37 protein-coding genes (1 of these 37 running past the window's edge) are annotated in these 57,671 nt (G+C 69.0%); 12 read left to right on the top strand and 25 right to left on the bottom strand.

All coding sequences use genetic code 11. The annotated features are described in order from the left end of the window. The 4 genes in view from ABD951_RS12540 to ABD951_RS12525 are tightly spaced (each overlapping or abutting the next) and all read left to right on the top strand, a layout consistent with a single transcriptional unit that may run on beyond the window. A protein-coding gene (locus ABD951_RS12540; protein WP_345345213.1) for a DEAD/DEAH box helicase crosses the window boundary here: on the top strand, positions 1-1,246 show its 3' portion. The gene continues 467 nt to the left of window position 1, outside the view; 1,246 of the gene's 1,713 nt are visible here — the last part of the coding sequence; the start codon falls outside the window, past its left edge; it ends in the stop codon at positions 1,244-1,246. Continuing rightward, entirely contained in the window at positions 1,243-2,091 is an 849-nt protein-coding gene (locus ABD951_RS12535) for a ParA family protein (protein ID WP_345345211.1), read from the top strand. Before ABD951_RS12540 ends, ABD951_RS12535 begins: the two co-directional genes overlap by 4 nt. Continuing rightward, positions 2,082-2,582 carry a hypothetical protein gene (locus ABD951_RS12530; RefSeq protein ID WP_345345209.1) on the top strand — a complete coding sequence of 167 codons (501 nt, stop codon included), beginning with the start codon at positions 2,082-2,084 and terminating at the stop codon, positions 2,580-2,582. The genes ABD951_RS12535 and ABD951_RS12530 overlap by 10 nt, the downstream gene beginning before the upstream one ends. After that, the gene (locus ABD951_RS12525; protein WP_345345207.1) at positions 2,582-3,979 is read left to right on the top strand and encodes a sigma-70 family RNA polymerase sigma factor; all 1,398 of its coding nucleotides are present in this window, start codon (positions 2,582-2,584) and stop codon (positions 3,977-3,979) included. Before ABD951_RS12530 ends, ABD951_RS12525 begins: the two co-directional genes overlap by 1 nt. 269 nt (positions 3,980-4,248) lie before the next feature. Here the strand turns inward: ABD951_RS12525 and ABD951_RS12520 are convergent, their stop codons facing one another. Genes ABD951_RS12520 through ABD951_RS12505 form a run of 4 tightly spaced genes read right to left on the bottom strand, consistent with a single transcriptional unit; the run spans position 4,249 to position 14,219 of the window. Further along, positions 4,249-6,354, bottom strand: coding sequence for a DEAD/DEAH box helicase (locus tag ABD951_RS12520; RefSeq protein WP_345345205.1), 2,106 nt, complete (start codon positions 6,352-6,354; stop codon positions 4,249-4,251). Positions 6,355-6,370: 16 nt separating this feature from the next. After that, positions 6,371-7,663, bottom strand: coding sequence for a BREX system ATP-binding protein BrxD (brxD, locus tag ABD951_RS12515; protein ID WP_345345203.1), 1,293 nt, complete (start codon positions 7,661-7,663; stop codon positions 6,371-6,373). After that, positions 7,663-10,452, bottom strand: a complete 2,790-nt coding sequence (gene pglZ, locus ABD951_RS12510; RefSeq protein WP_345345201.1) for a BREX-2 system phosphatase PglZ — start codon at positions 10,450-10,452, stop codon at positions 7,663-7,665. The genes brxD and pglZ overlap by 1 nt, the downstream gene beginning before the upstream one ends. Further along, entirely contained in the window at positions 10,449-14,219 is a 3,771-nt protein-coding gene (locus ABD951_RS12505; RefSeq protein ID WP_345345199.1) for a DUF6079 family protein, read from the bottom strand. Before ABD951_RS12505 ends, pglZ begins: the two co-directional genes overlap by 4 nt. Positions 14,220-14,465: 246 nt before the next feature. Between ABD951_RS12505 and ABD951_RS12500 the strand changes: the two genes are divergently transcribed. Together ABD951_RS12500 and ABD951_RS12495 are read left to right on the top strand one after the other, a co-directional pair. Further along, on the top strand, positions 14,466-15,677 hold the full coding sequence (locus ABD951_RS12500) for a GmrSD restriction endonuclease domain-containing protein (RefSeq protein ID WP_345345197.1): 1,212 nt from the start codon (positions 14,466-14,468) through the stop codon (positions 15,675-15,677). After that, on the top strand, positions 15,670-16,467 hold the full coding sequence (locus tag ABD951_RS12495) for a HEPN domain-containing protein (RefSeq protein ID WP_345345195.1): 798 nt from the start codon (positions 15,670-15,672) through the stop codon (positions 16,465-16,467). Before ABD951_RS12500 ends, ABD951_RS12495 begins: the two co-directional genes overlap by 8 nt. Positions 16,468-16,651: 184 nt before the next feature. On the opposite strand, the gene ABD951_RS12490 is transcribed toward ABD951_RS12495, so the two are convergent. The 13 genes from ABD951_RS12490 to ABD951_RS12430 all read right to left on the bottom strand — a co-directional run bounded on the left by ABD951_RS12490 (position 16,652) and on the right by ABD951_RS12430 (position 39,896). Beyond that, positions 16,652-18,676, bottom strand: a complete 2,025-nt coding sequence (locus tag ABD951_RS12490) for an ATP-binding protein (RefSeq protein WP_345345192.1) — start codon at positions 18,674-18,676, stop codon at positions 16,652-16,654. Between the two features lie 176 nt (positions 18,677-18,852). Further along, the gene (gene pglX, locus ABD951_RS12485; protein ID WP_345345190.1) at positions 18,853-22,449 is read right to left on the bottom strand and encodes a BREX-2 system adenine-specific DNA-methyltransferase PglX; all 3,597 of its coding nucleotides are present in this window, start codon (positions 22,447-22,449) and stop codon (positions 18,853-18,855) included. Then, positions 22,449-26,522, bottom strand: a complete 4,074-nt coding sequence (locus ABD951_RS12480; RefSeq protein ID WP_345345188.1) for a protein kinase domain-containing protein — start codon at positions 26,520-26,522, stop codon at positions 22,449-22,451. The genes pglX and ABD951_RS12480 overlap by 1 nt, the downstream gene beginning before the upstream one ends. A gap of 63 nt (positions 26,523-26,585) precedes the next feature. Beyond that, positions 26,586-27,656 carry a 5'-nucleotidase gene (locus ABD951_RS12475; RefSeq protein ID WP_345345186.1) on the bottom strand — a complete coding sequence of 357 codons (1,071 nt, stop codon included), beginning with the start codon at positions 27,654-27,656 and terminating at the stop codon, positions 26,586-26,588. Between the two features lie 7 nt (positions 27,657-27,663). Further along, positions 27,664-30,840, bottom strand: a complete 3,177-nt coding sequence (locus tag ABD951_RS12470; protein WP_345345184.1) for a DEAD/DEAH box helicase — start codon at positions 30,838-30,840, stop codon at positions 27,664-27,666. Then, positions 30,837-32,645, bottom strand: a complete 1,809-nt coding sequence (locus tag ABD951_RS12465; RefSeq protein ID WP_345345182.1) for a phospholipase D family protein — start codon at positions 32,643-32,645, stop codon at positions 30,837-30,839. The genes ABD951_RS12470 and ABD951_RS12465 overlap by 4 nt, the downstream gene beginning before the upstream one ends. Next, positions 32,645-33,829 (bottom strand): DUF6361 family protein, encoded by a 1,185-nt coding sequence (locus ABD951_RS12460; RefSeq protein ID WP_345345180.1) that lies wholly within the window; start codon positions 33,827-33,829, stop codon positions 32,645-32,647. The genes ABD951_RS12465 and ABD951_RS12460 overlap by 1 nt, the downstream gene beginning before the upstream one ends. Before the next feature lie 324 nt (positions 33,830-34,153). Beyond that, positions 34,154-34,690, bottom strand: coding sequence for an RNA polymerase sigma factor (locus ABD951_RS12455; protein ID WP_345345178.1), 537 nt, complete (start codon positions 34,688-34,690; stop codon positions 34,154-34,156). 106 nt (positions 34,691-34,796) lie between these two features. After that, positions 34,797-35,213, bottom strand: coding sequence for a hypothetical protein (locus tag ABD951_RS12450; RefSeq protein ID WP_345345176.1), 417 nt, complete (start codon positions 35,211-35,213; stop codon positions 34,797-34,799). Between the two features lie 93 nt (positions 35,214-35,306). Continuing rightward, positions 35,307-36,110 carry a C39 family peptidase gene (locus ABD951_RS12445; protein ID WP_345345174.1) on the bottom strand — a complete coding sequence of 268 codons (804 nt, stop codon included), beginning with the start codon at positions 36,108-36,110 and terminating at the stop codon, positions 35,307-35,309. Between the two features lie 27 nt (positions 36,111-36,137). Continuing rightward, positions 36,138-37,310 (bottom strand): hypothetical protein, encoded by a 1,173-nt coding sequence (locus ABD951_RS12440; protein WP_345345172.1) that lies wholly within the window; start codon positions 37,308-37,310, stop codon positions 36,138-36,140. Between the two features lie 164 nt (positions 37,311-37,474). Then, on the bottom strand, positions 37,475-39,427 hold the full coding sequence (locus tag ABD951_RS12435; protein ID WP_345345170.1) for an Hsp70 family protein: 1,953 nt from the start codon (positions 39,425-39,427) through the stop codon (positions 37,475-37,477). A 130-nt stretch (positions 39,428-39,557) separates the two neighbouring features. Next, positions 39,558-39,896, bottom strand: coding sequence for a hypothetical protein (locus tag ABD951_RS12430; RefSeq protein WP_345345168.1), 339 nt, complete (start codon positions 39,894-39,896; stop codon positions 39,558-39,560). A 242-nt stretch (positions 39,897-40,138) separates the two neighbouring features. Here ABD951_RS12430 and ABD951_RS12425 point away from each other — a divergent pair, with 242 nt between their 5' ends. The 3 genes from ABD951_RS12425 (at position 40,139) to ABD951_RS12415 (ending at position 44,789) form a co-directional block, all read left to right on the top strand. After that, positions 40,139-41,989: a dynamin family protein gene (locus ABD951_RS12425; RefSeq protein ID WP_345345166.1), complete on the top strand. Its 1,851-nt coding sequence runs from the start codon at positions 40,139-40,141 to the stop codon at positions 41,987-41,989. Beyond that, complete coding sequence (locus ABD951_RS12420) at positions 41,986-43,404, top strand: GTPase (protein ID WP_345345164.1); 1,419 nt, start codon at positions 41,986-41,988, stop codon at positions 43,402-43,404. The genes ABD951_RS12425 and ABD951_RS12420 overlap by 4 nt, the downstream gene beginning before the upstream one ends. A 113-nt stretch (positions 43,405-43,517) precedes the next feature. Further along, on the top strand, positions 43,518-44,789 hold the full coding sequence (locus tag ABD951_RS12415; protein WP_345345162.1) for a DUF7373 family lipoprotein: 1,272 nt from the start codon (positions 43,518-43,520) through the stop codon (positions 44,787-44,789). Positions 44,790-44,793: 4 nt separating this feature from the next. Here ABD951_RS12415 and ABD951_RS12410 read toward each other — a convergent pair whose 3' ends face one another. The 7 genes from ABD951_RS12410 to ABD951_RS12380 all read right to left on the bottom strand — a co-directional run bounded on the left by ABD951_RS12410 (position 44,794) and on the right by ABD951_RS12380 (position 52,796). Further along, a complete protein-coding gene (locus ABD951_RS12410; protein WP_345345276.1) occupies positions 44,794-45,564 on the bottom strand; it encodes an 8-oxoguanine DNA glycosylase OGG fold protein in 771 nt (256 codons plus the stop codon). Between the two features lie 58 nt (positions 45,565-45,622). Beyond that, positions 45,623-46,312 carry an SIMPL domain-containing protein gene (locus ABD951_RS12405; protein ID WP_345345160.1) on the bottom strand — a complete coding sequence of 230 codons (690 nt, stop codon included), beginning with the start codon at positions 46,310-46,312 and terminating at the stop codon, positions 45,623-45,625. 89 nt (positions 46,313-46,401) lie between these two features. Further along, positions 46,402-46,971, bottom strand: a complete 570-nt coding sequence (locus tag ABD951_RS12400) for a DUF4334 domain-containing protein (protein ID WP_345345158.1) — start codon at positions 46,969-46,971, stop codon at positions 46,402-46,404. A 78-nt stretch (positions 46,972-47,049) separates the two neighbouring features. Continuing rightward, positions 47,050-47,328: a GNAT family N-acetyltransferase gene (locus ABD951_RS12395; protein WP_345345156.1), complete on the bottom strand. Its 279-nt coding sequence runs from the start codon at positions 47,326-47,328 to the stop codon at positions 47,050-47,052. Positions 47,329-47,479: 151 nt separating this feature from the next. Beyond that, a complete protein-coding gene (locus tag ABD951_RS12390) occupies positions 47,480-50,710 on the bottom strand; it encodes a DEAD/DEAH box helicase (RefSeq protein WP_345345154.1) in 3,231 nt (1,076 codons plus the stop codon). 49 nt (positions 50,711-50,759) lie between these two features. Next, on the bottom strand, positions 50,760-51,701 hold the full coding sequence (locus tag ABD951_RS12385; RefSeq protein WP_345345152.1) for a GTP pyrophosphokinase: 942 nt from the start codon (positions 51,699-51,701) through the stop codon (positions 50,760-50,762). 33 nt (positions 51,702-51,734) lie between these two features. Then, on the bottom strand, positions 51,735-52,796 hold the full coding sequence (locus ABD951_RS12380) for a TY-Chap domain-containing protein (protein ID WP_345345150.1): 1,062 nt from the start codon (positions 52,794-52,796) through the stop codon (positions 51,735-51,737). Between the two features lie 166 nt (positions 52,797-52,962). Between ABD951_RS12380 and ABD951_RS12375 the strand changes: the two genes are divergently transcribed. The 3 genes from ABD951_RS12375 (at position 52,963) to ABD951_RS12365 (ending at position 55,461) form a co-directional block, all read left to right on the top strand. Then, entirely contained in the window at positions 52,963-53,493 is a 531-nt protein-coding gene (locus ABD951_RS12375; RefSeq protein WP_345345148.1) for a DUF3558 domain-containing protein, read from the top strand. A 161-nt stretch (positions 53,494-53,654) separates the two neighbouring features. Continuing rightward, positions 53,655-53,888, top strand: coding sequence for a hypothetical protein (locus ABD951_RS12370; protein WP_345345146.1), 234 nt, complete (start codon positions 53,655-53,657; stop codon positions 53,886-53,888). 28 nt (positions 53,889-53,916) lie between these two features. Continuing rightward, a complete protein-coding gene (locus ABD951_RS12365) occupies positions 53,917-55,461 on the top strand; it encodes a hypothetical protein (protein ID WP_345345144.1) in 1,545 nt (514 codons plus the stop codon). A gap of 280 nt (positions 55,462-55,741) precedes the next feature. Here ABD951_RS12365 and ABD951_RS12360 read toward each other — a convergent pair whose 3' ends face one another. Next, on the bottom strand, positions 55,742-57,118 hold the full coding sequence (locus ABD951_RS12360) for an FAD-binding oxidoreductase (RefSeq protein ID WP_345345142.1): 1,377 nt from the start codon (positions 57,116-57,118) through the stop codon (positions 55,742-55,744). Positions 57,119-57,671 lie beyond the last annotated feature (553 nt).

Genomic DNA, 57,671 nt, shown 5'->3' with positions numbered 1-57,671 from the left:
CGACAACGGGGTGCACGAGCACCTGCTGCCGTACTTCGAGACGCTCATTCCCGGCTGCGACTACCCGCGCGGGCACGCGGACGGGATCCTCGCGCCGGTGCGGGTGATGCTGGTGTCGGTGCCGTTCACCCCGGAGGAGCAGGCCGAGTACAACGACCTGGACGAGACCGTAACCAAGGAACGACTCGCACTGACCCGCAAGCACGGGTGCCGCGAGGAGCCGTTCGGCGAATTCATGCGTGACGTGATGATGCTCAGTGAGGGCGGCGGCGACCGAGCCACGTGGTCGGCGCGCCGCTATCTGAAGGCGTTCTCGCGGCGTCGCGCGGTCCTCGCCGAGAGCCAAGGCAAGCTCGACACACTCCGGAAGATTGGCGGCGTCCTCGCCACCGGCGGCCGCAGCATCGTGTTCTCCGAGACCAAGGAGTCGGCCAGGATGGCGGCCGAGGCGCTGCTCGAGCAGGGGGTCATCGCGGCTCCCTACACGAGCGACCTGTCCACCGGCGACCGCGCTCAACTCCTGGACCTGTTCAAGCAGGGCACCATGACCACGCTCGCGGCACCGCGGGTACTGGACGAGGGTGTCGACGTTCCCGAGGCCGACGTGGGAATCATCCTGGCCAGCAGTCGGACCCGCAGGCAGATGATTCAGCGGATGGGCCGGATCATTCGTCCCAAGGGGGACGGGCGGCACGGGTCGTTCCTGGTGCTCTACATCGGCGACAGCAGCGAGGACCCGGACCGCGGCGCGCACGGCACGTTCCTCGAGCAGCTCACCGAGATCGCGTCGGACCTCGTCACCGTCGACGCCGACGAGGCACCAGGCCTGCTCGCAGACTGGCTTTCGCGGGCATCACGGGCCGACGAGCGGGCGCCGGTGCTCGAACCCCCGGCTCCGATTGTCGAGAGGGCGGCTCCGCGTACCGGGAGTACTACTCGCGCACTGTTGACCGTGGCCGCGGCCCATGACGACATCGCGGTCACCGACCTGCTGCTGTCGTGCCTGGCGGTGCTCGACCCGGACGAGGTTCGGGTCGTGCTCCATCTCTTCGGGATCGGAGGCGGCAGCCCCGTTTCGATCCCGCGGACGGCCGAGATGCTGCGCGTCAGCGAAGCGGAGGTCCGGGCGCGCGAAGCGACCGCGCTGGCACGCCTCGAATCCGCTGACGTTGCGGCGGTCCTGTCGGACTTGTCTGCCATTGTGATGCCCGCAGTCGAAAGCGAAAGAACAGGGGGATTTGCGTGACCCACGTCGTGGCGACCATCAACCTCAAGGGTGGGGTGGGGAAGACAACGACCACCGCGGCGCTCGCCGAGACGCTGTCGGGGGAGTTCGGGCAGCGTGTGCTGCTCATCGACCTGGACCCGCAGACGAACCTGACGATCATGATGATCGGCGAGCAGCGGTGGGGTGAGCTCGACGCGGCCGGCCGGACACTCGCGGCGCTGTTCGAGGATGCGCTGGGCGACCGTCCCGGGCCAGTGGACGTGTCGACGCTGATCCAGCGGCAGGTGTCGCCGCTGTCGTCCGTCACATCGGTGGATCTGCTGCCGTCTTCCCTGCGGTTGATCGCGCTGCAGGACCGGGTCACCGACATCACGCACGGCCACACCGAGGTGCTGACGAGGGCGTTGAAACCGGTGCTCGCCGACTACGACTACGTCCTCATCGACTGCCCACCGAACCTGGGCGCGATGACGCTCAACGGGCTGCGGCTCGCGGATGCGTACATCATCCCGACGATCCCGGACGTGATGTCCACGTACGGGATCGGCCCCGTGCAGGAGAGGATCCGGCAGTTCGCCGAGGAGTGGGGAACCAGCATCGTCGAGCTGGGGGTGGTGGTGACCAAGTATCGCAAGGCGTCCGCGGTGCACCGCACCACCGTCGACGACCTGAACCGGAACAAGCAGATCTCGATGGTGTTCCCGTCGCTGATCCCGGAGGCGAACCAGATCGCCGCGGCCGCCGAATTCGCGGACTTCGGCACGCTGCGGAAGAAGTACGGCAACGACGGCCAGTTCACCGCGCTGCGTGATCTGGCACAGGATTTCATCGCGACGACGAAGGTGCGGTTGGCATGGGTGTGAACGGGCAGGGCGGCGGGCTGAACGCGGAGACGCTGCGCCGGCGGCGGGCGGTAACCGAGGCCGAGACGTCGCTGGTCGCACTGGTCACCGCGAATCCGGCTGCGGGAGAGGCGCTGTCGCGGCTCGTGCACGCGATCGCGGCGGAGGCGGCACGGACGCCGCGGTTCGCGAAGGCGCTTGCCGACGCGCTGGGCTCGGGTCCGTCGACGGCTTCGGCCCCCGCGGCCGTTCGGGCGGCTCCGAAGCCGGCGTCGCGGTCCAAGCGGTCGAAGGGGCTCCTGGATCCGTTCGCGGTGTTCGAGGTGTCGGGGGAGGCCGGCCTGCGGGCGCGGTTGGGCACCCTCACCGTCGACCAGCTCAAGGACATCGTCGCCGAGCAGGGCATGAACCACGACGGCGCCGCGATGCGGTGGAAGACGGCGTCGCGGCTCGTGGATCGGATCGTCGAGCGGGTGCTGGCGCGGTCGTCCAAGGGCGACGTACTCCGATAGTGGCGATCGTGTTCCACCGGTACGAGGGCACTGACGGCCAGCTGATCGTGCACGACGGTCACGTGTGGGTGACGCGTGAGAACCTCCCTCCTCAAACAGTTTTCAAGTACAGCAGAGATCCACGCCGGGCGCCGCTGCAGTCAATCGATCTGCTCTGGGTGTTTCGCGGGTCGACGGCACGGCCGGGGTGCGTCCACGTGCTCGCCCGCGGCGACAGTGAACGACTCGACTGTGAGACCGGTCGGTGCGATGGCCCGGGTGGCGTTCGGTTCCCGATGGGTGCGCATGCTGTCGATGGGCTGATCGAGTCGTTCGCTAATCTCGGGATCGCTGTCCGTGATGTTCGTGCGCGCACGTCGAGGCCGCCCCGCGCCGGGATCACGGTTCAGTCCAAGGACAGTCAACGCAGCAGCGGGGGTATTGGTAGCGGGCAGGACGGTATCGGGTGGTACCTGGAACGCGCCGGACGGGTCGATCTGCTGACGGCGGAGCAGGAAGTGGATCTGGCGCAGCGCATCGAGGTGGGCCTGTACGCGAGCGAACTTCTGAGGGCAGCCGAGGACCGGGTTGCAGTGATTCCCAAACGTGAGGCCGGCGATCTGCGGTGGCTGGCTCGTGACGGCGCCCGCGCCCGAAACCACATGATCGAGGCGAATCTTCGGCTTGTCGTGCACACGGCCCGCGCGTACGAGCATCGCGGGTTGGATCTATTGGAACTGATTCAGGAGGGCAATCTCGGGCTGATCCGTGCGGTGGAGAAATTCGACTACATGCAGGGCACGAAGTTCTCGACGTACGCGACGTGGTGGATCAGGCAGTCGATCACGCGGAGCATCGCAGACCTCGCGCGGAGTGTGCGGTTGCCGGTCCACGTCGTGGAGGACGTCGACAAGCTGTGGAGGCTTCGTCGCGAGTGGTTTCTCAGGGAGGGGCGGGAGGCGCCCGACGCGGAGATGGCTGCGGCGATGGATGTCGGGGTAGACAAGATCCGGATGCTGGACGTGTCGTCGCAGCCGGTTGTCAGCCTCGACCGCATCACTGCGCTCGAATCGGACGACATGCTGGCGGCCGATGCGGTCGAGATCGTCGACCCATTCGAAGCGGCGTACCGCGGTCAACTTCGCACGCACATTGAGGAGGCCTTCGACACCCTCTCCGACAGGGAGGCGGCCGTGCTGGCGCTTCGGCACGGGTACGTCGGTGATAGTGAGGGGTCGTGGCGTGGACTGCCTGCCGGGACAATGACCGGCGAGTCGGCGACGTTGGACGAGATCGGTCGCATCTTCGGGGTCACCCGGGAGCGGATCCGGCAGATCGAGTCGAAGACGATGAAGTGGCTCCGCGAGGAAGAAGGTGCGGCCGGTGTGCTGTGGGCGCACCTTGATTTCCTCGACTGAGTGGATCGTGGCTGTCGACGAGGGTGACGGGGAGCCGCGCCGACATCGCCAAGCACTAACGGTGTGTCCGTCGCGATCTGTTCGCCATCACCACCGAGAGCGCAATTCTCGTGTGGGAGCTGCCCCCGATAGCATCCGGGTCGTTCATGCCGTTCCTCCATCGGTGACAGCGACCTGGTCTGCCTGGTCGGCGACGAGCACCGTGTACTGGATGGATAGTCCCCCACGACGATGCCGGAGTTTCAGCGCTCGCAATCAGGCGCGACGCACTACTCGTTGTGACCGGAGATTCGGGCCTTCTCGCGAAGGACGGCCGCGGCGGCCCGGACATCGACAGTTCGTGCGGCTAGCGTACGGCGGGCCAGCGACTCCGGGAGTGCCGCGGCGAACTTCAGTCCCTTGAGGGCGTTCCTGTCGACGAGGGGGTGCGGCTGGTCGCCGGTGTGTGTTCGCAGCGCCGCCAAGCCATGTCGAATTTCCTCGACCGACAGATCGCTGTGCAGACGAAGTGATTCCGCACCAACGCGCTGACGCGCCGGAACGAGATCCGACGCCCATGCGGCGAGGGTTCGGTTGGCTTTCGCTCCTGCCCACGTCCACCAGCGCCAGTCATCCCGCCCGTCGCGGGAGATGACGAAAGCGCCCTCGGTGACATGATCGGCGCGCTGCAGTCGCACGTCGTCGAGTGTCGCGACGGCCCGGCGGGTGAGGGTCACGCCTGCGGGCTGGGCTCCGAGCAGAACCTCACGCACGCCGCGGGTGATCTCGAACGACGCGCCGTCGGGAAGCGACATCCACTTCGCGCGGCCCTGCAGGTCGGTGTTCTCGACGAACACCTGACGACGCTTCCAGTCGATGTGGGTGACCTTCCAGGAGCGGCCGCCGAGTAGCAGGACCCGCGGCCCTTCGATGTCGTCGGTGAGCACGCTCGTCTCGACAGAACCGATCTCCTGTCGCCCGGCGAACACCCTGAACTCCGGGGCCGCGGTGAACACGGCGAGCAGATCCATGAAGTGGCGGCGCCCGAAGTGCTTCTCCGACTCGGGTCCGATGAACGCGGACCCCGAATCGTGTTCGAGGAAACCCTCTTCCAGGAGGTAGTCGAAGATCTCCTGACTATCCGGTCCGAAGAGCGGCAGCGGACCCCACGTCTCCTGCCAGCCGGTGAGTGGCACCCGGCGAGTCTGCAGCGCCGAAGCGAGGATCTGCTGCGCGGCGATGTGCCGCGGCTCGGGCGTCGCGACGACCGGCTCAACCCAGCCGGTGGACCAGCACTGCAGCATCCCGAGGGTGCTGAGTACCGCGTCGTCGGTGATGCCGAGGAACAGGCAGTTTCGGGTGGTCCCGGGACGCCGGCCGGTGCGGCCGAGGCGCTGCAGGAACGACGACACCGTGCGCGGCGCGTTGATCTGGATGACGCGGTCGAGGTCACCGACGTCGATGCCGAGTTCGAGGGTGGAGGTGGCGACGATGACGCAGTCGCGGGCTTCGGCGAACGCCTGCTCCGATTCGCGCCGTTCGGCCGCGGACAGCGACGAGTGCGACACGAACGTGGTGATGCCGCGACCGCGGAGCAGGGTGCCGAGTTCCTCGGCGAGACGGCGGGAGTCGACGAACACGAGCCGCTTCTCGCCGGCGTGCAGCGCGGCGATGACCTTGGTGGCGTTCTCGACGCTGCCCACAGAGTCGACGGTGATCTCCGGAACCACCGCGCTTCCGGGGACAGCGGGGGCGATGACCCGACCGGCGGCGGGTTGCCCACCCTGCAGCCAGCCGAGCAGTTCGTCCGGGTTGCCGACGGTGGCGGACATCCCGATCCGCTGCAGCCGGCGACCAAGTAGTGATTCGAGCCGGGCGAGGACGGCGAGCAGGTGCCAGCCGCGGTCGTCGCCGGCGAACGCGTGCACCTCGTCGACGACGACGGCCTGCACACCACCGAGCACGGTGGCGGCGTCGACACTCTCGGACACCAGCATCGACTCGAGCGATTCGGGTGTTGTGAGCAGGACGTCGGGGCGGTCCCGCTTGATGCGGTCGCGGACGGACTGACTGACGTCGCCGTGCCACGTCATGGCGCCGCGGCCCATCCACGCGGCGTACTCGTCGATCCGCGGTTGCAGGTTGTTCAGCAGTGCTTTCAGCGGGCACAGGTACAGCACGGAGATGCCGTGCCACCGTTCGCGTTGCATGCGGGTGAGGATCGGGAACATCGCGGCCTCGGTCTTGCCGCCGGCGGTGGGTGCCAGCAGGATCGCGTCCGACCCGGCCGTGATGGGTGCGATGGACTCGTCCTGCAGCGGCCGCAGTCCGGGCCAGCCGAGGGAGTTGACGATGTGGTGCTGCAGCACCGGGTCGAGCAGGTCGAAGCCCGCCATCAGTTCGACGACCCCGTCACAATTCCACCTCGTCGGCGGTGGCGGCCCGCGTGATCTCCGCCTTCTCCGTGTCCGCGATCGTCAGCGAATAGTGCTGGCGCGGATCGAAATCCGGGAACTGGTCGACGCGGTCGAGGACGTCCGCGACGAGCTTCTTGAGGAAGATGCGCGGCGAGACACCGACCTTGCCGCCCAGCGCACCGGCCACCGCGGACGCGAGGTCGCGGAGGTAGGCGTCGTCGACCATCAACCGCACCCGGTCCGGCGCGGAGGAGCCGTCGGCGTAGATGTCACGCACCCGGACACCGACCTCGACGAGCCGGTCCAGGTCGAATCCGGTGAGCCGGATCTGCGGGGCGCGGGGGTTGTCGAAGCGGGCGTCGGTGCCGAAGTCGGTGTGCAGCCGCTGCGCGAGTGGCGGCAGGGACTGCACCCCGAGGCGGCCGTCGAAGAATGCCGGGGTGCCGGTGATCAGCAGGTACAGGCCGGGGTAGCGGCCGGAGTCCAGCTCGTCGATCCACTGCCGCAACGCGTTCAGGGCCTTGGCGCGGCTGTCGCTGCGCATCCGCTGCAGCGTCTCCACCTCGTCGATGACGAGGACGAGACCGGGGTGCCGGGAACCCTTGAGGACGGCGAGCAGCCCCTGTAGGAACCCCATCGCGGCGAAGTGGTCGACGTCCTGCCTCACCCCGGCAGCGCGCTTCGCGGCGGCGCCGACATGCGGTTGGCCGCCCAGCCAGGCGATAAGCGCGTCGGCGGTGGCGGCGTCCTCTCTTTCCAGCGCCGAGCGGTAGGCGCGCAGCACCATCGGGTACGTCGGTGCCGCGGTGGCGACCGACTTGAGTCGCTGCTCGAGCAGCTCCAGCACCTGCTCGGAGGTGGCTTCGTCGACGCCCGCGGCGGTGGCGGCGTCCTCCTCGATGCCGTACAGCCACGCGTCGATCACCGGGCGGAACGCGCTCTTCGCGAACGCGGACGTGCGCAGCTCCTCGATGGTGCGGCGATACACGGTTTCAAGCTTGTGCAGCGGGGTTTCGAGCTCACTGATCTGCACCTCGGCGACGGCGAGGCCGCGGCGCATCGCCCGCTGCTCGACCCATCGGGAGAAGAACGTCTTACCGGATCCGTACTCGCCGCGAACGGCCTTGAAGGCGCGCCCACCGGCGGCCACGGCGTCGAGGTCGGCGTCGACAGTCGCCGCGAAGCGGTCGATGCCGACGGCGAGGGCGTCGAGGTTGCCGTCGGGGACGGTGCCCTGCCGCAACGACTGCAACAGCTCGCGGCGGCGGACGGGCGACAGCGTGCTCATCAGGCGACTCCGAACTGTTCGAACAGTGCGGCGGATTCGAGCTCGAGGTCGCTGCCGGCCACAGAGAGGACGACGACGCCGTCGATGCCGAGCACCTGGGCGAGCACCTGAACGGCCGGGCCCGCGCGGAACGTCTTGACGTCCAGGATCTGCGCGGCCCGGGCGAGCGGCAGCACGCCACCACCGTCGACGGTTTCGCGGAGCAGGGCGGCGATGGCGTCGCGGCTCATCTTGCGGCCGTACGTCTTGTACTGCTGTGCGAACAGGTCGGTGGCCAGGAGCTCCGCGACCCGGTCGCGGCCGCCCACCGGCGTGGTCGTCGTCGACGGTGTCGTGGAGGTGCCGCCGAAGTCGAACAGCGACTCCTCCTGAGAGGGAGTCTTGGTCGTCGGCTTCCGCGGGGGCTTCGTCGGTGTCGTGACGACCGTGGGTGTGGGTGTGGTGGTGCGGGTCGGGTCCCACCACACCGGTTGCGGTGCGGGAGCCTCGATCAGCCCGAGGTGGGACGGGGCCGCGCCATTGACGAGGATCGTCACTGGGATCGCGACCTCGGCGAGCGCGCCGCCGCCGTGGTAGCCGGCCTTGAGGCCCGTGTAGCGCAGCTGTTCGTCGACGGCGAGGACGGCACGATGGTCGTCGGTGAGGACACGCGGCCCTTCGACGAACACCTCGTCGGCCGGCAGCGTCGCCGGGTCGACACCGGCGGCAAGGCGATAGCGGGCCGAAACCTGTTCACCGCGCTGCACACTGGGCTGCTCGCGGCGTTCGACGACGTGCCCGTGATCGGAGACCAGGACGACGGTCCTGCCCACCGCCGCGGCCGCGGACATCAGCGCGTCGAGCCGTTTGAAGCGGTCGATGGTCCACACGGTTCCGATCGGGTCGGACCGGTCGAGGGCGTCGTCGATGTCGTTGAGGACGCACGCGACGACGGGACGGTGATCGGTGTCGTCGATGGCGGCGCGGACGTCCACGGCGAGTGCGCTGCCGCGGGACACCGTTTCGAGGTCGGCCTTGTGAAACAGTACCGGCCCCTGCCCACGCATGCCCTGACCGGCGAGCCACGCCGAGAATCCGTCCCGCTCCTGCGCCTGCCCGCCGCGATCGAGGACACCGGACAGCAGCGAGCAGCGGGAGAACTCGGTGAGGGTGGGCAGTGCCGCCATGACGACGGTGACCGGCTCGGTGTCGCGGGGGATGTACGCCTGCCACTGCGGCCGGTTGCGGCGCACCGCGTCCGCGACCACCTCGTTGGCCGCGGAACCGCTCATGCCATCGGCGACGATGAGCAGCACCGGCGACGGGCGGGCGTCCTGCATGGAACCCTGCGACCGGACGGTGAGCGGCTTGACCACGCGGTCAAGGAGGTCCTCGACGTAGGTGGGGGCGTCCGCTCCCATCGTGCGGTAGGTGCCGGAGGTGGCGAGCAACGCCGCGAACGCACGATCGTGTGCCGAGCGGCGGCCGCGGACGGCGGTGACGATGCGGTGGGCCGTGCTCGCGAGGACCGCGTTGTCGGCACCGATGAATGCCTCGTCGACGGCGCCGTCCACCCACGACAGGTCCGCGCGGTAGGAGCTGAGCCACCCCGCGAGCGTGGTGGGTGCGGTGTCGGTGCGGCGCGTCCACCGCAACAGGCGAAGTGCGGCGGCTGCGACGCGGACGTCGCGTGAGGCGTCGGCACCGTCGACGCGTGCCAGGCGGTGCGCGGTGACGTCGGCCCACGCGTTCTCGACGGCGGTGATCGCGGTGTCGTCCGGGGTGCGGTCGGCCGCGTCCAGCGCGGCGGCGAACCGTGCGATGCGGGGTGCGAGGGCGGACGGCAGCACGTCCGATCGGCCGACGAGCGCGGTGGCCTGCAGCTTGGTGACGAGGTCTTCGGCACGGCGGAGCGTGGCGTCGGGGACGTCGCTGCCGGCGACGGCGAGGGTGGCGGTGTTGCCCCACACCTTGATCTCGGCTTCGGTGACGGTGTGCCGTCCGAGTTCGACCTCGAGGAGGGTGCTCACCTTGCCGGTGACATTGGAGGCGGCGGGGACGATCGCAGCGGAGGAGGCCGAGTCGTCGATCAACGCCGCGACGAGGCCGAGCGGCACCAGCTGTTCGGGTCCGCTGGACCGAAGGACCAGCGCGGTGGTCCGGCCGAGCGGACCGAGTTTGCGTTCGAGCCAGGTGTAGAACTGTTCGACGAGGGACGCGTCGGTGCGGGACTGCCACGCGGTGAACTGGGTGGTGCGCTCGGTGTCCGTGGACCACAGCGCGACCTGGTGCGGGGTGAACTTGTCCGGGGTCAGACCGAAGTTGCGGCCGGCCAGCGCACCGAACAGGTGGTCGGAGGTGAGGACGCCGCCGGGCGCGGGCGGCACGGTGTCGTCGAGGGATCGCAGCGCGGAGCGTGCCGCGTTGTTCTCCAGCGACAGCAGGTTGAACTCCTGCCGGTTCGCCTTGAACAGGTCACGCAGCGCCGGCCACGGGTCGAGGTTCGACAGCCGCCCGACGGTCAGGTGCTCGAGGACCCCGACGGGCAGCTCGCTCGCATCACGGTCGGTGAGCACGACCACCCAGTCGAAGTTCGACCGTTCGGTGAGGGCATCGCGGATCGCAAGCACGCTGGACGCGGTACGGATCCGGACGGTCGAGCCGTCGAGGTCGAACGAGTCGGGCCCGGACCATGTCGGCACCGCGGCGACCGCGAGGACGCCGTGTCGGTGGCCCTTGACCCGGAGTTGCCCGATGAGGGTTCGGATTCCGGGGAGGTCGGCCTCGGGAAGGCTGGTCGCTGTGGTCACGACTGCTTCCGGGTGATCGTGACGGTGAACTCGTCGTCTGGGTAGGTGGCGATGAGCTCCTGCAACTGCTGCTCGACGACCGACCGTGCATTGGCACCGCGCACGGTGAAGGTCTGCGGCGTGGTCGGCGCGGGCGGCGGCAGCACCACCACGTCGGGATCCGGCTTCGGCGGCAGCGGCGGGGTGACGACCGGTGGCTTGATTTCGACCAGCGCTTCGAGCCATGCGTCCCGGGCGCGGTCCGCGGTGGCGAAGGCACTCTCGAGCGACTGGGTGAGTTCCTGCGCCAGCACCGCCCTCTGGAGATCTGTGAGGATCGCCTTCGCCTGCGCCGCGCGATCGTCACCGGCCGCAGCGCCGTTCTTGAGTACATCCCACCGCGTCGGCGGGTAGCGGAGGAGAACCCGCTCCACCTGATCTGCGGACGAGAGCGACTTGCTTGCTTCGGTATCGGTGCCCCGCAGGGTGGCTCCCGCGACGGCGGCCACCAGCTCGAGATTCGTTGCGCGGGCGAGCCTCGTCTCGAACAGATCCAGCAGGTCCGTGGCGAGCGCGTAGCGGCCCTGGTCGGCATCGAGCCCGAAGTAGCTGTACGCCTGACCGAGGGCGTTCACGAACTGACCGCGACCGGTGAAGGTGGAGCGGGCGTACTCGCGCACCTGCTCGGCGAAGGTCGCGAGGTTGGCGGCGGTGAGGTAGTCGTTGACGTTCTGCCCGGTCCAAGACTGCCAGCGTCGGACGGCGTCCGACCACGTCTGACGGTCGGGCAGCTCCTCGAGGCGCAGGGTGGTTCCACGCCGGATGTCGCCGATCATCGCCTCGGGGGTGGGCGAGGAGTGCAGGAACCAGGACCGCTTCGTCTGCGCTGCCCAGGCGGCGGCAATGAGGTCGACGATGTCGGGGGTGAGTCCGCGCTTGGGGCCGCTGGCGTTGATGGCGGTGCGGAGCACGTCGATGTCGACGTCGCCTTGCTCGTCGATCGCGAGGCGAGCGAGTTCCTGCGTGATGCGGGTCTGCCAGGCCGTGAACTGTTCGGGCCCGAAGATCAGGTGGGTCTCGTTGACTTTCGCCAGGCCGAGCGGTTCGACGACGCGGCGCGCGGTGTCACGGTCACCGCGGGTGCCGCCGTCGAGCGCGATTCGTCCGTCGGACTGCGACTGCGCTTCGCGCAGCCGGGTGAGGACGGTGTTGAGGTCGCGCCGGGTGATGAGCTTGTCGGCGGGGGTGAAGTCGGGGTGGTCGGGGTACAGCGCGTCGAAGGCGTCGCGGATGAGGCGGTCGACGGCTTCGCCGAGGGTGTTGCCGATGGGCGGCTGTGCGACGAAGCCGGCGTGCAGGGACCGTAGCGGCGGCTGGCTCTCGGCGAACTTGGCGCCGCTGGCGGTGCCGTACGCGACCTGGATGGCGTTGCCGAGTTGGCCGCGGACCTGTGACTGCTGCTGTTCGAGGATGGTGCGGGCGGCGATGCGGTCGCCTTCGGAGAGTTCGTTGGCGTAGGTGGCCCAGCGGTCGCCGGTGAGTACGTAGTTCAGCACGACGAGGCGGCCGAGCTGGCGGACGACTTTGTCGGGGAAGAAGTTCGGAAGCCACGCGATGGTGAACCGGTCCTGCCCGGTGCGGAGCAGCTCTTCGATGCGGTCGTGGTCTTCGGCGATGGTGTGGCCGGGGTCGTCGAAGGGCAGGTCGACGATGAGCCGCAGCGCACCCTGGGTGGCGGGTCGGAAGCGGTCGTCGGAGAGGTAGCCGCGGTCGCGGACGTTGCCGAACACCACCTCGATGGGGCGTTCGGTGCCGCGCCAGATGACGGTGCGCAGCATGGCGTCGTCGAGGGTGCGTTCGGCGCCGACGACGTTGAAGTGCTCACCGAGCAGGGTCCGCATGAGTTCGCGGCGGCGTCCGTCGGTGTCTTCGCCCTGGGCGCGGGTGATGATCCGTTCGTAGTCGACGGATTCGAGGGTGACGGAGATGATCGGGTTCGCGTCGGAGGTGACGGAGACCTCCGGGATTTCCGCGGCCCACTGCTTGACCTTGTTGGTGATCTGCCCGACCTGGTCTCCGGGGATGAGGGAGACGACGCTGCCGTGGTTGAGGGAGGCGAGCCGGCTGGCGTCGATCTGCTTGAGCGCGGGCACGTTCGGCGCGACCGCGGACATCAGCAGGGTCTTGGCGATGCGGATGTCGGCGCGCAGGCCGGGCGGTACGTCGGCGTCGGGGGTGGCCTCGTCGACACCGGCGTTGCGGAAAAGGAACGGGCGCAGCTTCTCGGTCCACAGGGTGCGGGCGGTCTTGAAGGTTTGGGCGGCGGCGTCGTTGATGGGGGTGGAGTTGGCGCTGTCGATGATGTAGTCGAACGCTTCGCCGACGGGGATGACGTGGTCGATGGTGAGGCGATCGGCGCTGTCCTGCAGCATCTGCTGCATCACCTTGAGCGCGGTGCGTTCGCGCTGCATCTGCCCGGACAGGGCCCGCAAAGTCGCGATCAAGGCGGGGGAGAACGGGTAGGTGAGTTTGAAGGCATCGGCGTCGGAGCCGCGGTGCTGGTCGTCGGTGTTGACGCCGTCGAGGAGGACGTCCCACACGCCGGGGTTGCGGTCGAGGCGGGCGAAGGCGGCGTCGAGCGCAGCCTGCGCTTCGTCGTCGACGGGCTCCAGCAGCCGCTTCTTCGCGATGAACGGCAGATTTTCGTCGCCGAGTTTGACGTCGCCGAACCGGCCGGCCTGGTGCGCGAACGCCTGCTCGACGGCCTGCTGGGTGGCGCCGGATTCGGCGCCGCCGGCAACCCAGCGGGAGAGGTCGTGCTGGCGGGCGATGAACGAGGTGATGGGGACGGCGAGGCGGCCGCGGCTCGTCTCGACGAGTTTGGTGATCTTCTGGACTTCGGCGTTGAACTTGTCGCGTTCGGTGATGAGGAACGTCAGCCACAGCACGAGCTCATCGAGCATGAGGACGACGCCCTGGTAGCCGAGGGATATGGCGTGGTCGGCGATGACGGCGAGCCCGTCTTCGAGGGACAGCCAGTCGGTGTTGCGGGAGTAGCTGGTGAAGTAGGACGCCATCAGCGCCTGCTGCAGCCGGGACCGCTCGGCAGGGTCGGCGTCGGGGGCGGCAGCCGCAGCGTAGGTGTCGGCGGTCCAGGTTCCGGCGGATGAGCCGAGGGCCGCCCAGTTGACGGTGCCGGTGGATGCTGCGGACCCGCCGGTGGAGTTGAGGGTGGTGAAGAACTTGTCGTCGCCGACTTCGGCTCGCCGGTTGTCGGCGTCGGTGAATAGGCCACCCGCGGAGTGAAGCACGGGGGGCAGGGTGTCGGGGTGCAGGGTGTCGATCTGGCGGAGGTACTGCTCGAACAGTGCAGATTCGATGCTGGCGGAGTCGAGGAAGTGGAAGGCGAGCCGCAGGAGCTTCGCGTCGGCGATCTTGGGGTGCTTCGCGACGATCGGCTGCAGCTCGGGAACGGAGAGTGCCTTGGGGGAGTGCCCGAGGATGCCGTGCAGCACGGCCATGAAGTGCGACTTACCGGAACCGAACGAGCCGTTGAGGTAGGCGGCCTTGTTCTCGCCGGTGCGCAGCGACTCCTCGACCACTGACAGGGCCTGGTCGAAGGCTTCAGCGATGGCGGGTGTGACGACATAGGAGTCGACGGTCGCGGCCAGCTGATCCTCTGCGACCGAGTCCGACAGGCGCAGCACGTAGTCGTTGGTGCCGTGTGAGACCGGGATGTCGAAGGTCTGCCGCAGCGTGCGAGCGTTGGACGTGGCGCCGGGGAACATCGGGTGCTGTACTCCGTTCGAACAGGGCTTCGGGGTCGGCTCGATCGCACAGTTCGGTGCGCTTCGCGTCTCCTGCATCCTGCCACGCGTGCCCGTCGGAACTGCGACCCTGACGACTGCGAGCGATTGCCTACAACGTCCAGATTTAGTGTGTAACCGTCGTTGATGCCGGCGTGCGCAATCGAATGCGTCCCCTGGGGCCGAGCAAGACAAACCCCGTGCACAGCGAGCCCTTATACTGCCCACGTGACAGACAGCGCCGATCGTGTCAGCGAAGACGAAGTTGAACGTTGGTTCGAAGAAGACTCACCCTCCAGTGGGGGAGTCGAACAGGATGCAGACAAAGACGACCCCGCCGAAAAATATGCGCGGAGCCAGCTTCGGGTTGTCCGGGAGACCAAAGACTATCAACTCGACTATTTGCGACACGCGCTTGAGCCGGGTAGGGAATCTATCGATATATCGCCTGCTTACCAGCGGCGGTTACGCTGGCCAAACAAGAAGAAGTCGCTTCTAATCGAGTCGTTTCTGTTGAATATTCCTGTGCCGCCGATCTACCTTTACGAGCGTGACTACAACTCATATGAGGTTATCGATGGCCGGCAGAGACTAGACGCAATCAGTTCGTTTATGGCAAATGATTTCGCGCTCAGTGGTCTTGAGTACTGGCCTGAGCTCAATCGTAAGAGATTTCGAGATCTTCCCACCGTTTTGAAGAATGGCCTGCTTCGCAGAAGCCTTCCCGCGGTTGTACTACTCGCTGAGACGCAACGGTCCGATGAGGACGGCCTAGACGTCAGGCGTGTATTGTTCGACCGGTTGAATACTGGCGGTATTAAGCTGAATCCTCAGGAATTGCGTAATGCCCTGTATCCAGGATCTCTAAACGACTTGTTGATTCGGCTGTCGCGATCGGATGCATTCAGTGCGACATGGGGGATTCCATCCAGGACCCCTAACGAGGATCGCGAACCGCCACAGGAGTTGCTGGATAACCCCCTGTATGCCAGTCTGGCCGATGCGGAGCTTGTGCTGCGCGTGTTCGCACTGAGAGATGCGATCGCCACCGGAAAGCGGGGATCCCTTCGACGAATACTTGACAGCTACATGAGTGCAAATTCAGATGTATCTGAGGAGCGCGCGGGAGATTACGAACGCTCGTTCCTCGACTGTCTAGGTCGGCTCATAGTTGTGTTCGGAGACGATACCTTCAGACTTCCAACGACCAGCCGGTTGAGCCGACCGCTATATGACGCATTGATGATTGCCTTGATGTTAGATGAAATGGAGGATATAGAATACCGGGCCGCGAGCATTCGGGAGGCGTTGGCCCTGGCATTTGCCGAACCGGATGAATATGAGATTCTGGTTGGTAGGGGGAACACCATCGATGCGATCAAAGATCGCGTCGAGCTCGCGTCTCATATCCTGAACTCGGGTCGTAAGCTTGATGACTAGCCAACTGGATGTTCCCCTCGATGATTTCCTTAACGATCTCGGACGCGCTGAGCGACTTCTGCGCTTGATCTCGGAGTTCCGCACATTCGGCGCCTCCGCCGCCAGTCACGTGGGTGAGGGTAATCAATCTGACCCTCATTGGGATGAAGCAAAGAAACTTGGCGAGACCGCCCAGGTCGTCCGACAGGATTTACCCGTGCTCGCCGGGGCTCTTCATCTGTATATCTGCGGCCGTTTCGAGTATTTTGTCCGCGAATTGGTTGTTTCGGTGTCGGATCTTCTAAGCGGTACTGCTGAAAGGTACATGGATCTCCCGAAGAAGTTGCGAGATGAGCTGTTCGCGCTCACGCTTACAGTTGCGCAAAACCCGTCCAGATATGGATACAGGCCAGAAGAGACCGAGAGCTTTCTCATTGCACTCGCAGCAGGATTATCTGACGGCCAGGGTTCAGTAGAAATTAAGTCGGAGGTATTGGCAATAACCGAGGCGAATATGAACCCTCGGGTGCTTGCCGATGTTCTTAAACGCGTTGGTATCAATTCAATTTGGTCGGATCTGGGCAAGCAAGCAAGGTTTAAAACTCACTTAGGGGTTCGCTCTGATGGGGACTGCACCAAGGAGGCGGAGGGGCGACTTGCCAAAATAATGAGAGATCGAAATTCATTCGCTCACCCAACATCGTCGACGGAATTCCCGGACGTTGATCAAGTGCTCGATAGTTGCAGTTTCTTCCGCGTTCTGAGTGAAGTCATAGTTGACATCGCTAAACTTCCACCAGGGAAAGATTGACCCTGTTCGAGTCTTGTCGATGCTTGGATACTATTCCTGAATCAGATCTGATCTGAGCTAGACCTCGGATTACGACTGCGACGCAGTTTAGGGAGCTGGCATTCGTAGTAGGTAATTGTAATGTGCCTAGATGCATCAGTACGCTTGAGTGTCGATCGGACCGCTTTCGACGCTCATGGTTCTATCAATTCTCTTCCACTGCATCTTCGGAACTTAGCTCATTCTCCTGCTTTGGTAGATATGTTGCATATGTATTTCGAAGTGACTGCATTCCGTCCAAGTGTGACGACTGGTAGTTGAGTGAGTCTTGTACAAATCGCATCCTGTGGTTTGCGTCTGCAATCAGCTCCGACCAGCGCCGCACCTCGATTCGGTACGGGCTCAACTGGATTACGCCAAATGGAAACATTGGCTGCTGTCTGGCATGATCTACTGTTCGCTTCATGTCGTTTCCTACAAGGACAAATGTCCATTCGACACCTGGCGTGTTAAGCCGTTCATCATTTGTGATTGCATCCGCATATGACCGAATTTGGGCAACGTCAGCGTCGGTCAAGTCGTGGTTGGGCCTCTTTAGCTCGACTACCAAGAACTTGAACTCATTCTCGCTGATCTGCATTTTTCGTCCGAGAACTAGGTCGGGGATTGCTATTCGCCCATCCTCCCTGAGCGGCTCGGAACTGCCGGCCTTCCGCTCGTCGGCGATCTCGACCGGAGGCTCGTTATCATCTTGAATGAACTTCTTGAACTTCTCCAAAACCTTGCTGAGTCGCTCGTCGTCGCCCGTGGTTGCCCATTCTTCGCCGAAGACCCATGTCTCGTTTGCAAGTAGGCGGTGCAGCTGAGTTCGCTCACGCATTCTCGAGCGTGTCGAACGCTCGTGCAATATCTCGTCAAGGCCGTTCAAAAAGTCGATTCGAGACCCGACCCTATGTCCGGTTTGGATTAGGCTACTGAGGGAAGATCGGTCTAGAATGGCCTGCAGTTCGTCGATGCGCGAGGCTGGCAGGTTGGTAACTTCGCGGAGTAGCGGAAATAGCCGCTCGGGATCTGACTCGAACGTCTCTTTGAGTAACGCAAGTGCTAGCTTCTTGGTTGTTCTAGACTTCGCTTCGTCGACGGATCGAGAGGCCGCCAGTGCCACGTACTCAAAGGCTTCTCTGGTCGCAGTGGCGACTCCGGTGGTGTTGGCCTCATCTGTATCCGCGTAGGGGTATATTCCTTCGGCCTTCCATTTTTCGACAGTTGCGATTTCTCTGCGGCGGTTCAAAAATGCAATGTGTTCGCGTAGTTTCGCGCGACCCGCGTTTACGACCCTATCTACGTCGGGTGCATCGTCATCATCATGTGCCTCCTCGGACTCCAGAATCAACGCGTTCTCAAGGAACCCGTCCCACATGAGGTATGCGGACAGTTGAATTCCTGGTGCTTGAAGGCGCATATATGTCTCATTTAGAACTGTTCCAGCAGCGTCGCATAGGTAGAGTCGGCGTTCGACGTTAGTCAGTTTCCATTCGATAACAGTCAGCTTCGCTGACCCTTGTATTCCAGTGGGTAGGTCGACGTCTAGGACTTCCCTCGACTCGATAACACTGGCCGCGTCAATGCTGGTGCCAAGGAATACGATCTCGAAGTCATCGAATCTTTCCAGATGGAGTGCGAACTCCGTTGTTAGCCGATTCTTGATCGCTTGAGGGGAGTCAAAAGCCTTCTGAGCAGCCTCCGTGATGCGGGTGATCGCCACACGCGTACCGGAACGCTCGTACAGTGGAGTCGGTGTGGCTTCGACGTCGAAACACTGCAAGTCATCCCCATTGCCGTGTACACAGACTGACTCGAACTTTGTGCCAGCAGCTACGGTGCTTTCCCACGTCACCGAATGGCCAATTGAGAATGCGGAATAGCGGCCCCGACCAAGGCGGCCATGCACCGGTCTTCCGCCGTTGCTCTTCGACCCGTGGATGGTCGCCTTGGAACTGTCACCAACTTTAGCGAACTCGCGAGTGACAGTCATGACATCCATGCCGGTTCCGTCATCTTCGACGACGACTTGGTCGAGGCTACCCATCTCGTTGTCCTCGATTGAGATGGTGACACGTTTCGCATCCTCGTCAAACGCGTTCCATGTCAGCTCACACAAACCGACCTGCGGGGTGCGGAGGTACCCTTTCAGTAGACTTTCGCCCGCCCCCACATTTATGCGTTTCATCAGGGCATCCTCCCACATGATTTGGCTGAAAGTCCTGAGATGAGTAGCCAGATTTCGAGCCGGGTGGACATACTATCCGCGTTGGCTGACATTGATTCGACCCGTATGAACATCGGTTCGGGGTGTCCGGCTCCAAACTGAACGTCGCCTGGGTGGATACACAGCAGTAGAGGCGGTTAACCTGTGGCTTTTCGGCCGCGGGTGGCCTTGGGTGGTCGCCAGTGTGGTACGTCAGCGGCCGGGATGCCTACTGCTGCGGACTTTTCGCTGAGTTGGCCTTGCAGGTAGTCGGCCAGGTCGATGCCGAAGGTGGGGTCGACGCCGCTGTGCCACTGCCTGACCCAAGGAAGGACCTCGGCGATGCCGGCGACCACTGGGACCAGTTCGGTGAGCGGCATGCCTTCGGACTCGCGGTAAGCGTAGATCGTTGCCAGTGCGAGGCCCTGCTGGGCGTGGTTCCAGCCAGCCCAACCCAACAGCGGTGTCGGGTCGGTGGCGCGGCCGGCGCCGGGGTACGAGATGAAGCGTTCCTTCGGCACATCCAACTTGCCGCGGTGCGACCAGAATGACGACTTCGCGAAGTCTGCGCTCGTGTACTTCGGCGGAACCGGGATGTCCGTCGCCTTGATCAGGCCGGCGTCCTCGTCGCGCTGCAGATCCCAGACCCGTTCCCATTCGGCGCGCTTCCGGAGCCCGGATTCCTTGTAGCGCATCGCGGCCAAGTACGGGACTGCCTCATCGGCAAGGAGTTTCACGAGGGTGTCGGTGACCGGGGTGTCCTTCTTCCCGGCCCACAGGTCGAGGGCGGTGATGAACTCAGAGTCCTTCTCGACGTGTCCCGCCAGTTCAGCCACGGACAGCATCTGCGGCGTGCCCTGCGCGGTGAACCACAGTGACTTGTCTTCGAGTCGGTCGAGAAGCAAGTCCTTCAGCGCACGCTGGAGTTTCACATCCCAAGAGTCACCGGCCCATCGGCGCTTGTACTCGGGACGCTCCAACAGCCGAATGAACGGATTGGCCTCGATGACAGCCAGCCGCTTCTCCACCAACTCCCGGTACGCCGCCGGCCAGTGCGCGGGCACCTCGGTGATCGGGGTGGACCCGTGTCGGGCGAACCACGACGTCTCCGCCTCGCCAGCCGCCATCTTCCGGGCCAGCGCGATCTCGAAAGCGCGCTCACCCAACGCAATCCCCGGAGCCTGCTCAGCCGGCAGGAACAACTCCTCGTCAACGAGCCCGTAGTTCCGGTACACCTCCCAGTCCAACTCGTCCTGCTCCGCGACCATCAGCGCCCGAATTCGCGCGTGCTCGCCGCGAGCAGAGGCGATGACGGCGGCGGTGGCGCCGCCTGACTCGACAGCAGCAGTAGGCTCCACCGCCGACAGTTGCTGCGCCAGACCGTCGAGGTGGCGTGCTCGCGCGAGCACATCGGTCTCTGGCATCGGGAGGTCTTCGAGAGTGGTCCCGTTGAACTGGAAGAATCGATCCCATTGTTCGGACACCACACGTGCACCATTTGTGCCGACCGAATCTCCGCTGTTGGCGTAGCTGTTCTGCCTGAGCCAGAAGCAGGCGGTGGAGCTGTTGAGGGTGCCCAGCAGCCGTAGGTAGTCGTCCTCCCCAGCCCCCTCCGGCAACTTGATCACCAGAGCAGACTGCTTGAACACCTTTCCGCCGCGGTCGAGCACGAAATGGTTATGCGTCGCCACGAAGGCGAAGGTGATGGAGCGGGGGGTGGTGTAGCGGTCGCGGACCCACCGGTACCAGGTCCACCATTTGCCGCCGCCGTCGGCCTGGGTTTCGCCGTTGAATCCGGTGACTCCGCCGAGGAATCGGCGAAGTGGCCACTGTCGGACGTACCACTGTGCATCGGTGTCGAGTTCGATCTCTTCGAAATCGCTGGTGTATGGGGCAAACGACGACTCGACTTGCTGGACGTCCCAGTCTCGGACCGCCTCACCGAGAACCACAGTTTTGACGAGCTTGTCTGGAATGCCTGAGCGTCGGAGTGAATGCGCGGGCCCGAAGAATGCATCATCCGCGCCGGGAAAGCTGGCGAATCCGATCTTGCCTGCAATGGGGATCTCGAGCGTGGTTGTCGAGTTCGCCTCGATTGCCGACTGGAGTTCGACGGCACCGCCGCCGGAGAGGCTCCAGGGGTGCTTGCGCAGATTGTCGCGAGGGAGTTCGACAACCGAAATCCACTGGTCCTCGTAGCCAGGAAGATCGACGTGCTCCACGATGGAGGTCCAGACCTTGCCTTTGGTCGGGTCGTCCGGCGCTCCCGGTTCTCCCTGGATGCCGAGGACCGCACGCACGGTGTCGAGAACTCGTGCGTGTTTCCGCCCGACGAGAATGACGGTAGGCGTCCCGTGGCCGGGGATGTACGCACCTGACGTGTCGGCGACCAGGCGAAGATCCATTCGAGCGAGGTATTCCTCGACAAGTGGGACGCCGAACTCCCGCTTCATGAACGAGTTGGAGGTGATCTGACCGACCCACCCGGCACGGCTTCCAGCCTTGGCGAGTCCGAAGAACTTCTCCATGAACGGGGAAGTCAACGCGTACTTGCCCTTGCAGTAGTGGTAGATCTCCCGATACCGCGTGTTCAAAGCCTTGTCGCGCACGACAATGTACGGCGGATTACCCACCACCACGTCGTACTGCCCCGGCACGAGAATCCGCCTCAGCATCGCCACGTCTTCGGTCGAGTATGCGAACCCGGACACCACGGCGTCCTTGTCGAAGGACAGGTCGCCGAAGTCGAGGGCCGTCGCACCGCCCCGCTCGGCTCCGTGCAGGAGCGAGTCGCCGCTGGCGAGGTTCAGCGTGAACTTGGGTGCGTTCACCAGAGTCGTTTCCCGGCATGCCTTCAGCGCGGCGACGATCAGTCGGAACTTCGCGATGGCGACGGCGAAAGGGTTGAGGTCGACGCCATAGACGGACGACAGCGCGTTGTCGACCCGTGTCCGCAGTTCCAGTCCGGGTGCTTCGCGGTTCCATCGATCCACGAGCCGCGCGAAGGCTCCCAGCAGGAAGTGCCCCGATCCGCAGGTTGGGTCGATGACCTTGAATCCTTCGAGCGGCCGGTCCTTCAGCGCCGGTTCGAGGGTTTGGTCGAGGATGAACTCCTCCACGAACTCCGGGGTCTGGAGGAGTGCGTACTTCTTCTTCGCGAAGTCGGAGAGGTCCTGGTACAGGTCGCCGAGGAAGCGGGTGGTGAGCTCGGGGTCGCGGAAAGTCCAGACGAGGGAACCGGAGTCGTCGACCTGCCGCCAGAACGACAGCACCTGGTGCACGGCATCGGAGCTGGGGGCGATGATGTTCAGCGCTGCATGCTCGTCCACCAGCGACTGCGTGGCGGGGTACTTGCGGAGTGCGTCGAAGGACTGTTCCAGCCATTCGCGGTACGAGTTGTTGGTGTCGGCGCGGTAGAACGCCTGCTCGGCGTCGACGGCACGCTGCCTCAGCATCGGGTCGGGGTGGGTGATCCAGACCGCCGTGTCGCCGAGGAGCAGGTTGTCCTCGCAGAACCGCACGAAGACAGAAGTCAACAGCCAGCCGACGGCGGCCTGCGTGAGCTGGTCCTCGGACCAGTCCGTCCACGACACCGCCGTCCGCTGCTCGGCGACGGCTTCGCGGTGCGTGGCTCGCCAGCTCGCCAACTCGTCCGCATCCGAGGTGAGCTTGGAGCGCATGTCGTCGACCAACAGCGTCAGCTGCGGCTTCAATGCGTCCTTGAGCGCGGCTCCGGAAATCGTGGCCAACGCCATCAGACATGCTCCTTCATCGATCGATCATCAGTGGAAACGAGTGCACGCAAACCGAACCGGTCCACCTGCATGAACTGCTCCGGGGTGGTGCGCGGCAACGCCGTCCCGTCGACGCGGGCGCCGGGCCGACCGCCCGACTCCTCCGGCTGCGGGATCAACGCCCAGACCGCGTGCGGCGGCGGGTTCGTCACATCCACCCACGCCTGCAACGCACCCAACTGGCCGTACGCCGCCAGCGTCGACAGGTCCGTCAACACCACCGGACCACCCGCCGCATTCACGGCGTCCACGACGGCCGGGATGGACTGGGCGACAAACCCCTTCAGCCCCTCGCGGTCGGCGGCGGCACCGGAATCGGCGGCGAGGATCGCATCCCACGGGATGCCGGCCTGCGTAGCCTTCGCCCGCAACTCTCCCAGCAGCACATCCGTGACGTCGACGCGCACCGCGCCGAACCGCTCTACGAGCGCGTCCGCCACCTGGTCGGACGCGCCCATCGGCACCCCCAATGCGCGGAACGTGCGTTCCCGCACGCTCGCGTGCAGCAGCAACTCCACGTCGCTGCCCTTCTGGCCCGCGACGGCTGGGGAGCCGCCGAGGGTGTGCCGCGTCGGAACGTGCGACAGTCGCTGCGGCGCGTCCTCGAACTCGTAGCGGTTCCGCGCGTCGCTCCACATCATCCCCGGCGCCACCGCCGCGACCAGTGCATCGAGGTCGGGGCGGCGGGGCAGCGACTTCGCCAGCGCTGGGAACCGTGCCGCGACACGCGATTCCAGCTCCGCGCGGCCGAACGCATCCGACGTCGACAGGCCCTGCAGTAGCAGCGCCAACACGTCCCGGATCGGGAGGCTGATCGGATGCAGCTCGTCCCGCGCCGACAATGCCACCTGCACCGACGACCCGGCGGCGATCCGCAGCAGCACGTACCCGGGGATCTCCACCTCCGCCGGTGCCACATCCAACACGGCGGCCGCGGCCGCACGCAGCGGCTGCTCGGCGTGCTCCGCCGTCACCAGCGCCAACCCCTGCCCGGCCGCGGCGGCGACGAGGTTGTCGACCTCACGTGCCAGCACGGCCGGCAACCGGCGGGACACCGCATTGGTGGCGATCATCGCGACCGAGCCGGTGGACTGACGGCGCGTCAGCAGCGGCCGCGGGTCGTCGTCCTCGCTGCCCGGCTCCGGCTCTGCCGCCGACGCCAACACCAGCCGCAGCACACCAAGCGCGGTGCGCTGCGGGTCGGACACGCCGTCGATGTCCAGCGACGCCGCCAGCTCGCGGGCCAGCACCTCGGGAGTGCTTGCGCCACCTGTCGATTCGAGCAGCGTAATGCCGCGTTGGAACATCAGGTCCACCGTCGCCGCCAACTGTGGGTTCTTCGACCACAGCTCGCGCAACTCCCCGAAGATCTGCGCGACGCGGCCCGGCGTCACCCCAGCCAGCGGTGCCAGCACCTGATAGGTGACGAACGGGTCGGCAGGGGAGTCGGGGTGGCTGCCGAGCAGCAGCTCCACCACCTGCCGGCGGATAGCCGACGGCTTCGTCGCCGCCGCCCGTGCGAACTCCGCCGACAGCACCCGCAGCGACCGGTAGGTGGCGGGCTCGGCCACGACGACCGGCGGGGGTGTCGGCTCGATGGGGGTGAGCGCCGGTGGCTGCACGACGGGTTCCGGCTCGGTGGCCTTCGCCGCGAACACCGCCGCCCACGCCGCACGCATCGCGGTGGCCGTGTCGAAGCGGTCCTTCACGTTGCGGGCCAGCGCCGACCGGAAGAACGCGGTAAGGGCCTCCGCGCGGGTGCGGGAGTGCCCGCCGAAATCCTTCGCCGACACCGACACGTCGTCCGCGAGCACCCGCGGATCGCTCACCCCGTCGCCGTAGAGGGGGGTGCTGGCCGTCGCCATCTCGTACAGCACCACCGCCGCCGAATAGCGTTCCGCCGCAGAGTCGTAGGCGGTGCGGATGCCGGTGCCGAGGAACGGATCCCGATACGGGGGAGTGCCGGCGTCGATCTGCTCGACGGCCGCGCGGGACAGGGAGAAGTCGAACAGGGCCAGCTTCGGCTTCTCGTTCCGTTTGCCCGTCGGCCGGGACAGACCCAGGTTCGACGGCTTGATGTCGCGGTGCGTGATACCGGCCGCGTCCAACGCGACCACGGCGTCCAGCAGGCCCAGGCCCCACGTCTTGAGCTGCGCCTCCCCGAGCGGGGTGTAGCGGACCACGTCGGCGAGGGTCTGCTCGCCGCAGTTGCTGAGCAGCAGCGCCGTCCGCTGCGCCAACTGCAACGGACCCTCGATCAGCTCCACCACACCGGGCACCGGCGGCTGCTGTTGCGCCAGCGTCGTCAGGACCTCCGCCTCGTCCTGCAGGCGGTGCGTGGCCGTGTTGTCGAGGCCGACCTTGAGGACTCGCTGCCGGCCGTCGGCGTCGTGGTCGGCGACGAGGATGCCGCGGGCCGTCGACCCCGACCCGAGCACCTGCAGGACCTCGAACCGGTCGTCGAGGAGGGCGCCGGTCGGCGGGTTCAGCGGATCGATCTCCGGCGCCGCCGCGGCCGGTTCCTGCGCGCGGCGGTAGTCGTCGAGCGCCGCGGCGAACTGCTGCGCACCGAACGTCGGTCGACCCGACTTCGCGTCGACCGCCACCCTCTTCGACACCGACGGGCTCGTGGTCCGCAGCACCAGCTCACGCAGCTGCTCGTCGACGAACCGGCCCGTCGACGCCGCCAGATCCAGGCCCTGCTCCAGCCGCAGCCGCTCCAGCAGCGCCGCCCGGTCCCGGGCCGGGTTCTGCCCGCCCGACAGCAGGAAGTACGCCAACGCACCCAGGGAGAACACGTCCAGCGCGATACGGTCCGAATCGGGAGCCCACCGGTCCTCCGGCGCCTGATACACCTCGTCCGCGGCCGCGCCGCCCGTCGCCGTCAGCGCGGTGCCGAGCATCGTCGCGGACTTGGTGCCGCCGTCGTGGATGCGTCCTGCCCACGACCAGTCCACCAACCGCACATCCACCCGGCCCGCATCCAGGCGTTCGGTGTGGATCAGGACCGTCGACGGACCCAACCCGCGGTGCGCGACGTGGTTGCGGTGCGCGTACGCCAATGCCTCCGCGATCGACGTCAACACCGTCAGCTGCTGCTCCGCGGTGAGGGTGCGCGTCGCCAACGCCAGATCGAGGGGCTCGTAGCCGGGTGTTTCCGGGTAAACGAGGACGGTGTTGCCATCGTCGTCCTGCACCAGATCGCGGGGGGCGACGATCGCCTCGTGCCGCAGCGACGACAGCAGCGTGTACTCGCGGCCCATCTTCCGGTGCGTCGCCGCCCGCGCATGCACCGGCGTGCCAGGGCGGAACGACACGATGCGGGCACGAGCCTGCTCGTCCGTGCCCTTGTGCTTCGCCGGCCACTCCTGCCAGTCGTCGCCCGACGCCAGCGGGGCACCCGAGATGGTCCACGAGCCCGCGTCGCGTTCGGTGCGCCGCGACACCCCGAGGTTCTTCAACGCCAGCGCGACGATGACACTGATGTCCTCGTCGACCCTGCGACCATCCGTCGGAGACTCCAGGATGCGCGTGGAAATGCCCGGCAGATTCGAGCGATGCTCCTCGCCGTCCAGGCCGAACAGGCCCGACTTCGCGACGTCCGACATCTCCACCGAGAAGCCCTCGGCGTGCAGGAAGACTGACTCCTGCACGAACGGCAACGCCCGGCGCACCTTCTCCGGGTTCAGGCCGTGCTCGACGGCGACCTTCCGCGCCTCCTCCTCGATGCGCGTCGCCAGGCGCTGCGCCTTACGGCGAGTCAGCAGGAGAGGCGAGCGCTGTGTGCGGACCTTGCCGCTCGGCAGATGTCGCACCCAGTTCGTCTCGGTTCCGCCCAGGAGGCCCACGAAGTGCTTCAGCTCGATCAGATGCAGTCGGCGCCGCCCCAGAACCAGGGCATCGATCTCGTGCCACATGCCGTGGTTGTCCATGAACTCGAAGTTCGTCCACGCACGGTACGGGGACGCATTCGGCACGATCTCCCGGAGGAAGTTCAACCCCTCCGTCTCGTGGGCGAAAGCCGACTTCGACACCTCGACCCACCGGTCGTCCTGCCGATTCGAGCCACTGCCTTGCGCCACGTCACCGCCCGTTTGTCACGTTGTTTGTTCGCGGCCGACGGCGGTCGCGTTCACCTCGACAGACTCTAGCAATCCGGGATCAGCAATCGCCTGCGACGTCGGAAGTGGCGGCTCTAGCAACAACGTCGGTGAAGCCTCGTCGGCATCGGTCTCCGCCAGGCGGTTCAGTTCGCCGTACGGCACGTGTACCGAAGCGACGAACCTTGAGCTGGACGTCAGGTGAGACCGTTGGTCATCGAAGTAGATGTGCGGCCTCAGCACGCCGAGGACCGGCCCCTTGTCGACGCCGCCGAGAAAGAACGCGTCGTTGACAGCGACATCCCAGCTCTTCAGGGTCATCACCGCCCGCTCATGGGCCGGCGCATCGCGGGCGGAGACGATGGAGATGCGGATTCGACGGGTGTAAGTGGCGTCGGAGTCGACCCGCGCGTCCTCGATGCGTTGGATGGCGGAGAGCCGGATCAGAAACTGCGCCAGCGGCCCCTGGTTGTGAGGTGTCGCTGCGTTGGCGCGTTCATGATTGTGGAACTCCGTCAGCCCACCGGATTGCATGACCGATTCGGACGCGTCGTCGATCACGACGCCATCGAAGTCGACCGCGACCCGCAGCTCTGTGTCGTCCGCCTCGTCGCGTGCTGGCGAATCGAGGACGAGTCCGGCGGGGTATCCGGCCGCCGTCGCACCGCGGACATCATCCGAGTTAGCCGACAGGAACAGTGCGATACCCAAGGCCGGGATGTACGGGTACGGCGACAACCCCTGCGTGAAGATCGCCCGCGTGATCTTCAGATCGTGGTGCTCGATCGACCGCATCACCCGCAGGCCGGTCATGGGGTCGTTCCGGGACAGGATGATCACCTGGACCAGCGGATCGTCCGCGGCAGGGCTCAGATCGTTCAACGACAGCAGACGCTTCACGAACGGAAAGGCCACCCCGCCTGCGAGCGGGGTGTCGAGATGCTCCTCCTGGTAGACGCGGTAGCCGGCCTCCCCTCGCTCGCGGAACACCGCGTCCGACTCGGTGAGATCGAACAATGCGCTGGACGCGACTCCGATCACGAGGCGGTGGTCGAGTTTGAAGGGCATGGGTCTCCTACAGGGTGGCCGAGGAAGCTGGTGGTGCCAGATCGATCCGTAGCACATCGCGATCCACAGTGCCGTTGTTCAGATACCGCACCAGGTCCTCCTGCCGCGGCTGACCGAGGGTCAGGCGGTAGGCGGCTACCGTGCGGAGCAGCCGCTGGTACCGCACCGACTCACGACTCAGCGGCATCGCCGGCACGTACCGCTCGATCGTCGCCCCACCCGGCCTCGCGTACACCCAGTCGGGCACCAGATCTGTGTCGTCTGGGGACTTCGCGGCCTCGGCGGCGGCGAACATCGCCGACCACGGATCGTCACACCCCGGCGCCAGTGCTGCGCCGGCGTGCGCGGCGGCGATGTTGCGGCGGATGGCGTGCCCGCGGAAACGGTGCACCCGGCCCTCTCGCTGCTCCATGTCGACCGGGTTGCCCGGCAGGTTCCAGTGCACGATCGCATGGGAGTAGGTGTGGAAGTCCAGGCCTTCCTGACCGACCGACGTCGACGCCAGCACGAACGGCCAGAACGGGGAGTTGTAGGCCGCGATCACGTCTCCGGCCCGTTCCTGTTGCCGCTCGTCCGTCGATCCCTTGTGGCCCATCCGCATCGCGAAGTGGTGCCGGATCGAGTTCGAGCCGTCGATGGTCACCTCGTCGTCGCTGGTGTCGAACACGTCGATCTCCGCGCGGCCCAACCCGACCGACAGTGCCCGGCCGAGCCGCTCGGTCAGCGGTGACAGCTCGTTTCCGTCGTGGTCGCGCTCGACGCCGCCGAGCGCGAAGTACTCGTCGAGGACCGACTGCAGGTTCCCGTCGCGGCAGTACTCAAGCACCGAGCGCCAGTACGCGTCGCCGGGCACGGAAACCCGGACCGCTGCGGCGATCTCGGCCTGGTTGAACAGCGCCCGCATATCCTCGGCTGCGTCGAATGCCGCCTCCCAGAGCTCGTCGTCCGCGCGCGGCCGCACCGCGCCGGTCGCGCGGCGCAGGGCCCGCTGCACGCAGGTGCCGGGGCCGGCGAGGCCGAGGTCGGTCACGACCGCGACGAGATCCTCCGGGAATCCGCCCAGCGCCTCGACGTCCAGCTCGTCGGGGTTGTCGGCCGACGCGAAGTACTCCGGGATCTCCACGGGGAACGGCCGCCCGGGGTTCGCGTGCCGGTCCAGCAGCAGCGGTAGCGCCCAGTACCAGGACGGGTCCACCTTCGACCGCGATGAGCGCGAGATGTCGAACTCTGCGCACACTGCCTCGAACCGTTCACGGACCGCGACCGCCGCGACATCCCGCAGCTCGGCGGCACCCACGACGCCACCGATCCGCTGCGCCAGCGTCAGCGGGTCGCACAGCTCCGCCAGCACGATCGACGGCTGGAACAGTGCCTCCGGGGCCATGTTCTGGTTGGTGCCGTCGTGCCGGGGCCGGCGGATCGGCTGCGTCAGGCTCGCCCGTTCCGAGTATCGGTCGGTGCGGCCCGACTCCTGCACCCCGCGCCGCTCGGCCTCGTAACTGACCACGCTGGCAATGGCTTTCGGTGCCACCGCCCACGCCGAGAACACCAGCCGCTTCGTGAACGTGCGCAGCGCCTCGTCCGCGAACACCCCGGCGGGCTGGTAGTAGGGAAGCGACGGCGGCAGCCACGCCAGCTTCCACGCGCCCCGATCGACGGTGTCCGCGACCAGGGCACGCATCTTCGCGTTGCCGGCGTCGAGCGGGTGGAAGTGCTCGATCGTCGACCAGTCCAGCAGGCCGTCGGCGGTGCGGATCGCATCGTGCACCGGCTTGCGGACCGCCGGATCCGGCGAGTCGATCGCCTTCCTCAGCGCCAGCTTGACCTGGTAGGTCTCCATGATGTTGAACAGGTACGGGCTCGACCGCCACAGCTCGAAGATGTCGCGCCCGCGCCGGTCCCGGCCCAGCGCGTCCGCGATCCGCTGCCCTCCCGCGTACGCCTGCAGGTCCGCGGCGGTGACCGGCACCGGCAGCGGCTTCTCGGTGAGCATGCCGTCGCGGTCCGGTGTCGACGCCAGCCGCTCGACGCGGGACATCACCCGGGTCAGGGTGTGCTGCACCCGATCCCGCGCCGCCAGCCCGGCCTCGCGGGAGTCGGCGCCGGGCAGGGCGGCCCGGCGCATCGTCTCCAGGTCCCGCCCGAGCTCGGCGATCCGCGTGTCGACCTCCCCGGCCGTCAGGCCGCGCCCGCCGAGCAGGAACCGGACGGTGGCGAGGAAGTCGTCGTAGTGGTCCGCGCCCTCCGGCTCGTCGGGGAGCGTGTACATGCTGAACGGGGTCGCCGACAGCAGCAGCACCCGCGCTGTCGGCTGGTCGAACAGGGCCTTCGCCAGCTCGGCTTCCTCGTTGTCGTCGTCGAGGAGCGTCTTGAAGCGGTGGAACTCGTCGAGGATGATCAGGTCCGGTTCGAGTGCGCGAATGGCGGCGTGCGCCACCAGGTTCCGCATCCGTCCGATCAGCCGGCTGCGGTAGCGGTTCAGCGCCTTGTCGGGTTCGTCCTCGAGGCGGACGAACCGGGTTCGGGCGACGTCCCACACTTCGTCTTCGAGGGAGTCGTACCCGGGGTCGACCGGATCCGCGTGCTGCAGGTCCTCGATGAACCGCCCGGCGATCTCGTCGGTGATCGCGTCGGTGTCGAAGGCCGCCAGCTGGTTCGCGAAGCTCTCCGCGCCGACGCCGACGCGGAAGAACTCCGCCCAGCCGCGCGACTTCATCTGCATCGGGCCCCAGCCGCGCCGCAGCAGGTGATACAGCAGCACCCGCTCGTCGGCCTGGCCGGCGGTCTCACCGACCGTGAACGAGGTGCCGGGGGTGAACGAGATGTAGTTGAGCTTGCGGTCCTGGAACTCGGCGATGTTGCGCATCAGCAGCGTCAGCCGGTCCGCGTTTTTCACGGTGATGTCGCCGGGCACCAGTTTCGCCAGGTTCTGCTGCGCGATCTGCGCGTTGGAGCAGATGTAGACGATGTCGATGCGGTTCTCTTTGTCCCAGAGGTGCTCGATGGTCTCCGCGATCACACCGCGGGCGACGAGGGTCTTGCCGAGGCCCACCTCGTCGGCGACGAGGAACCGGGTGGTGGCGTCCGCGTCGTTCCACAGCCGGTTGGTGACATGGGCAACGGTGTCGCGCTGGAACCCCTTGAGCGGGGCGAGGGTTCGCGCAAGGTCGGGCTTGACGGTCACTTGTCTCCTCCCGCCACCGCGGTGTGGGCGAGGCGCACCGCGTCCAGGAGTGCGCGCAGGTCGTCGTCGACGAGGTCGGTGGGTGCGTCGAGGTCGCGGAGCAGAGCATCGACCCGCTCCAGCGCGGCACGGTCGCCGACCACGGCCCGCACCAGGGGCTCGAACAGCACGGTGTCATCGACCGCACCACGACCCGGGTCGCGATCACCGGTCGATCCGCGGTCGAGGCCGAGGACCTCCCCGTCGCCGGGCACCTCACCGCCGAGCAGGAACAGCAGACAGCGGGTCAGATCCTGGGCGCTCCCGATGTGACTGCGGAGGATCAACCGGTCGCGCCCGACGACGTCGCCGTGCAGGGCGGCCTTGACGACACCGAACAGTTCGACGCCGTCACGTCGGGTCCGCACGCCGATGAACGCCGTCACGTTTGCCGCCGCGACTCCGGACCAGGTGACTTCCGTGGCGAGCGGACGGTACTCGCCGGTGAGGGAGACCGGGCTGACGGCTACCTCCCCGTCGAACGCGCCGACGATCTCCTCCGGTACCCGCAGCGTGCACTGCGCGCTGCCGCCGTTGAGGACGAAGTGCAGCTGCGGCGCGGCGGCCGAGAGCAGGGCACGGAAGTCGGCCATGTCCTTCTCGACCCGCGCCAGAGCGTCCGCGTCCACGTCCGGGGCGGCCGCGGTGATCGTGTAGGGCTCGACGATGCGCGCGAGGCCGGTGGTGCCCTTCCCACTTTCCCAGACCGCGTCGACGCCGCACTTCGCGGACGGGCCCCGCAGTGCGGCGGAGAACTCGACGTTGCCGCCGAGCGCCGCGCTGGTGGCGTTCGCGGACCCGGTGATCAGCACCGCCTCCTTGGCGGTGTCGAAGACAAACGTCTTCGCGTGAAGCCCTGACGGGACGCCGCCGACCTCCGTCCCCGGCTCAGCCACGGCCTCGTCGTCACCCGGCCGATCCGCCACCGCCTGTAGCGTGAACGTCTGCGCGCCGGTGAACGCATCCGACCCGGTGCGGTCGAATGTCTCGGCGCGCGACACGATCCGCGAGTCCGGCGCGATCGCCGCGAAACGCCGCGACGTGGCCGGGTCGAAGAACGGGGAGATCACCAGCGCCCGATCCGCCGCCTCGGGGACGGGGAGGGCCGCGCCGTCAGTCAGGCCCAACGGATGCAGAGTCATCGACGCGAACGGCGCCGGGCAGGCGAAGCGGGCGGAGCGGACGGTGTGAGCCAGGTCCCGGACCGCGGCGGCGCGGGTACCCGTCATCGGGGTCGTCGCCAGATCCGGCAGGGCCGCAACGAACTCCGCGATCGGCGCCGGGTCGACGGCCTCGTCGGTGTCGGGGTCCTCGTCGAGCACCAGCAGCGTGTCCCAGGAGGCGTCGAAGGTCAGGTTTCGGCTCGAGCACAGGAAGCGGTGCAGGTAGCCGCCGGCGTCGTCGCAGACGAACCGCAGTAGCCAGATCTTCGGGTGGAACAACCTGCCCGGCTGAGGCGCCCGCACCTCGACGACCGAGTTCTCCGCGAACGACAGCACGGTGCGGTACTTGCTCGGCACCTTGAGTCCACCGGCCTGCGCGAAGACCGTCATCGACCCGACGTACCGCCGGATCGACTCGAGCAGCGCGATGGGGTCGGCGTCGTCGACATCCTCGGATCGGGTGCGGGCCGCGAACGAGAGCGGCGCCAGCAGCAGCGCGGTGAGGTCGAGCGAATACGTCGTGGTGACAACGGAATCGATCGCATACCCGACGGGGGGCTGCAGCGCGTCGGTGAGGAGGACGCGGGAGTCGGGGCTGAGCATCAGTTCTCCAGTCCGGCGATCACGTCGCCCACGATGCGGACGGCGACCGGCCAGTTGTAGGTCAGCTGGCCACCCGACTGCCGGCTCCAGGAATTGACCCCGGCAACGTTGCCGCCCAGGCGGGCCCGCGTGCCCTTCAGCTGGATCTCCCGGCCGCGGACCAGGTCCTGCGCGCTCGACCCGGGATCCGCACCGGCGCGCGCGGCCTCGGCGATCCAGGCGTCGACGAAGGATCGCGTCGGCGGGGTGATGGTGCGGGTGGAGCGGCCCATCAACGCCCAGAACGCGCCGCCGTTCCAGCCGTCGACGGCCGCGGTGGCCTCGACGCGCCAGTCGCCCCACGCCGCGGTGTAGGCATCGACGAGCTCGTCGTCGTCCTTCGCGCGGGCCAGCATCAGGTTGTAGAGCACCACCGCCCCGGCCATCACGACCGAGAACCGGTGCCCGTGGTCGAGCGTGTCGGCGAGCGGCCCGTCCAGCGCGGCGATGTCCCGGTGCTGCCACAGGAACCGGGCATCGTCGTCGACGCCGTGCTCGAACAACCACGGGAACATCGACCGCGGCTGCATGGTGTACATGCGTTCGCGCAGGTACTCGGCCTCGGTGGGGGAGAGGGCGAACGTGGTCTCGGCGAGCAGGTTCGCCGGCGGTTGCGGCAGCCGCGGGTCGAACCCGGTGGGCGCGGTATCGGGGCGCGCACCCGGATCGTCGGACGACTCGGTGCGCCGGTCGTGGCGAGCCGCGGCATGAGCCTGACGCAGGGTGGCGGAGATCGACCGGCTGTCGGTGCGCAGACCGTAATGCGCTGTGGCGGACCAAAACATGCCGCTCGGCATCCGTTGCAGCTTGCGACGCGCGGTGCCACCGATGACGCCGCTCGACTCTCCGCCCTCGAGCAGCGCGTCGATCAACGCGTACTCCTTCTTCCGCAGCAGCGGCACGAGTGCATTTGCGTCTCTGGCCTCGGTGGCCGTCGCCTGCGCGAGCCACGGGATGAACAGCAGGTACCGGGCGCGCGTGTGCAGGGTCGACAGGCCGGGCAGCAGCAGGGTCGCGAAGGTGTCGCGGATCGACCCGAGACCCAACTCGTCGACCGTGCCCTCGTCGCGGAACTGATCGACCACCCGCATCACACGGCGGCGTTGCGTCTCGTCGTGATCCAGCCAGGCCAGGTGGGACACCATCGGGCAGTGCGGTCCTTGTCTGTCGAGGTGGCGAGGGTGACTCGGCGCGGTCGCGGTGGCCGGCGAAGGTGATCGTGTCAGGTGCGAATCGGCGCCCGGACGCCGGGGTTTGGTGATCGGACCCCGCTGTCATTCACATGGGGGACAGTCTGATCGGGCCCACGGCGGCCATTCCTGGCCCGGCCCCCGGCGGTGGAACCTCGTGTCGGGCGGTGGGTTCACGACAGGTGACGACCTGGCTGCCGGTGCCACCGACTCGGCCGGCACAACCGACGAGAGGACTGCGGCAACCCCGCCTCCGGGGCGAGGTGCGATCCCGCCCGCTCAGCTGTGCGCCGGAGCCAGCGTCTGCGCCAACTGCTTGCGCGCCCGGTGGATTCGCGTCTTCACGGTGGCGACGCTGACCTGCTGGTGCTCGGCGATGTCGGCGTAGGGCAGGTCGGCGAATTCGGCGAGGACGATGGCGACGCGGAAGTCCTCGGGGAGTTGGCCGAGGGCGTGGTGGACGGTGTCGGCGGTGACGACCTGCTCGTCGAAACCGCTGCCGTGGTCGGTGAGGTCGATGCCGGGGGAGTCCTCGTCGTCGAGGCTGGTGGTGAGCTTGCGGCGGCGGACCACCTTGAGTGCGGCGTTGGTGGCGATGCGGTGCAGCCACGTGTTGAAGCGGGCCTCGCCGCGGAACCGGTGCAGGTTCTGCCAGGCCGCGGTCAGCGCCTCCTGCAGCGCGTCCTCGGCGTCGTGGGCGTTGCCGGTGATCTGCAGGCACACGTGCCAGGCGTTGGTGCGGTGCCGCCCCACGAGCTCGGCGAACGCGTGCTGGTCACCCCCACGGCAAGCGGCCAACAGTTCCGCTTCGTCCATCGACTTCCCCCGCGCTCCTTGCATTCTCACCAAACCCCCACATGGCCGTCGGGGATGCTACCCGCAGCCCGCGCACAGCGGGCCACCGTGGGGTCCGGGGTGTCGGTCACAGCAGGTCGTCGCCCGGATAGGGGTCGACGGCGTCGTGGTCCAGGTGCAGTTCGTGCAGGTCGGGTTCGGCGGCCCCGTCGTCGGTGACATCCGGGAGGTCTCCGAAGTCGTCACCGGTGTCGACGGAGTCGTCGTCGAGCCGCGGGTGCTCGCCGTCGTCGACCGGGACGGCCGCGACGTCGTCGCCGGGCGGGAGGTCGTCGTCGCCCTCGAGGAGGTCGTCGTCGACGAGGACGATGCCGTCGTCGTCGGGAACGACCGGGTCGTCGTCCATCTCGGGCACGAGGTCGGCGTCGACCGCCGGCGTCGCCGGGTCCAGCGCGACCGACAGTGCCCGCTCCCACACGTCCTCGGGCACCGGTGGCAGCGCGCCCGCCCCCGACCCCGCGAACAGCGGCTCGTCATCGTTCATCGGTCACCTCGTCGACTCCTCGTATCTCACCGGCGACGCCGCGCGCCGGCATCGCCGTCACCATTGTGCGTCCTCCGCGCCCGATCCCCGCGATCACAGGGCGATGACCGCCGAGCGTTGCTCGCCCGGCGGCACCGGCGCCGGTGCGAGCAGCGCGTCGTCGGGGGCGTCGGTCACCAGCATGTCGAACCCCGAATCGGCCCAGGCGTCCTCGAACTGCTCGATCGGGATCTCCAGCTGATTGCCGTACGGCACACCGGGATCCGACAGGATCACCACCCCGCGCGCGTCGTCGATGCCGGCGACGACGAGGACGTGGTCGGCGGCGTCGTCCTCACCGGCCTCCGCGTCGGGGTGCCAGATCTCCCCGGAGTCGACCATCGCGATCACCCCGTACCCGGCGTCGAGCCGGGCGCGCAGGTCGTCGAGGGAACCGTCCGTGCGGGTGCACGGCACCCCCTGGTCCTCGAGCAGCGTCTCGACCGCGGGCAGCGTCATCCCCTCGCTCGGGTCGTCCATCAGCCCGAGCTCGACGGCGCGGTCGACCAGCTGCTGCGGGTCGGCGATGGTCGCGCCGGTGTACTGGGCGACGACCTGCGCCACCACCGACGGCCCGCAGTACCCGTCGAACTGCTGGTAGAACCAGTCCAGCGTCCACGCGGCCGGATTGCCGTGCACCGCACCGCCCTCGGTGAGGTCGGGGACCTCGTCGCCGACCGCCTCGGCGCCGGTTCCGCCCACGCCCACCGGCGCCTCGTCCGGCGGTGCCGCGAGCGCGGGCAGCGGGTCGGCGGGCGGGATCGACTCCGGCGCGGACTCGTCCACCGCCTGCGCCTCCTCGACGTCCACGTCGGCACCGGACCACGCGGCGCCGGGGCCGTCGTCGAAGTCGTCCATCGTCGGATCCTTCCGGGGAGGTCCGGGTCAGGCCAGGTCGGCGGGGGCGTCGTCGACGACCGGCGGCTCGTAGGTGTCGGCGCCGGCCTGGGTGTGGTAGCTGTCGTCGGCGGGGATCAGCGACTCGAACGTGCTGATGTCGCCGAGCGACCCGACCCCGCTGTCGGCCGAGGTGAGGTACGACTCCTGGCTGCCGTCGTTGTCGTCGTCGGAGCTGATCAGGTCGAACGCGCCGTCGCCGTTGGTGTCGACGAGGGTCGCGTTGACGACGCCGTCCCCGTCGGTGTCGAGGGAGACGGTGTCGAAGCGGCCGTTGCCGTCGCTGTCGACGAGGTGCACGTCCGCCTCGCCGTCCCCGTCGGTGTCGAACTTGCTGCTGGTGATCCGGGCGCCGTCGATCTCGTCCTGGCGGACCGGCTCTCCGGTGGCCGGGTCGTGGTAGGTGACCAGATCGACGGTGCCGTCGTCGTCCAGGTCCTCCGCGACGCGAACCGTGCCGTCGGCGCGGACGGCGGCGGCCGTCTCGTAGGTGCCGTTGAAGTCGGTGTCCTGCTCGACGAGGGTGATCGTGCCGTCCTCGTCGACGTGGGTGATGGTGTCGACGCCGTCGACGCGGGAATGGATGACGTCGACCTTGCCGTCGCGGTCCACGTCGCGGGGGGAGTAGTAGTCGACGGTTCCGTCGACGCCGATGGCCTCGTTGAGCGCGGACCCGGTCTCCGCGGCCGGGGCGGTGTCCGCGGCCGGCGCCGGGGTGGTGTCCGGCTCGATCGGTGCACCCTCCACCTCGACCTCGGTGGTAGTCGTGGCGGTCGAGGTGGTGCTCGTGTAGGTGGCGGTCGCGGGATCACCGGTCACGTCCGCGGTCGCGGTGGTGGTTGCGGTGTCCGTGGACTGGGGGGCGGCGGTGGGGTCGGTCACGGTGGTCTCCTCGGGGGCGGTGTCTGCGGTGGACGCGGCGTCCACGGTGTCTGCGGTGGCCGGGGCGTCTGCGGCGCCCGGGGCGGATGTCGGGGCGCTGCCGACGATCTCGTCGATCTCCACGTCGCTGCCCATGATCTCGTCGATCTCCGCGTCGACGGCGTCCGCGATCGCGTCCAGCTTCTCGTCGGGGCTCAGGTTCGGATCGGCGGCGATGTCGTTGAGCTCGGCCTCGTACTCGGCGAGGTCGGCGTCGGTGTACTGGTCCGGGTTGCTCATCGTCTCGTCCTCACTCGCGCTCTCGTGTGCGTTGTCGAGAGTTGGATGCGGCGGCGCGGTGGAAAGGTTCCCGGCCGCGGCGAGAAACTTCTCCGCGCCCCGGACACGCGAAAGGGGCTGCCGCACCGGATGGTTCGACAGCCCCTCGCGGAAGCGCGCAACGATCAGTTGATCAGACCCGATCGGGCCAGGAACGTCTTGGCGCCGTCGAGTCCCTGGGCACCGCTGTACGACACCATCACCCCGGTCGACGAGTTGCCGTACCAGATCGAGAAGGTGTTGTTGTAGCCCGGTCCGTCGATGTGCGCGGCGGCGGACCGGGCGGTGTCCTCGACCGTCACGTTGGTGGCGACGGCGGTGTTGTTCTGGAATCCCTGACGGATCCCGATCACCCGCTTCTTCGCCTCCTTGGTGTCCACCGAGACGATGATCGACTGGAAGCCACCGTCGGTGATGCCCGCGGTCAGCGCGCTGCCCTGGCGGATCTGGCACTGCAACTGCAGGCCGCCGTTCTCGGTCTCCCCGGACGTCTTGCAGCTCTCCACCTCGGTGCGCAACGCCGGTGGCAGCCCGGCGATCACCGCCTCCTTCGACGCCGGCGCGGTGCCGCCCCCGGTGCCGCCGCCGTCCCCACCGGAGCCCGCCGTCGCGCCGGACTGTCCGCCCGCCACCGCCGCCGCACCCGGATCGGCCGCGAGCTGCTCCGCCGAGTCGTCGCCGAGCGCGTACACGCCGACACCGACCGCCGCCACCACCGCGACGGCGGCGGCGACCAGCGCCCACGTCCGGCCGCGCCCCCGCCCGCCCGCCGCGCCGGGCGCCTCTGTCTCGGGTGGAATGGGCGAAAACTGTTGGGTGGGCGGATCGTAGGACGGCGCCGCCGACGGCGGGTACGGCGGCGTCGTCGAGGCCGGGTACGGCTGCGTCGCCGCGGGCACATACGCCGGGGCGGTGGGTGCCGGCGCGGCGGGCGGCGGACCGCCGAGACCGCGGACGATCGGCGCGGCCGCGGCGATCGCGCCCTGCGCCACCACGGTCTTCGGGTCGTCGAGGGTGGCGATCGGGCCGAGATCGGCGAGTCGCTCGTGCACGATCGGGATGCGCGACGAGCCGCCGGTCAGGTACAGCGCCTCGAGCTGGCCGGGGTCGGTGACCCGCGCGTCGGCGAGTGTCGCCCGGGTGAGGTGGACCGCCTTGTCCAGAGCCGGGGAGATCAGCTCCTCGAACTCCTCGCGGGTGATCTGGAACCGTTCGCTGCGCCCGTCCCCGGTGACGGTGATCGTCGCGGACGGGGCCTCCGACAGCAGTTCCTTGGCACGGCGGATGGAGTCGTCGAGGGCGTACCGGACGTCCATCGGTGCCTGCCGGCGCAGGTGGTCGAGCAGGTCCGGGTCGCGGGCCTCGAGCTGCTGGTCCACCCAGCGGCGGACGAACGCGTCGAAGTTCTTGCCGCCGAGGCCGTTGTCGCCGCGGGCGGCGACCACGTCGAAGGTGCCCGCCTCGTTGGCCTCGAGGACGGCGATGTCGAGGGTGCCGCCGCCGAAGTCGAACACCGCGATCTTGGTGCCCGGGGCGAGGGTGTTCGCCCGTGAGTAGTAGTGCGCGGCGGCCCGCGGTTCGGACACCGTGCGGATCTTCGAGGCGTCCAACCCGAGCCGGGCGGCGGCGTCGAGGAGCACCTGGATCTCCCGCGGCGACCACGCCTCCGGGTGGGTGAGCACCAGCTCCGACGGCGCGGACCCGCCGTGCGCGCCGACCGCGCGCGCCATCACCGACTCGAGCACCGCCGCGACCGGCACCGACGCCGGCAGGTCGTAGCCGTTGACGTTCACCACGCCCTGCGCGACGACCCGCTTCGGGGACGGCATGAACGCGGCCGGGTTCGACTCGGCCCGGTCGGCGGCGACGTCCCCGACCGCGATGCGGTCCGGCGACTCGACGAACACCGACGACGACATCGTGGTGCGGTTGTGGCTCAGCTGCAGCGCCTCCACCGACCCGGACACCGGACCGGTGTGCGCGGCCGCGGTGTTGGAGGTACCGAAGTCGATACCCAGCACCCACTCTCGGGCGGACATGGTTCCCTTCTCGTCGCCGGGTACCCGGGACTGGTTCATCGGTTCGGTCCTTCCTGCTTCCGCCGCGGACGGCGATACGTGCGCGTCGTCGACAGTTGGAGCCCGGGCGCCGGCGAAAGGTTCCCGGCGGTTGCCGACGAACACGCCGCCGCCGCGCACGGGACGTCGGTCAGGCCCGGCCGGTGGGCTGCACGGTGACCCGGCCCGGCGCGAACCCGGCGGCCGTCGCGGCGTCGCGGAGCCCACCGACCCGACCGGGGGTCCAGTCCGCGGGATGCGTCAGCACGAGGGTGTCGGGCCCGGTCACGACCCCGCCCAGCCGCGCCGACGCGACGGCGGCGGCCGACGTGGCGGCGGGCACGATCAGGTCCGGTCGGGGCCGAGCGTCCGGTCCCTGCTCGCCGGCGCCCACCGAAAGCCGGTGCGCGAGGCCCGTTCCGGTGTCGATCAGGCCCGCGGACACCGACCCGTCCGCGAAGTCGATCGTCAACACCAGTGCCCCGCTCATCGCGCCCCTCCGCATCGTCGCCCTCCCGCGGCCGGGAGTCAGGGCGGCATCATTGCATGCCGCGGCCCGGGTGACGCGTCGCCGTGCCGGTCGACGGCCCAGGATCGCGGTGGTGCGCATCACAATTCGCCGGGTGTGTCCGGGTCCGGCGACGTCGTCGCACGGGTCTGCGCCCACCCCGGCCCGGTGTCCGGGCTAGGGTACGGACCGAATCGACGGCGGTGTGGCACGGAAGGGGACGCGTGGACGGGTCCGGAGAGCACGATCGCCCGCCGGCGACGTCCCCGCGTCAGCGAGCCGACGCCCTGCTCGCCTCGATCACCGGGAAGATCCTGCGCCCGTTCGGGCACGACGAGCTCAGCGACCTCGCCGAGCAGCGGGCGTCCGGCGCGGACCAGGTCCGATCCGTGGTGGTCGTCGGCGAGGTGGGTCGCGGCAAGAGCTCCCTGGTCAACGCCGTCGTCGGGAGGCGAGGCGCCAGCCCGGTCGGGGTGGACGTGACCACGTCGACCACGCTCGCGGTCGGGGAGGCGTCCGACGAGTACCCCGACGGCACCGCGCACCTGCTCTTCCCCGGCCGCGGCGAACGGATTCCGCACGCCGACCTCGCCGACTGGGTGACCTGCGAGGGCAACCGCGTCACCGACGCCCGGATCGACGAGCTGCCGACCCGGGCGATCGTCCCCGTCGCCGGGAGCCGGCTCGGCGACGTGACGGTGGTCGACACCCCCGGCGTCGGCGGGCTGGACCCGGGTTACGCGGCGCTGGCGACGACGTCCGCAGCCGAGGCGCGTGTGCTGGTGATCGTGTGCGACGCCGGAAGCCCGATCACGGCGCCGGAGATGGCGTTCGTCAAGGACGCCGGCGCCGGTGTCGAGGCGCTGATCGTCGTGGTCACCAAGACCGACAAGAACGTCCGGCGCTGGAAGCCGATCGTCGCGGAGAACCGGGCGTTGCTGCGCGAGCACCTCGGTCGCGACGTGCCGGTGCTCGCGGTGTCGAGTCTGCGGGCGCTGCTCGCCGCGGAGCTGCCGCCCGGACCGGACCGGGACCGCGCCGAGCAACGGTCCGGCATCGCCGAACTGCGCAGCGTGATCCGCGCGAAACTGGAGGCGGCGGAGGACCTTCCGGCCGCGAACGGGTTGCGGACCGCGGTCGGGGGACTGCGGGCACTCGACGCCGAGATGGGCGCGCAGATCGACGCCCTCACCCTGGGCGAGCAGGTCATCCCCGGACTCACCGAGCAGCTCGCGGAGCTGCAGGACCTCAAGGACCATTCCCAGCAGTGGGAGCAGTACCTGCAGCGGGACCTGACCCTGATCCGGCAGGAGGCGACGGACGAACTCGACCGCCGCCTGGACGCCGTCCGGGACAAGTGGACGACGCGGATCAACAAGAGCGGGATGGCCGTGCTCCGGAAGAACCCGCAGCACTTCACCGCCGAGATGGAGCGCGACTTCCAGGGCGCGATGGCGGCGTCGATCACCGTCTTCCTGGACCGGTTGCACGGCACCATCGTCGCGCCCCGATTCGATTCGGAGGTGGTGTGGAACGAGATTCACCACCAGGTCACCGCCACCCTGTCCAACCGCTCCCTCGAGACGCACCGGGTCGCCGGGAAGCGGCAGGGCCTGCTGGACCCGTCGATGCTCACGATGGGTGTGATGGGGTCGTCGATGATCGGCGGTCTGATCGGGGTCAGCACCGTCGTCGGCGTCGGGGCCGTCGTGGGTGTGGCGTGGGTCGGGTTCAACCTCGGGTTCCGGGCGATGCGGGCCGGCAAGACGAACCTGCTGTCCTGGATGCGGGAGACCACCGCCACCACCAAGACCACCACCGCCCGGATGCTCGAATCCGCGCTCGCCCTGGCGCGCCCGGAGATCGTCATCCGGTACCGCGACCACCTGAGGACCTCGATCGAGCACCTGCAGAAGCAGATCAAGGAGGCCGAGGACCTCGCCCGCACCGACAAGGCGACCCGCGAGAAGAAGCTCGGACGCCTCGAAGGCAACCGGAAGGTCGTGGTGAACAACATCGCCCGGGCCGAAGCGCTGATCGCGGAACTCACCGGCACCGCGGGGGGTGCGCGGTGACCGCCCCGCCGCTCGATCCGGTCCGGGCGAGCCTGGACCGGGCCCTGCACGCGCTCGCCGCACTCGGACCCGAACCCGCCGCCCACGCCAACCGGATCGGCGCGATCCTGTGGTCGCCGCCGCGCATCGTGGTCGTCGGACGCCTCAAGGCGGGCAAGTCCACCCTGGTGAACGCGCTGGTCGGGGCCGCGGTCGCCGAGACCGCCGCGCTCGAGGCCACCAGCGTCGTCTCGGTCTACCAGGACGGCGCGCCGGCCCGGGTCGAGGCGGTGCTCCGCGACGGCGCCCGCCGCCCCGTCGACACCGTCCGCGGGCAGGTCGTCGCGCTCCCGGTGCCCGCCGACGAGATCGCCTACCTGCACCGCTGGCTGCCCTCGGCGGCGATCCGGGACCACACCCTCGTCGACACGCCCGGTCTCGCCACCCTGACCGCCGAGAACGAGGCCCGCACCCGCCGCGTGCTGATCGACGGGTTCGAGCAGACCCGGACCGCGTCCGTCGACGCCGACGCGGCGGTGTTCCTGTTCGACTCCACCCCGCGCGCCGACGAGGTCGAGTTCCTGCGGCAACTCGGCTTCACCCCGCTGACCACGCTCGGGGTGCTCTCGCGCGCCGACGGATTCGGGGAGGGCGCCCTCGGTGACCGGGACCCGCTCGACCACGCCGCCGAGCACGCGGTCACCCTCGCGCGGCGGCTGCGCGGCACCGTGATGACGGTGCTGCCGATCGCCGGACTGCTCGCGGAGACCTCGCACACCGGCGCGCTCACCGAGGCCGACGCCCGAGCGCTCGCGGACCTCGGCGCGCTCGCCCCGCTGGACCTGATCGACCTGCTGGACTCGGACGGCACCGACTCCGGCGAGGCGCAGGTCCGCGGCCGGCTCCTCGACCTGCTCGGCGAGTACGGCATGGTCCACGGCCGCGCGGTCGCGGCCCGGGGTGCGGCCGCGCTGAACGACTGGCTCGTCGTGAAATCCGGTGTCCCGCAGCTGCGCCGCGTCCTCGCTCGGCATCTCGGTGCGTTCGCCGCGGTGCACCGGGCCGGCCGGATCGTGCGTGAACTCGACCGACTCGCCTACACCCATCCCGCCCGCGAGCAGATCCGCGCCATCGTCGGCGCCCTGCGGGCGGACCCCGCGCTGCGCACCGTCGTCCTCTTCGACCACCTCGGGGCGATGCTCGACGCCGACCCGGCCTCGCCGGTGACCGACGAGTTGCGCCGCCTGCTCGAACACCCCACCGCCGCAGGCGGGCTCGGGCTCCCGCCGCAGGCGACCGCCGACCAGGTGCGGGCCGAGGCGCACCGCAAACTGTCCTGGGCCCAGGCACAGCAGCTGTCGACGATGACCGCCGCCGAGGACGCGGCCCTGGTCGCCCTGATCCACACCTACGGACTGCTCGCCCGCGGCATGTGAGCCACACCACGATCGGCGGGGCCGGGAACCTTGCCCGCGGCTCGGGGCATCCAATCCCCGACACCATCCCGCCGGCCCGAGCGCGGCGCGGGAGCGACGAAAGGACCACCGAGGTGCGCGGGACGAATGTGATGGCGACGACATGGATGCCACGGGCTGCGGCCGTGCTGTGCGCGGGCGTGCTGCTCGCCGGATGCGGCGGCACCGACGAACCGAAGGCCGGTTCCGGCGGCGACAGCGCCCCGACCGTCGAGGCCGCCGCGCTGGACACCGGCAGCTACCCGACCAGCCCGGCCCCCGAGTTCGGCCGGGCCACCACCGACAACATCATCGAGGTCGAGGGCCAGCGGCTCGCCGAGTTCACCGTCGCACCTTTCGAGATCGACCCCGAACTGACCTCCGGCAAGATGCCGACGATGGTGATGCGCAGCGGCAAGAACCTCGGTGTGGTGATCGGCAATGCCGCCGGCGACATCGCCCACAAGCACTCGATGCTCTACGGCTACGTCACCACCGCGGCCACCAACACCCCGAACGTCACCGACCCGTCCCGGTCGGTCGTCAACGCGGTGCTGCGGTTCGGCAACCCCGAGGACGCCGCCGCGACCGCCCGCGAGATCCAGACCCAGCTCACTACCGTCGACGACGGGGCGGGGATCGCGACGGCGCAGACGATCGACGTGCTGCCCAACACCCTCGTCACGACCCGCGAGACCGCGTCCGGCGCGGGCCCGACCGTGTCCGTCAACGCCCTGACCCCGCACGGCGACTACCTGCTCTACACCTGGGCGCAGGCGCCGACCGGGCAGAAGGACTGGACCGCGAAGACGATCGCGAAGGCGGTCAGCCTGCAGAGCCCGCTGATCGACAAGTTCCCCGCGCAGCCGACCAAGGAGCAGAACGGCGGCACGTCCGCCGAGTTCCCGGTGGTCGACCAGGACAAGATCCTGATCTACGCGATCCCGGAACAGGATGCCCAGGCCAAGCTCGGCGACGACATGGCCGCCTACGGTCCCCGCGGCATGGCGCACCGGTCGACGAATCCGCCGCTGACGTACCGGGTCCTCACCGAGACCGGGTCCGAGCACAACGCGGTGGCCAAGACCACCGTCTACCGCGCGCAGGACGATGCGGGCGCCCGCACCATCGCCGACGAGTTCGCGAACGATCTTGCCGCCCAGGGCTTCACCGCGGCCCCGTCCCCGCAGGGGCTGCCGGACGCGACGTGCGTCACCAAGGACACGGTGCGCGGCACGGAGATCTACTGCATGGTGGTCAACGGTCGCTACGTCGGCGAGGCGTCCGGTCTCGACGACAAGAAGGACGTCGACCAGCAGATCTCCGCGCAGTACCTGATCCTCGAGCAGGCCGACCAGAACGTCTGACCGGTCAGAACAGCGTCGGCTCCGCCAGCGCCCCGGTCCGCGCCTCGTGCAGGCGCGCGGCCCAGCGTTCGACGAGCCAGCGTTCGACGAGTTCGGGGCGGGTGTGGGCCCGGTCGGCCCAGGAGTTCAGGACCTCGACGTAGCGGTTGTAGCGGCGGAGGGTGAAGCCGGTGACGGCGGGGTTCTCCAGCCAGCCCTGGTGGATCAGCGTGGACACGCCGTGCTGGTCGACCAGCTGCACGCGGCCCGCCTCGGTGGTGGCGCCGACCGCCCACAGGTAGGCGGCCATCAGCACGACACCGACACCCGGGGTGTCCGGCCAGCCGGACCACGACCCGGTCGGCACCTCGGGCAGGCGCTTGCGCTTCGCGCAGTGGTCGAGGACCGCCGTGATCGTCGCCAGCGGGTCGACACCCTTGGGGGCGTGCGGGTTCCGGACGTCGGGAAACCGGCGCCGGACCTGCCGGCTGGCGTGGCCGCTCTGCCACGCCGCGCACAGGTACAGCAGGCCGAGCGCGTCGGGGCCGCCGGCGACGAGGTCGCTGCCCAGGCGCAGGTCGTTGCGCAGCACCGTCGCCCGGCCGCCGGAGACGACGCGGCCGTCGAGGTCGCGGCCCTTGAGCCGGATCTCCTGCTCGTCGCGTTCGAGGTGACGGTTCCACCAGTCCAGGTCGACGGTCGCGCCGTCGTCGAGGACGTGCAGCTCGTACGACCGGGTGCTGCACCACAGCACACAGTCCTCGGGTGGCTCGAAACCCTCGTCGAACGGATGCATGCCGCTCATGATGACAGCGGGCGGCGGCGGGATCGGGGAGGCGCGACGGCCGCCCCCGCTACGACGCCTCGAACCGCGCCTCCACGTCGGCGGCGATCGTGATCCGGTCGGGTTCGAGGACCAGTTCGGGGCCCTCGTCGGGGGCGGCGTCCATCGGCAGCGCCGCCGCGCGCAGCATCGGGCCCCCCATCGGCGCGCCGGGGGAGGGCGGCAGGCCGAGCATGCCGGGGTCGGCGATCGCGACCGCGTGAAAGGTGCTGTAGCCCAGGCTCTTCGTGTAGCCCTTCGCCTTGGCGAGGGCGTCGCGGACCGCGAGGTCGCGGACCGTCGCCAGCCGCCGGGCCTGCGCCTTGCGGGTGATCCACCAGCGCAGGTGCGCGACGGTGACCGCGTCGACCTCCGCGACCCGGTTCACGAACGGTCCGACGGCGCGGAAGTCGGTGAACGTCACCGTGATCGACGCCGACGACGAGTACACCCACGGCCGTTTCTTGCCGTCCCGGTTGAACGGGCGGTGCCTGCCGTGCCGCACCTGGTCGAGGGACCACCGCTTGACCGGGGTGTGCGCGTGCTCCCGCAGCGCCGTCACCAGGTCCGTGACCGTGGTGACCGCCGCCGCGACCGGGTCCGCCGCCTCCTCGCGGGCCGCGCCGTCGGCGTGCACCCGCAGCACCACCGTGCAGCGGTTCGGGACGAAGTCGCGCTCGGCGTGGCCGGTGACGGTGATCGTCACGGATCGAGGAGTCATGCGGGCAGTGTGCCAGGCGCGCCCGACGTGCGGGGCGCGCCGGGCGCGATCGTCGGCGTCCCGTCACCGCGTCCCGTCACCGCGTCCCGTCACCGCGTCCCGGCGACCACCGGCAGCGACGAATCGCGGTGCAGCGAGAAGAAGTACGGGGCGGGCGACCCACGCAGGTCCATCCAGCCGATGACGGTGTCGTCGTCGACGCGCCGGAACACGTCGTTGATCGGGTGGGCGTCGTAGATCATCGTCGCCGTGTCCACCCCGCGGAACCGGGTGGTCCGCAGCCGTGCCCGCGGCCGGCGGGTCTCGACGAGCCGCCGGCCCACGCTCACGAGCCGCGACAGGTCACGCCCCTCCGGCGACGGGCGCACGGGGCTCGTCAACAGGCCGAACCAGATCCGCTTCGGATCCAGTGCCCACAGCGCCCGCCCGTCCGCGGTCGGGAACAGCAGCGGGTGCACCGTCTCGGTGTCCACGAACTGCTTGCCCCACCAGCCGCTGGCGTCGAGCACCCCGTCCATCGGGTGCCCGGTGCGCAGTTCCGCGCCGCGCCACGTCCCGATCATGAAGTCCGGGTCGGCGGGCGCGGCGTCGTCGAACACGGCCCGCGCCTCGTCGACCGACGCGCGTCGCTCGGCGATGATCCGTTCGGCCACGGTCATCGCTGCCTCCTCGGCCGTCCGTCGTGGACGTCCCGCACGGGAATCTCCCGCACCGGGCGCGGCGGGAGGGACCGGAAGTCAGGCGAGGAGGTCCTGGTACTCCGTGTTCTGGGCGACGAACTTCTCCACGTACGAGCACGAGGTGGCGATCTGCACGCCGTCCGCCCGGGAGGAGTCCAGCGCGGCGGAGACCAGCTTGCCGGCCAGGCCCTGACCGCGGAACGCGGGATCGGTGACGGTGTGGTCGAAGTCGCGGACGTTGCCGGTCACCGTGTAGTCGGCGTGCCCCGCGAGGGTGCCGTCGACGTGGATCTCGAAACGGTTCTGCTCCGGCTTGTGCTCGATGGTGTGCGCCACGGCCTGGGTCCCTTCGTCGCTCGATCGCCCCGCACGCTACCCGGGCAGGGCATTGCAGCTTTCAACCACCCGAGCGCGCTCGGGTATTCCGCGACGCCTTCTCCCGCCTCCCGCCGCCCGCACGGCCGTCGGACGCCGACGGCGACCCGCGTCAGTTCAGCAGTTCGCGGATGTCCTCGGCGGTCAGCGCGGTGGTGAACGCGCCGCCCTCGTCGACGACGGAGGAGAACAGGTCCGACTTGCGGGACTTGAGCGCCATCACCTTCTCCTCGATGGTGTCCTTGGCGATCAGCCGGTACACCATCACGTTGCGGGTCTGCCCGATCCGGTGCGTGCGGTCCACGGCCTGCGCCTCGGTCGCCGGGTTCCACCACGGGTCGAGCAGGAAGCAGTAGTCGGCCTCGGTGAGGTTCAGCCCGAAACCGCCGGCCTTGAGGCTGATCAGGAACACCGGCGCGTCCCCGGTCTTGAAGTCGTCCAGCACCTTCCCGCGGCCGCGGGTGCTGCCGTCCAGGTAGGCGTACGCGATGCCCTCCGCGTCCAGGCGGCGGCGCACCCGGTCCAGGAAGCCGGTGAACTGGCTGAACACCAGGGCACGGTGCCCGCCGGCGACGACGTCCTCGAGCTGCTCGAGCAGCGCGTCGACCTTCGCCGACCCGACCGCGGCGTGCTCGTCGTCGACGAGCGCCGGGTCGAGGCTGAGCTGCCGCAGCACCGTCAGCGACCGCAGGATCGTGAAGCGGTTCGAGTCGAGATCGTCGACGAGGCCGAGGATCTTCTGCCGTTCCCGCTGCAGCCGGGTGTCGTAGAGCGTGCGGTGCCGCGGCGACAGCTCCACCTCGAGCACCTGCTCCTGCTTCGGCGGCAGGTCCGCGGCCACCTGCTCCTTGGTGCGCCGCAGCATCAGCGGCCGGATCCGGCGGCGCAGCTGCCCGAGAAGTTCGGCGTCGCCGTTCTTCTCGATCGGCGCCCGGTAGTACTCCTGGAACCGGGTCGGGTTCGGGAACAGGCCGGGCGCGGTGATCGACAGCAGCGACCACAGTTCCATCAGCGTGTTCTCCAGCGGGGTGCCGGAGATCGCGATCTTCGTCGGCGCCTCGATCCGGCGCATCGCCTGGTACGCCTTGGACCGGTGGTTCTTCACGAACTGCGCCTCGTCGAGCAGCAGCATCGACCACCGCTGCGCCTGGTACTCGTCGTCGTCGAGCCGGGCCAGGGTGTACGACGTGACGACGACGTCCGCGCCGTCGATCGACTCGGCCAGCGCCGCACCGCGTTTCGCCGCCGTCTCCGTCACGGTGACCACCCGCAGGTGCGGCGCGAACCGCGCCGCCTCCGACGCCCAGTTCGCGACCACCGACGTCGGCGCCACGATCAGCACCGGCGGGTCGGTGGGGTTCGACTCTCGCGCATGGCAGATCAGCCCCAGCGACTGCACCGTCTTGCCGAGACCCATGTCGTCGGCGAGGATCCCGCCGAGCCGGTTCGACCACAGGAACGCCAGCCAGCGGAATCCGTCGAGCTGATACGGACGCAGCGTCGCCTGCAGCGTCGCGGGCGGGTCGAGGTCGGCGGTCCCGGTCAGGTCCAGCAGACCCTGCACCTGCTCGCGCCACTGCGCGGCCTGCTGCTCGACGACGCCGAGCGCCGCCAGCTCCTCCCACAGTCCGGCCTGGAACCGGCTCAGCCGCAGCCGGTTCGGATCCTGCTCGTGCAGCTCCCGCGCCTCGGTGATCAGGTCCTTGAGCCGCTGCAGCTCCGGTTTGTCCAACGACAGGTACGCCCCGTCCGGCAGCAGCAGGTGCGACTCGCCGGCGCTGAGGGCGGCGAAGACGTCCTTGAACGGCACCGGCCGGTCCTCGACGCGGACCGTGATCTCGAGGTCGAACCAGTCGCCGTCGTCGGTGGCCTCGGTGCCGACCCCGATCTGCAGCGACTCCCCGGCGTCGCGGTAGTCGGCCGGGGTGCCGGTCACCCGGACCTGCACGTCGTCGCGGCCGCGCAGCAGCGGCAGCAACTCGCCGGTCAGCCGTGCGGTGTCGAGGCCGTGCACCGCCAGCCGCGGGTGCGGGCGGGCGTCGGGCCCGGCGCGCAGGCCGTAGTTCTGCAGCGGCACGTCGAGTCCCGCGAACAGCGCCCGTTCCCGGTCCGGGTCGCGGAACGCCGAGGTGGTCGCGGCGTCGAGGGCGACCAGCTGCTCGGCGCCGTCGATGCGGTACCGCAGCGACCACGCCAGGTCGGCGCGGTGACCGGGGGAGAAGGCCACGTCGAGCACGAGGTCGGGGCCCTCCACGGTCGGCGGGGTGAACTCGCCGCCGACCGACCGGACCGTCGCCGCGCGCCGTAGGCGCGGGTAGTACGCGGCCGCGAACCGGTCGGCCTCCTGCTCCGGCACCGTCACCGACGCGTTCCCGATCACCAGGTCCTGCATCGCGCGCGGCGCCTGACCGGTGAGCCGGGCCATCCGGAACGGCCACTGGTCGGGGTCCGGACCGGGGCGGTCGCCGGGCCGCAGGTACAGCACTCCGTGCGGGTTCGCGCCGAAGAAGCCGAGGACGGTCACCGGGCGCCCGGCGTCGTCGGTGTGGATCGACGGGGTCAGCTCGAGACCGTCGCCGGTCCGGTCGACGTCGACGACCAGCTCCGCCCGCTCGGGCCGCGGCACCGCGCCCATCCCCTTGCGGGCGTACACGAATTCGATTCCGGCGCCGACCATCTCGTCCAGCAGTGACCACAGTCGCGGCGCGCTCACCGACGTCAGGTCGATGTCCTTCTCGTTGCCGTAGCCGTACTGGTTGTGCCGGCCCGCCCGGTACGTCGACAACAGTTCCGACAGCAGCAGCACCTGCGCCGGATCGGCGTCGGGGAGGTGCCCGAGCTGCGTCCAGGTCATGTTGCCGTTGACCCACCCGGACTTGCCGGGGCGCACCAGACGCGCGCCGAGCCCCCACCGGTCCGAGCGCGGCCCCCGCGTCAACGCCAACTGCACACCGAGCGGCGTCCCCGCCGCGGCGGCCTCCGCGGCGGGGAGGGCGGCGTCGAGGATCGACTCCCAACTCGGCTCCGCCTCCGCCGGCTCCGCGGCGGCCGACTCGAACAGCACCACCGTCAACGCCACCACGTGCTTGCAGTTCATCCGGACCGGGCACGAGCACCGGCCGAACCGGAAGTCCAGCTCCTCGCCGTTCGCCTGGAAATGGGCGACCGCCTGGTACGACTCGGTGCCCTCGACCGTCCCGACCGCCATCAGCTCGTCCGGGTACCAGTCGATGCCCGCGACCGCCCCCGAGCGGGCGTAGCGGGAGCCGCGGCTGTACGCACCCTGCCCGACGACCCGGGCCACCGAGGCGAGGGTGTGCGCGAGCTGGGTGTCGGAGATCATGCATCGACGGTACCGGGGCTCGCGCGGGCCCCTGGTCAGGCGCCCGCGCTCACCCGAGCGTCACCGGGTGGAAGTACAGGGCCGTGTCGGTCTCCTCGATCCGCACGTCCACCGTGTCCCCGACACTCAGGTGGTCGTCGACGTCGATCCGGGAGCTCGACCCGAGCGCCGCCCGCACCGATCGCGCCGGAATCAGCCCCTGCCGGCCGTCCGGGGCGATCGCGAGTGCGTACCGGCGGCCGGTGCTGGTGACGCGGGCGTAGACGGTCGCCTCGTCCGGGCGCGGCGCGACCTCGTGCTGCGGCGGCGCGGTCTGCCGGTCGAGCTCGGCGGCCAACAGGTCCGCCATGGTGTCGACGTTGTCGAGGAGCTCCGCCATCCTCCGCGCCACGTCCCGGTGAAAGTCGTTCGGTTTCAAGGCCTTGCCGGGCTTGTACATGTCCTCGTGGGTGAGCTCGCCCCAGGCGTCCTGCAGTCGCGTCTTGACCTGGACCTCGACCTTCACGGCCAGGTCGCCGTCGTGGGTCGCGACGTTGACCAGCAGCACCGCGTGAAACGCGCGGTACCCGCTGTCCTTGGGGTGGGTGACGTAGTCGGTCGGGGGCTGCGCGAAACGCACCGAGCACTTCGGTGACGTGCACGCCTCCTGCAGCTTGCCGGTGAACGCCGCCAGATCGCGCGGGGTCTTGCACAGCACCTTGACGCCGATCAGGTCGTGCACCGCCGCGGCCACCTCGTCGGGCGTCGTCGGCCGTGCGATCTGTCCGGCCGCCACCTTGCGGAGGATCTTGTCGACCGCCCGCGCCCGATCCTTGATCCGGGCCGACTCCGCATTCAGACGGTCCCGATCGAGATCCTCGAGCACCGAGTCGGCGAGTGTCTCGAGAAACGTCTGGGCCGTCACCAGCGCCGCCGCCCACGCGCGTTCGCGCTGGTCGTACAGCTGGTCGACCAGCGTGGCGACGGTGTCCGGCCTCTTCGTCCTCCGCATGGATCCTCGATGTGCCGCGGGTGCGTCCGCGGCTCAGCTCGGGTCGTCGAACAGTGACTGGTCTCCCGGGTCGGTGAACAGTTCCCTCCGCCGTGCCGGCGGCACCGACCCCGGGGGCAGCAGCTCGCCGTGCTGCACCTCGATCACGTCCGGATCGTCGTCGACGAGCGCGTCGAGCCGGCCACCGAACCGCGCCGCGAAGTGGGCGTCGACGGTCCGCGCGAACGCGAACAGCTGCTGCAACGTGTCGATCAGGTGCTGCGGCACGTACGGGTTCGCCAGCACCACCGCCCACACGTCGACGTGGTCGCCGGCGAGGGTGAACTTCAGGTGCGGCCAGCGCCGGTTCAGGTCCGCGAGCAGCTCGGTGGCGCGGGTCCGGTTGCTGACGTCCCGCACCAGCGGCACCCGCACCTGCACCTCGCCGCCGTCGAGATGCGGGCCGACGAACCCGATCAGCGGACCGATCGCCAGCATGAAGTCGTCGGTGCCCTCGTCGTCGCCCGCCGGCTCGTCGAACAGCTCCGACAGCGTCAACGCGACCAGCTCGTACAGGTGCGCGTCGTCGCGGGGCGTCACCGCGGCCGCCAGGTCGACCCCGAACGGCTCGTCGTCGGCCTCCGTCGCGGGTTCGAGCGGGAACTGTTCGAGCCCCCCGAACGCCTCCGCGCGCAGGAACGACGGATGCGGCACCGACCACACCTCCCGGAACACCGACACGGCCATCGCCGCCAACTGATCGGCCCAGTTCACGGCCTTGTCGACGAAGAATGCCGGCGACCCGGCATCCGGTTCGTCGTCGGGCAGCCGGGTGGGGCGGTGCCAGCCGAGCTGCACCAGGCGCTCCTCGTCGGCCTCCGACAGCCAGTGCCGCGGCTCCAGGTAGGCGTTCGACGGCACCTCGCAGCGCACCTGCCCGTCACCCCACGCGAGGAACTGCACGCACGGCACGAAACCCTCGACGCTCGACTCCTCACCCAGCTCCAACGCCAGCAGGTCGTCCTCCTGCATCGTCACGATCACGTCCGCGAGCCGCTGCTGATGGTCGGACCAGGCGCGATCGACGCTGGTGTCGAAGTCCTCGAACTCGGACATGGTCCCCCCAATCCGTCGCGTCGCTGTCGAGTCCACGCTATCGCGGTCAGCGGCCGGTCGCTCGGAGCCGGGCAGGGTGTTCGGCCTCGGATTTCCGGCGGGCCGGAACCGGACGCCGCGCGGCCGCGTCCAATACGGTGAACCGTCCGGAAACAGGGGGTGTGGCATGCGTGTCGCAGCAGCAGTCGCGGCGTGCTGCGCCACGCTGGTCGCCGCCGGTTGCGGCACCCGGGCCGTGGACGGGCAGGCCGACCCGGTCGGCGTGGCGGCGGGGGAGCCGACGTTCAGTCCCTGCGACGACATACCGGACGAGGCCTTGAGGCAGATCGGTGTCGATCCGACTACCGAGTCGCGCGACATCCTCGGGGTCGAGCAGCCAGGTTGGAAGATCTGTGGCTGGTCGGGTGACCGTTATTCGGTGAGCGTGCTCGCTGCGCCACACACCCTGGACGACGTGCGCTCGAGCAACGAGAACACGGACTTTACCGCCGTGGAGATCGATGGGCGGTCCGGAGTTCGATATCGCAAAGTTGCCGACAATGAAGGTAAGCGTTGTGACCTCGCGATTCCTTCCGGCAGTGGCGTTGTCCTGCTATTCGTCCGGTTTAGGACGTTGGTGGGCCCTCTCGATTTGCTGGAGCCATGTGAAATCGCGACACAAGCCGTGCGTGATCTTAGTTCCGTAATCCCGCAGTGACAGGCCTAGGTGTGATGACGGAAGCGCTGAACGGTATGGATTGGACGCGGATCGCCGCCCAGGTCAATGCGGGCACTGTGTACCTAGAGCCAGGTGTAGCGGCACGATGCGCACAACATTGCGCCGACTTGGTCGGCAAATTGGACGCGCTGGTACCAGTCGTGGACAGCCTCTCGGAGGTTGGAGGGCTGGGCACTTTCCCGTCCGGGGTCGCGCTGGCGGCCAAGTTCGGGCGCAAGGCGTCGGGTGGGGCGTATCCGATGGATCGGGCGCTGGCCGATCACATCGAGGTGGTGCAGCAGATGCAGCAGGTGTTCGAGAAGATCGAGGCGATGTACGGGGCCGCGGACGAGTCCGCGGCGCAGGGGATCGCGAGCGCGGGCGACGGGTTCTGACGAACCGGGCCGACGAGGGGGACGCGAGATGGGCATGCCGAGTCTGGACGAGATGACGGCGTCGTTGCGGCGGTTCGCCGACGGAGTCGTCGACACCGCGGGCGACGCCGGTCTCGCGGCGATCGAGATGGTCACCGGACGGGACCTGGTCGCGGAGAAGTGGGCGCGGAACGCGGCGGACTACGGCAACTTCACGCGCGCGAGCCTCCGCGACGAACAGGCCGTGCTCGGCGGGCAGTTCACCGGTGGCTGGGATCCGCAGGAGTTCGTCGAGGAGAGTTTCGACTCGATGTCCCACGAGTCGATCGTGGCGTCCGTGCAGCAGATGAACCCCACGGCCGTCGCCGCGAGCGCGCACGGGTGGACCGCGATCGGTGCCGCACTGTCGGAGGCACTCGGCGACTTCAAGGCCGCGATCGTCGGTGAGATCGGCGCGGGCTGGGAGGGGGTCGGCGCGGACAGTGCCCGGGACGCGACACGCACCTATGTCGCGGCGTCGGACCAGTTGGCGCTCGCCGGGAGGCTGGTCGGCTCGAAGGTCGCCGAGGCCACCACCGGGATCACCCAGGTGAAGGTGATGGTGCCGCCCGTCGAACACCCGTCGATCCTCGACACCGCGGCCAACGCCGTTCCCGTCCCCGGTCTTTTCAAGGCCCTGATGCACGAACGCAACGAGGCACGCGAGCGGGCCGTGCAGGTCATGAAGACCGTGTACACCCCGGTCATGCGGGAGGCCGACACCCGCGTGCCGACGCTGCCGTCACCGCCGCGGGCCCCCGGATCGACCGCACCCGCGACACCCGGCGGCGCGAGCAGGGACAGCTCAGGTGGGTTCGCCACCGGGGTGGGCGACCGAACCACCGGGTACGTCGCGCCGGGCAACACCGAGCGTCTCGCCGGTCCGAGCACAGTCGACGGCGCAGGGAGTCCGGCGCCGGTCGCGGACAGCCCCGGGGTCGACCCCCTCGACCCGAACGCGGTGGACGCGACCGGCCCGGATCCGGCCGCGGATTCCCCACTCCCACAACCCGATCCGTCGTCGATCTGGACCCGCCCCGCGGGCGCCGCCGAGTCCGGGACCGGAACACCGGGCGCCGGGCAGGCGTCCGCTGGCCCGGGGTCGCCGTTCGGTTCCGGGTCCGGCGGCCCGGCGGGTGCCGGCAACCACGCCGGGACGGGTGCCGGCGGCGGCAGCCATGCAGGTGCGGGCGGCGGGATCGCGTCGTCCGGCGGCTCCGGACCCTACGGCGGGAGCGGCGGCCACCGAGGCGCGGTCGCCGGGATACCGGTCGGGTCCGCGCCCCGCGGCGGAGCCGGCCTGTCCGGATCGGGTGGCTCGGGTGGCGGACCCGGGGCGTCCGGGTCGGGCGGAGGAGCCGGTGTGTCCGGGGCGGCGTCGGGTGCGCCGGGCAAACCCGGCGCCCCGGCCGCCGGCATGGTGCCCGCCGGAGCCCGCGGCCGGGAGGACGGCGACACCGAACACACCACTCCCGGCTACCTCGTCACCGTCGACAACGGCAACGACCTCGTCGGCACCCTGCCGCTGGTGGCGCCGCCGGTGCTCGGGGCCTGAGGCGCCGACCCGCTGGTGCCGCCGGTGGCCGGGGCGCCGAGGTGGGTCGACCGCCCCGCGCGTAGGGCTCGGCCACGGGCCGCCGGGTCGATCGCGCCGCTGCTCGCGCCGTTTTGCGCGGGGCGCGGGTGCCCGCCTCATTCGCCGGCACCGGCCGTCGCGGCGAGGCGTTTCGACCACCTCGGGCGGGGCGCCGGCATGTACGAGCTCGACGGCACCCCGCCGCCGGCCACGCCGCACGAGCTCGTCCCGTAGGAGATCGTCGGCGCGACCGGCGCGGTCAGGTGAGGATCGCGCCCGGGTTGAGGATGCCGTCCGGGTCGAGCGCCGTCTTGATCCGGCGAGTCAGGTCCATCACGTCCGGGCCGAGCTGCTCGGGCAGCCAGTCCCGCTTCAGCCGCCCGACCCCGTGCTCACCGGTGATGGTGCCGCCCAACCCGATCGCCAGATCCATCACCTCACCGAACGCCCGCTGCGCGCGCCGCACCTCGTCCTGATCGTCCGGGTCGAACACGATCAGCGGATGGGTGTTGCCGTCCCCGGCGTGCGCGACCACGCAGATCCGCACCGCGCAGTCCGCGGCGATCTTCTCGACCCCGGAGATCAGCGTCGGCAGCGCCTGCATCGGCACCCCGACGTCCTCGAGCAGCAGCGACCCCAACGCCTGCACCGCCGGGAACACCGCGCGGCGGGCCGCGGTGAACGCCTCGCCCTCCGCCGGGTCGTCGGTCGCGAACACCTCCGTCGCGCCGCAGGATTCGCAGGCCGCGACCATCGCCGCGATCTCCTGCTCCGCGGCCGCGCCGGGTGCGTCGGACTGCGCGAGCAGCATCGCCTGGGCCGACCGGTCCAGGCCCATCCGCATCGCGTCCTCCACCGCGCCGATCGACGCCTGATCCATGAACTCGAGCATCGCCGGCCGCATCGTGCGGGTGATCGCGAGCACCGCGTCCACGGCCTGCTCGACCGTCGGGAACGACGCGACCATCGTCGACGCCGGCGGCTGCGCCGGAATCAGCTTCAGCGTGATCTCGGTGATCACGCCGAGGGTGCCCTCGCTGCCGACGAACAGCTTCGTCAGCGACAACCCGGCCACGTCCTTGAGCCGCGGGCCACCGAGCCGCACCGCGGTGCCGTCCGCGAGGACCACCTCCAGTCCGAGCACGTAGTCGGTGGTGACGCCGTACTTGACGCAACACAGCCCACCGGCGTTGGTGGCGGCGTTGCCGCCGATCGAGCAGATCTCGAACGACGACGGATCCGGCGGATACCACAGGCCGTGTTCGGCGGCGGCCTTCTTGACCTCCGCGTTCAGCAGGCCCGGCTGCACGACCGCGGTCCGCGTCACCGGGTCGACGGTGATCGCACGCATCTTCTCGGTGGACAGCACGATCCCGCCGTCCACCGCCGACGAGCCGCCGGACAGCCCCGACCCGGCGCCGCGCGGCACCACCGGAACGCCGTGCGCCGACGCCCACCGCAGCACCGCCTGCACGTCCGCGGTGCACGTCGCGCGGACGACCGCGAGCGGGGTGCCGGCGTTCGGGTCGGCGGCCCAGTCCTGGCGGTAGCCGGCGACGACATCCGGGTCGGTGAGCAGCGCGCCGGCCGGGAGCGTGGCGGCCAGATCGTCGAGGAGGTCGGAATCGATCGTCATGAACCCATCATTCGCCACCGCCGCGCCCGCGACCACGAGGCTCGCCCGCTGAGTGAGCGGGATGCGGTGCCCGCGTTCGTCGCCGCACATCACCGGGGCGACCCGGTGCGGGGACTCGGGCCGGGCAGCGGGTCCGGACGGCTCGACCGGGTGGTGCACCCCGAGACGGGCCTGGTCCCGCTCCGTGTGCCCGGCGTTCGCGTTCGGCCGGACACAGCGGCTCGCCGCGGGTGAGTGCCTTCGGACCGGCTCTGGCGCAGAACGCCTCGTCGCCGGCTGCAGCGGTGCGTGCCGACCCCGGCCGCGACCGCCCGGTGGTTGCGTTTCGGGGCGTCCGGGCGGGTGATCGTGACGACCCGGATGTGTCCCGTTGGATGTCGCCGGCGCAGCCGCCGGCCGTCCCGCACGAGGAAGCGGGGGCAGCACGCGCCGCACCCACGTCCAGGTGTGGTGGACGTTCCGGTCCCGGTGCACCACCGAAAGTGCAGGTGGTGCGGCCGCGGGTACCAGAAGACAGGTATGGCACCGGGTATATCTGCGCATGTCACCGGGT

The sequence above is a fragment of the Rhodococcus olei genome, assembly GCF_039540555.1.
GTDB lineage: Bacteria > Actinomycetota > Actinomycetes > Mycobacteriales > Mycobacteriaceae > Rhodococcus_G > Rhodococcus_G olei.
This window is presented reverse-complemented; position numbering and strand designations above follow the sequence as displayed.

Bases quoted from the DNA above. Each gene is read 5' to 3' on its own strand.
- ABD951_RS12530 (WP_345345209.1), top strand. From the start codon at position 2,082: ATGGGTGTGAACGGGCAGGGCGGCGGGCTGAACGCGGAGACGCTGCGC.
- ABD951_RS12520 (WP_345345205.1), bottom strand. From the start codon at position 6,354: ATGGCGGGCTTCGACCTGCTCGACCCGGTGCTGCAGCACCACATCGTC.
- brxD (WP_345345203.1), bottom strand. From the start codon at position 7,663: ATGAGCACGCTGTCGCCCGTCCGCCGCCGCGAGCTGTTGCAGTCGTTG.
- ABD951_RS12505 (WP_345345199.1), bottom strand. From the start codon at position 14,219: ATGTTCCCCGGCGCCACGTCCAACGCTCGCACGCTGCGGCAGACCTTC.
- ABD951_RS12495 (WP_345345195.1), top strand. From the start codon at position 15,670: ATGACTAGCCAACTGGATGTTCCCCTCGATGATTTCCTTAACGATCTC.
- ABD951_RS12490 (WP_345345192.1), bottom strand. From the start codon at position 18,676: ATGAAACGCATAAATGTGGGGGCGGGCGAAAGTCTACTGAAAGGGTAC.
- pglX (WP_345345190.1), bottom strand. From the start codon at position 22,449: ATGGCGTTGGCCACGATTTCCGGAGCCGCGCTCAAGGACGCATTGAAG.
- ABD951_RS12475 (WP_345345186.1), bottom strand. From the start codon at position 27,656: ATGCCCTTCAAACTCGACCACCGCCTCGTGATCGGAGTCGCGTCCAGC.
- ABD951_RS12465 (WP_345345182.1), bottom strand. From the start codon at position 32,645: ATGCTCAGCCCCGACTCCCGCGTCCTCCTCACCGACGCGCTGCAGCCC.
- ABD951_RS12460 (WP_345345180.1), bottom strand. From the start codon at position 33,829: ATGGTGTCCCACCTGGCCTGGCTGGATCACGACGAGACGCAACGCCGC.
- ABD951_RS12455 (WP_345345178.1), bottom strand. From the start codon at position 34,690: ATGGACGAAGCGGAACTGTTGGCCGCTTGCCGTGGGGGTGACCAGCAC.
- ABD951_RS12450 (WP_345345176.1), bottom strand. From the start codon at position 35,213: ATGAACGATGACGAGCCGCTGTTCGCGGGGTCGGGGGCGGGCGCGCTG.
- ABD951_RS12445 (WP_345345174.1), bottom strand. From the start codon at position 36,110: ATGGACGACTTCGACGACGGCCCCGGCGCCGCGTGGTCCGGTGCCGAC.
- ABD951_RS12440 (WP_345345172.1), bottom strand. From the start codon at position 37,310: ATGAGCAACCCGGACCAGTACACCGACGCCGACCTCGCCGAGTACGAG.
- ABD951_RS12435 (WP_345345170.1), bottom strand. From the start codon at position 39,427: ATGAACCAGTCCCGGGTACCCGGCGACGAGAAGGGAACCATGTCCGCC.
- ABD951_RS12430 (WP_345345168.1), bottom strand. From the start codon at position 39,896: ATGAGCGGGGCACTGGTGTTGACGATCGACTTCGCGGACGGGTCGGTG.
- ABD951_RS12410 (WP_345345276.1), bottom strand. From the start codon at position 45,564: ATGCATCCGTTCGACGAGGGTTTCGAGCCACCCGAGGACTGTGTGCTG.
- ABD951_RS12405 (WP_345345160.1), bottom strand. From the start codon at position 46,312: ATGACTCCTCGATCCGTGACGATCACCGTCACCGGCCACGCCGAGCGC.
- ABD951_RS12400 (WP_345345158.1), bottom strand. From the start codon at position 46,971: ATGACCGTGGCCGAACGGATCATCGCCGAGCGACGCGCGTCGGTCGAC.
- ABD951_RS12390 (WP_345345154.1), bottom strand. From the start codon at position 50,710: ATGATCTCCGACACCCAGCTCGCGCACACCCTCGCCTCGGTGGCCCGG.
- ABD951_RS12385 (WP_345345152.1), bottom strand. From the start codon at position 51,701: ATGCGGAGGACGAAGAGGCCGGACACCGTCGCCACGCTGGTCGACCAG.
- ABD951_RS12380 (WP_345345150.1), bottom strand. From the start codon at position 52,796: ATGTCCGAGTTCGAGGACTTCGACACCAGCGTCGATCGCGCCTGGTCC.
- ABD951_RS12375 (WP_345345148.1), top strand. From the start codon at position 52,963: ATGCGTGTCGCAGCAGCAGTCGCGGCGTGCTGCGCCACGCTGGTCGCC.
- ABD951_RS12365 (WP_345345144.1), top strand. From the start codon at position 53,917: ATGGGCATGCCGAGTCTGGACGAGATGACGGCGTCGTTGCGGCGGTTC.
- ABD951_RS12360 (WP_345345142.1), bottom strand. From the start codon at position 57,118: ATGACGATCGATTCCGACCTCCTCGACGATCTGGCCGCCACGCTCCCG.